Below are 55,218 nucleotides of genomic sequence, written 5' to 3' on the forward strand. Positions count from 1 at the left end.
ACAGGGCCCTGCTGACCGCCGTTTCTAGCTCCTGCAACGCCGAATCCAGTTGTTGCTTAGGCTTGCCTGGGAAGTAATCGATGCTGATCAGTTGATCGTAGGTTTTGCGCAGCTTGCGAATTTGCTTGGTGGTGGCCAATGCGTTTTCAGGATTGAGCTGCCCACGGCACTCTTCGATCTCCGCACCAAGCTTGCCGTAGTCATCGCTACGGTCGAACAACTCGACAAAGCGCTCACCGTCAGGATCGACAACGGGCAGAGTGTAAGCGGTGCCATTGATGGCAAGGATGTCCCGCTCGATAGACGCCAGCACTTCACGACAGAAACCGGTGTCAGGCAACAGATAGGCCCCATCGCGCAATACCGCCGCACCTGAAGCTTTCAAAGCGCGCCAAGCCCGCATGCGTTCGGTGGCATTAGCGGTGGGTAAGCCAAGAATCAGAGCTAGCCAATTTTTCATGTAGAGATAGCTATTTAATATGTAGTCAGTATTACATTACTCTTGATCTTGGCGTTTGAAAAGCCACCCTATAGCGCTAGGGTTTTGGCGAGACCAACTGGAGAAAGGGTTGCGAAGGCAGGGTTAATAGGTGCTGTGCGTGTTGGCCAGTCAATCAGGCTTTCGAGCTTCAGACGTTCGTGATGAGCGTCCGGTTTTGGCCGATTCTGTTGAAAACAGTCGGTCTGCCCAAACTGCTTGGTCATTGACTGGTGAAAACGCCTTTTTTGTAACGCTGCTACGTGAAACTCGAGTCCGGAAGCCTCTGCCAAAAGTAAAGATTTCAACCTCGGACGCGTATTGTTCTGATGTGCAAACCATGGCCGACTGTTTTCAACAGAATCGGCCGATAGCTGCCTGTTTCCATCGCCGTATCGCAGCCAGGAGGCAGGAAGCATCTAGCCCGGAGCTGCCAGCTGGGATCCCTCAATCTAGCAGAACGCTCATCTCTTTCCGGCTCGCCGCATCAAGGTTGAGCAGCAGAGTGGTCGGAATAGACCAGCCCCTATACCCAGGCGACTAGCTGCACGCGCGCTGTGATCTCAAAGCTTTCTCGGCCCGCGCGGATCCATAGAAATTATATTTGACGCAGGCAACTGCCTCTCAAGCTCAGCGATACGGTCATACAGTTCAATGATTTTCGCATCCGCTTCGCTCAATAAACTTGCGAGTTGGTCGCGCTGCCGGGCAACCTGCTCAATCCGATCACGCAGGGCGCGGGTTTTCTGGCGTGCGAGAAGATTTACCTTGTTCAACGAAGGAGGTCGCTCCTCCGCATGTTGTTCCACGTAGGTTTTTATCTCTGCGATGAGACTGGGAAAACGAGTTTTCTTAAGCGCCGACGGATCGCTCCCGGCCTCTTTGGCCACGTTGTTCTGAGTGACCGGTGTCCCCTTCGGTAGAAGCTGTGGCCTATTGAGTTTCAGGCGCTCAAAAGCATCACGATATTGATCAGCCGCGCTGCGGCGAGCAGGGAGTTCAACGTCCATTTGCGCTCCCCACGACACGACGGAAGCTCTCTACGCTTCGCTGTTGAGCCATCAACGATTCCATTAGCGGACTACCATCCTGAGCATTAACAAGCCGCTCTTTGAGTACATGTTCAAGATCATCTACCGCGTCCAATCGTTCTGAGTCATACAGCACATCAGGGCAAGGTTTTGCATCCACTGAATCACCGCCGCCGCAATGGGCAATGTTGTCAATTCCGCCGTACGGACAAGGCTCGCGACTCGAACAAACGCCAAGAATGATCGGGCGACAGGCGGCTGCGCCTTTCTTTGCCAAACCAATCATCTTCTTCGCATCCTCTGGCGAAATCAGCCGAACGATTTCAGCCTTTCGTTTGTCTCCATGGGGACTGACAAAACGCTCACTCGTAAGCTGCTGCAACTCTCTTCCAAGCGTCTCGTACATTGTGCGAACGTACAGGGTGCGAGCCTTCTCCTCCAGACGCAACCGCGAGTGATTTTGACCGTAGTACAGGCTCATCGCTCGAGTGACGTGCTTGAGCTGGTACTGAAGCGAAGCATCACTTACGAGTCCGGAAGCTTGCATGTTCACTGCCCCAGTTCTACGCAACTGATGCCAGGCCAACGGCCAGACAGCGCCTACTTGATACTCCTCCGGCAGTGTAGGGGTAGCTAGCCGAGCCAATTTCAAATCCTCAGTCGTGATACGCAAACGTTCTAAGTCAAAGAGCTTCCCGTATTGCCCTACAAGCTGGGAATATGGCGAAATGCTCGGTCTCCGTGAGTGATTACCTTTATTGCGCAATGAGCTCCAGGGCTCGTAAGAAAAATCGGTCAGATAGCGCCCGGCGAGAACTCTCGCAGCTTCATGAGGTGCGTGTAGTGAGCGAAAAAGAGAAATGACCTCCATCGCCTTCACGGCGACCGCCACAGATGGGGATGTGACCCACAGGGCGTCGCTATCAGACAGCGTTTTTGTCGTCTGCCCCCGCAACAAAAAAATGTCGCCGAAGCTCTTGTCGTGCTCGACGTCAAGGCACCCGGCTCGAAGATTCCATGCTTCCTCAACCCGCATGAAACTGAAGTTTAGGATGTAAGCTAACCCAGCGCCGGTGACCAGTTTCAGATAGCTAGTCAGCGCTGTTACTTGCAAGTCGCTACCTCGACCCACCCACCGTTCAAGTAGCTCAAAGACGCCGAAGCGTTTCGCGGTATCCGCAAACGCGCCGAGAAAACGAAGCCCCGTTTTAGTGCCTGACAACTGCATGTTATAGCCGCAAAAAGGCGGGGCATTTACGCACGCCGTTCTCTCCGAAACCCTCTGGTTATGTTCGTAAGCCGCGAAGCAGAACCGGTAACAAGCTTCAACCTGTTCTCGATGGGATAGGAAGTCATCAAGGCACTCTCGCAGCCTAGTAACTTGATAGCGCCAAATACGTGGAGGGATGTACGGTGTTTGAGCTGTGTGGTGAGTTGGAAAAAGCGCGGCCAGACGGGTTAGGGAGCCTGAGTCCAGCAACGTAAACCCTACAGCATCCCTGGACGCGTAAAGCTCATGCATTAACGTCAGAAACTCGGTTTTTCTTGAGGTATGAAGAAAGGCAGGGATCCGTTCGCATACGCGTGGAAAGTGGCGTAATTCGCTGGCAAGTATTCCTGCCTCCTCGCAAAGAACAAACAGCCGCCGCATCTGATCGAACCGCGTTTTAAGGGATCTGTAGCCACGAGCACCGTACGGCCCGTATAGCCACCAGCCAGTGATGATTCGAAGTAAATTTGCGTTCTTTGAGCTAATTGGCGCCGCTGATTTTTTAACTGGCCCATCACCAAAATTCAGTGTCAGTGCCTTCTTGGCCCATGGATCAAGCCTCCAAATTGGATCGCCCCAACGGCTTATTACTTTGCCCTGTGCATCAATTACGACCGGCCAATCAGGTGCAGGAGGCCAGCTCTCTGGACGGTAATTCGATGCCCCAGGAACGGCGAGAGGCGACTCGATAGAAAGCCCTAACGTCGTGAGCATATTCATAGGGAGGCCCCCGCTGTAACTTCCGCAAGCCGAATAAATCCGTTCCACGCTGGGTGATAGTCCTCCTCAGCTATGCGTGCGAATGCCTCTTCCACCCAAAGCCGACGTACCTCACTACTCTCTTGAAAGAACCGTAACTTCGCACTCAGACGCTCGACCGCAAGCATCGCTGGATGGTCAGCCTCGTCAGATCTATCCGTGCACGCTGGGCGATATCTAACTAGCTCCAAGCTCTTGAGCACTCGCAAACTACTCAGAGACCAGACGTGATCCTCGCTTTCAATATCCCGATGATTGACGCAGAAAAGGCAACCCGCAGCGTTGATACAATCGGGATCAGGAGCATTAGTCGGAGCATCCACGACCGATTCTGGTATCGGCGCCACACAAGTACCTGGAGCAGGTGAGCAAACGACGGGATCTGCTTGCCGGTGAAATCGAGTGATTTCAATCATCGCAATTTGCGGATTGGGCTCGGCGTACACACGAATCAAAGTTTCAGCGGTGTGCTGTGCGATTTCCGCCACCAGTTCGGGGCGTTGCGACTCACGTAACAGCCAATTAATACGCGCACCCCGAAGCTTACGAGGTCGAACGAATCGAACACCGGAATCGGTGCAGACGCGCGCAATAGCCGTGAACTGAGGAGCTTCTAAAACGAGACGTCCCCCAAGGCGGACGAGAGGGAAAAGAAGCCCCTCTAGATCGTCTGGAAACCACGTATTACGCCACTCAATGTAGCGTTCGAACCACTGCTTGTAGCTTGAGAAAACGTCAAACAGCACTTCACCCTGACGCCGATTTTTGTAAGACCTCACTTGGTAACCATCAAAATGACTCGTGTAATGGTATTGGTCGATCCGAAGCTGATGCGCCTGCGACAAATTCATGCCGGTTTGTGCGATGAACATAAGCAGCTCGGCTTCGATTCGCAGATTCACTGCCGGGTATCGAGTCTCGATTGAAACGTCAGAATTCCGAAGTTCGCGGTTTCGAAGGATGTCCGCAATCTGGAATTTGGTTTGAGGTCGAATCCGTCGTGACGCTTCCTTCTCTGTATCGCGCAGGCCGCACCAGAGAGGTAGCGTCGAACCCGACCGCAATTCCACTTGGATGGGAAGTGGCCCCGTCACGGCTTCATAGGTAAGGGCCATACAGACGTCGGCAATGAACTGCCCGAATGAAAAGCTCTCTTCTAAGCTTTGCTTACCAGTGCTCCCATTACCTGCCCTTCCGTTGCCTCTTGGTTTGCGAATTCGGGTGCTGTAGAGAAGCGTCGAGCTTCGACCCAGAACTCGGTCGAGCATTGTCGCGGTTAAACTTGCCGTGTCGTATAACGATCCGGCGGTTAGATATCCTTCCACGCGGTGACGCTGTAGAAGATGCTCAGCCCACCCCAAGTATGCTTCCGCGACCGTATCAATGCGCAACGGACGCTCGCACTGATCCACCCACTGAAAAAACTTCCTCAACGCACCAATCTTGTTATTTGCCGAAAAGCGGCTCCCCCCGCCGACAAGGTCGTCGGTCAAACAGTCATGGAGCCCCTTCACAAGCTCTACCCGCTCCAGCAAAGGATCACCCAAAGCACCTGATCTGATTTCACTGCGTACAGTCTTCACTTTTGCCTTAGCACCACCGCTGTATAAAAGTGGGGCCAGATCCCAGGGCGTCTCATTTTTCGCGTACTCAAGCATTGGAAACGTTAGGTCTGAAAACGTCAGATTATTCATTGCTTGCTCCCTGCATCGACGCAATCCCTGTAAACGCAGTCATGAAGCTGTTCGCAATGGCCTGTTTGGCGGGTGCGGCTTGCACAAATTTGATGTATTTGAAGGTGGTAGCCTCCGAATTTCGACCGTGAAGCAATGCGTTGCTGACAGTCGCAATCACTATCGCCACATCAGTGCAATTTGCTAAAGCGAGCCTAGCTAACTCAGTTCCAAAGGTGCATCGGGATTGGTGGAAGCGAAACTTCCTGAGCGCTTTGATGCCCGACGCGATGCCTAATTTTCTAAGCGATGACATCTCAACGTTTATGGCCGAAGACTGATCACTGTTGCGACGTCCGAAAGGGTTTCCGAAACGTGTCAAGAACACTAAATCTTGATGCTCGCCAGCAGCAGATGCCTCGCGAGTCAACCTGCGAAGACCCTTGGCGTACACCAAGACTTCTGAACACAAAGCTTCGGGAATCCATACCTGGCCAGTTACCGCAAATTTGGTATGCACGGGCGGGGACGCACCTGGCCCTACGGATATCAGAAGCAGACCTTTAGCAGACGGATCATGTAGGGCACGCTCCAACGTGTCGATGCGAAGGTCACAGATCGTTCCCAGCCGCATACCCGTAAAGAAACCTAGAGCCAACATCAAGTAAAGCTCGGGTGAGGCGCTCTGTTTTGCGAAATCAAGAATGGCGTCGCGATCAACCGCAGACACTGGAAGTAGCCCACCTTCCAAAGTGACCCCAATGCGTTTTCGGTTTGGAATACCCAGATCGGTGGTGGTGCCAGCTAGCGTTCGCTCGAAGCCGACCTGGTCAAAGTATTTGATGAAATAGCGCTTGTCTTTCCACAGCGGCAATAGCGGGTTTAGAAGGCCACGCCTCCTAATCCACCTGTAGAAACTGATGCAGTTACGCATGTACTCGGAAGCCGTGGCAGGACTGATATGACCAGCATCACGAGCCTTGATAAGCGCCCCACGGTACTGAACAAGACATCGATCAGCCTTTCGAGACGGAAACTCGAACCACTGAAGCCCGCGACTCTCCAAAAACTTCGCGTAGTTCAAAAGCCCGTTCAGGTTGCTAGAAACGGTCTTAAGGAGTGCCTCACCGTTGGTGACTCTCTCCATAGCCCATAGATTGGCTTCTCTCCAGGGCAATCCGTCTTCCCAGAATATTTGTGGTAGTCCTTCGATCACTACACGGGAGCTATTCAGCGAGTAGGTAATCAGGCGGTCTTTGACAGAAAGGTCATGCGGACTGAAGTGAATGTGTTCGACGGTAGGCAAGGGAAATCTCTGTAAGAACAAGCGTCAATGTCCATGGGGACGCCATCTAACTTTGGACGTCCACGGTATGCAACTTATTCTTATCGATGCTGTAGACCTCAACGGCCGGCACCATCGATTCGATCAGCGTCATGACACGCTCACTCATGTCGCCGTATAGCGCATAGTTCGAGGAGAACGGGACGATGCCATGCTGCTTGAGCTTGTGCTTGATCTGGAAGTACGGCTCGCCCATTTTCACGTAGGGCTTGGCATCGTAGCTCCGCGCGATGACGCAGCCGTCGTTGTTCGACAGCACCACGATAGGCACCTTCGCCAGGTCAGGACGAAACACGCGTTCGCAACTGGCGTAGAAGCTGTTGCAATCGATCAGGCCGAATACCGGCAGCGCCCTAGACATGGCTGCGCACGCTGCTGGTGATCACACCCCAAATTGCCAGTTCATCACCCTCAAGGACATACCGTGGCGGATACTTGGGGTTTTCCGACATCAGTATTACGTCGCTACCGCGAAGGCACAGACGCTTGCACACGGGTTCGTTATTCAACAACGCAATGACGATGTGGCCGTGAGCTGGCTCGATTGATCGATCGACAATGGCTAGGTCCCCTTCGTAGATCCCGGCACCCTGCATGCTTTCACCGGTGAGCGACACCAGATAGACGTGTGGCGCGCGAATGTTCAGCACCTCATCCAACGATATCTGCGCTTCGATGTGATCCGCTGCCGGCGAAGGAAAGCCGGCCGGGACTCGGAAGAGACACAGCGGCACCTTCAAGCCGCCCTGACTGATGGGACCCAGAATTGAGTAACTCATGACGCACGACTTCCAGAACTGTACGAATATACAGTTAACTTTCTGGATGGCTTGCGGTCAATTTTTGTAGGAAATATCAGATAGGCGGGCAGGAAATGTGCGGGCGACTCTCGCAATACAGCGGCATTCATGACTTCGTTGCCGCATTGAACATGCCCAACGCGCTCGTCAACCACATCGGGGATTTGCCGCTCGAACGCTACAACGCAGCTCCCACCACTCAGCTTGCGCTCTTTCACCAGGAGGAAGGGTTTCTGCATGCGAACATGGTGCGCTGGGGTTGGCGGCCTCATTGGGCGAAAGATCGTGCAGCCCCAATCAATGCTCGGGTAGAGAAAGTCGCGCACGGCCCATTCTTTCGTGCCATCTGGCCGCATCGAGCTATCGTCGCGATCAATAACTGGTTCGAGTGGGTAGATGAAGGAGGGCCTAAAAAGCAGCCGTACTTGATTCGCCACCGGGACCGGGCGCCAATTCTGTGCGCTGCAATTGGGCAATATCCAAGCGTTGGGCGAGAACCCAGCGAGCACGACGGCTTCGTGATCATCACCGCCGACAGTGCCGGCGGTATGGTGGATATCCATGATCGGCGGCCAGTAGCGCTTTCGTCTGAGCTGGCGCGTGAATGGCTCAATCCAGCAACACCCAAAGAACACGCTGAAGAGATGGTGCTGCACCAGGGTGAAGTTACAGATTTTTTTGAGTGGTTCAGGATAGAAGCTGCCATCGGAAATGTTCGCAATCAGGGTCAAAATTTAATCAAGCCGATGAGCGATTCCATCTAAAGGTTTCTTGCCATACCTACGCTCTATCGCTCAATAACATCAACACTCTGCTGCGATGCCGTTTCATTATTTCGTTATTTCGTTATTTCGTTATTTCGTTATTTCGTTAATAAATTAATTCGTTAATTCGTTAATTCACTGACACGCCATTTCTCCATTCCGATACGAATCCGACCAATTAAGCATCTGCATAACGTAAATACGTAAATACGTAAATACGTTTGAGCGCCGAAGGTACAAAAGTCCTTTTGTCCTTTTGTCCTTTTTCCCTTTTGTAATTTTTCACTTTTGTACATCTCATTCCTACCAGAACACCGCCAAAGCCCGCCAGCCGGGCATTGCGCAAGGGGCGCAACCGACACCAGTTGTGTAAGTTGCGCAACTCTTGGAAAGGAGAAGCCACCGATAAAATATTGCACAAAGGTATTGACGAAAGTTCATCACCACCCATAACCTAAAGACCAACAGCCCATTACCTTAGACATACGTGCGCCAAAAATCACAAAACTTAGCTCACACATCGAAAAGAGGAACTCCTCTGATCCGATCACGCTCACGTCCAATGACGAGGGCCAACCACAACAGACTAGAGTCCATCATAAATTCACAGGACCTTCACAATGAAATGGCTTGCCTTGGTAATTGCGATGTCTAACCTTCTTATAACTCTGCGAAGAATATGGGAGATTCTGCGATCGTGATTTTCTTGTTTTCAGACAAACCTCGCCGTGAACTCAGAAAAGGCCACCTAGATCAGCGGGCTCCCAGTTCATGATTACCAGCTCGCCACTGACTTCAGCCTTCCCCTGTCGCTGGTTGGTCGTGGTGTAGCGAATGTCCAGTGTCTCGAAGTGAAAGCCCTCGAACACGCGGCGGATGTCCGGATGGTCGTTGATGCTGACCATTACCTTGCCTTTGCAGCGGCGCATGAAGTCGGCCATTCGCTCGTAGTTTTCGAACGGAAAGTCAACGCCATAGCCGGCGGTCTGCCAGTAAGGCGGATCCATGTAATGGAAAGTATGGGCGCGGTCGTAACGTTCAGCGCATTCAAGCCAGGGAAGATTTTCGACGTAGGTACCGGACAGGCGCTGCCAAGCGGCCGAGAGGTTTTCCTCGATCCGCAGTAGGTTGATGGCCGGTGCGGTGGTCGCTGTGCCGAACGTCTGACCGGAGACCTTGCCAGCGAAGGCATGATGCTGCAGGTAGAAGAATCGAGCGGCGCGCTGGATGTCGGTGAGGGTTTCCGGGCGTGTCATTTTCTGCCATTCGAACACCTGCCGTGAGCTGAGCGCCCATTTAAATTGGCGCACAAATTCTTCGAGGTGGTTCTGCACGACGCGGTAAAGCGTGACCAGGTCGCCGTTGATGTCGTTCAGGACTTCGACCGGCGATGGTTGGGGCTTCATGAAGTAGAGCGCGGCACCGCCGGCAAAGACTTCGACGTAGCATTCATGTGGCGGAAAAAGCGGAATGAGGCGATCGGCCAGGCGGCGTTTGCCGCCCATCCAAGGGATGATGGGTGTAGACATTGAAAGCAAGACCTTTACTGTATGGATAAACAGGTGCTAGGCTCGCCGCGCTTTGTGCACGGAGCAAGAGCCTTGGCTGGACTTGCAGGGACAGTCTGCAGGGACGGCGGTCGATCCGGATGTTGACGCATCTGGACCGACCGCTCTTTTTCACTTCGGTGTTGAGACTTCTTTGGCGTATTCCTGACAGGCCGCGAGGGCAATCAGCCCCCGGTCGCCGGCGTCGGTGATGCCGATAATTCGCCGAGCATGCGCTGGGTCAAGTTCGGCTCTTGCGGGGCCATGAACCACGCCGCCGGCGCTGGCAGGGGCTGACAACCCGTCACAACGGCCGGCTGCGCTGCCGGCGTTGAGTAGGACTGACAGCCTGACATCAGCAGTGGCAAGGCGATCAGACAGGCGTTGCTGAGCTGTTTGCGCATCGGATAAATCCTTGTAGTGGGTTTGGTCGTTATCTTTCAGGCGCTGCTCTAGCGCCAGGCGCTTGTCCTGCTCGATCACCAGCGCGCCCACCGTCGCCTCGGCGGCAGCCCGGGCCACGTCGGCGGACTGGCGGGCCTGCTCGGCCAGCGCGTTACCGTAACGCCAGTCCTGTATCGTCCAACTGCCGGCAGCGCCGGCGCCGGCGATCGCCAGCAGTACCAGGGCGATCGCCCAGGGCCGCACCGGTGCCGGGATCAGATCGAGGATTGACATAGCACCGCCTTGGCCTTGGCCCACAGCTCGCGGCGATCGGCCAGGCCGACGTCGCCCCCGTTGATTTTCCGGCTGATACCGTCGAACAGGCCGGCGTCCGCCAGATCGTTAAGGCCTCGATCCCACCAGTACCACGCCGCCGACAGCGCGGCATATTCGGGCTGCTCCAGCAGCTCGGGCCGATCGAGCAGTGGCAGGCCCAGCGCCTTGCCGCACAGGCGGTAGTTGTCGCGGCCGGTGATCTGGATCAGGCCGCGCCCTCGATAGCGGTAGCCATCGCCCGACGCCTCGGGACCGTTGCCCATGCGATTGGCATAGACGCGGTTGGCCAGCTTTTCCGAGTTGCACAGATAAGCCTTTGCGGCCTCGATCTCGGCCGGATCTGCCCGGCCGTTACGGTTGTCATCAAAACCCGACTTGAACAAGCGCGCGACGCGCTCGGCGTCCCGGTAGTAGAGGCTTTCCGACAACTTGGTCAGGTGCTGCGACTCGTGCCCGCACTGGGCGATAAACGCCGCCTCGCGCACCGGCGAGGTAATGCGAAACCGCGCCATGGCCGTGACCAGCGCAGACACAAAAACGCCCGCGACTGGGCGGGCGTTGGGGAGGATCTGCAGCAATTGCTGCTGAGTGATCGGCATACAAACTCCCGGCACAAAAAAGCCGCTCAAGGCGGCGGGATGGGGTGCGCTCTTGCGCTATTTGAGGCTCACGACCTTGACCGGCTTGGCGGGCTTTTTGCCCTTCTTGCCTTTGGCTTTGGCCTTGCCATTCTTGCCGCCGTTGCACTCGACAACGGTGGTCCAGCCGGCTTGGGTGTAGGTCTGCTGCACCGACTCGGCCAGATACTCGCCATCGAGCCCGACCTTGAAGCCCTGGGCGATGATCGATCGTTCGGCAAACAGGTCGGTACGCCCGGCCATTTCCAGCCGCACGCCGGCCGTGGATCGGTTGAACGCCGCCAGACGGGCTTTGGCCGCTGCCTCGGCCGCCGTCTTGTTCGGGTGAATATGGCGATCGGTATGCACCGCCGGCAGGCCGGCCGGGGCGTCGTCGTTCTCCAGCGACACCACGGCAAGCTTGCCGGTCTTCTGGTCCTGATGCTTGGCCCCGACCGCCTTGTGGCTGCTGCGATCGCCAAGGTTGAACTGCCAGCGGCCGACGTCTTCGCGCGTGATCACGATCGGCGCAAAGGCCTTGCCGCTCGCACTCTGCCCGCCCTGACGCGGCATCACCAGCAGCTTACCGTCGGCGACCTTGGCCGTGCAGTCGTACTGCTTGGCCAACCGCGTGATGAAATTAAAATCGGACTCGCTGAGCTGATCGGCGCGCACTACTTTCGTGTTGACCGGGCACACCGGCGACCAGCCGTTGCGGGCAGCGACGTCGGCGACGATCTTAGACAGCGGCACGTTTTCCCAGCTACCGCTCCGAATGGTTTTGCCGCTGCCGCGCATGTCGCTGGCCTTGCCCTTGATCACGATCGTATCCGGCGGACCGGACACCGTGATGTCATCAACCACGTAGCGGCCCAGCCGGGCCAGCGACGTCTCCAGATAGCCCAAATAGACCTCGATCCCCGCGCCCCGGGGCGGCAGCACCACCAGCCCGTCACGGTCATCAATGCGCAATTCGAACTCGTCGGACTCCATCCCGACTTTGTCGGTGACACTCAACTGAATCAGGCGATCGTTAAGCAGCGCCGTGATGTCGTTGCCATCGGCAACAATGCGGAAGCGGGGGGTCATGGATTGTTTCCAAAAGAAAGCCCGCACAGGGCGGGCCAAGGATCGAAGCGTTACGCGTAACGCGAGAGGGCGCCGGCGGCGTGTCCGGACGGGATCAGTCCCACAAGGTCACGGCCTCGGTGACCGGGTGCGGCAGATCCGGCAACACGATCACCACGCCGGCGCGGTAGGGCTGTTCCTCGTCGGCCAACCCCTGATTGGCGCCCAGCACGGCCTCGACGCTGCCATTCAAGTGCCCGTAAAAGTTGTGACAGATGGTATCGAGCAGATCCCCGTCAGACGTTCTGCATGTCGTCGCCATAGCGGACAAACTCCAAGGTAAAGGCCTGTTTGCGCGGAATGCCGCCGGCCATCAGCGAGCTTTGTTCCTCGTCGACGCTCTTGAGGCACCACGTTCCCAGGACGTCGCCATAGCCGGTGGTCAAGGTCAGTGGCTGAAGCTGGGCGCCCAGCGTGCGCAGCGTGTCGAGCTGCTTTAAGCCGCCTTTGAAGCCCGGAAAGATCACCCCCTTGAGCGTGATTTTCTCGTCGCCCATGCCTACGCCCTGCTGCGCCGGCCGGCGCCCCAAACGCTCTTGCGAGGCCCAGCGGAATTCGGTCGAGCGGCGTAGCTCGTCAAACGCAGCGGTGTCGAGGTTGAACGTGTACTGCGGCGCCTTCGGGTCCTGCGGCTGAATGATCAGCAAGTGCGGGAACGGCTTCACCGCCTCCGGCGCCGGAGTCTGATCCGTGGCAAAGGCACCGGTGGGCACGATGTTGGCCAACGCCGGGCTGGCCTTGCCGGCGATCTTGTTGATGGCCGTGGCGGCGCGGCCGGCCTGTTCCTTCAGCACCCCCAGCCGCTCGTCGATCTGCGCCACCGCGCGCGTGGCCGTGCCGTACATCGACACCAACCGCCCGACTTGCGCCTGGGCGGCATTGATCCCGCGCATGGCACGCTGAAGCTTGGCCCCGATCGCCGGACCGACAAGGGGCAAGCCCTCCAGCTCGAACGCGGCGCCGGTGATTTCTCCGATCGCGCCATTAACCGGCGCCATCATGCCGTCAAGGCTGCGCCGGCCCGTCTCCCCGGCCGAGGCCAAGTATTTAATCCCCGACTGTAACTGCCCCAATGCTTCCATAAATCCCCCTGATCACACATGCGCGGCATCGAACAGATTGCGGCTTTCCTGCTGCTTGGCCATGTCGCGGTAATACTGATCGAGCTGCGGTTTGATCTGCGCGAACAGTTGATTGCCGTCCTTGACGTCACCGTTGACCGTCAGCGAGAACGGCGCATTGATCGCCACGTTGGACTCGACCTTTGGCGCCGGCGTACTGGCCGGCGCTACCTTGGCCAACGGCCCCAGCTTGGCGTCGGCACTGGCTTCGGGAAGCATCATCGAGCGGCCCACATCGCCGGGCTTTGCCAAGTCGCTGGCCACTGGCGCAGCGCCGGGCGCGGCCATCATCAACGGCGTAGCCGGCTTGGCGAATGACTTGGCGATATCGCCCATCACCGGCGCAATGTCCTTGCCGGCGTTGGCCATCATCAACGGCCCGGCGTCCGGCATTTTCTTCGCGGCGTCATCGGCACCGAACAGCGATTTGCCGACGAAGCCGCCCAGGGAGTCGCCGCCCATGTTGCCCAGCACGCCGCCGATCAAGGCGCCAATCGCCGTACCGATCACCGGCACCACCGAGCCGATCGCGGCACCGGCCGCCGCACCGGCGAGCGTGCCCGCCAAACCGCCGGCCGCTGAGCCGTAGCCCTCGGCCTTCTCGTCCTGAGTCTCGGCGTTCTGATAGGTGTCATAGGCCTTGTAACCAGCATCAGCCACAGCCAGAACCGCCGTACCTTTGACCGCTGACCCGATGCCCATCCCTCGGCCGAAACCGCGACCGCCCTTGCCTTTCCCTTTGCCGCCCTTGTCCTTCTTGCCGTCGCCGGCATCGACGTCGGCACCGTCCAGACTGCCACCCGCACCGCCGGCCGGTAAGTTGGTAACAATCACCTTTTGCGGGATGTTCGGGTTACCCATCATCGAACCACGGCCGATGTTCATCAGCCCCTTGGCCATCTTGAGGCCGCTCATGGCCGTCGACAGCCCAAGGATGCCGGCAGTGGCCAGCCCGATCGCAGACACCAGTCGCGGCGACTCGTCGGACAGCTTGGCCAGCCCGCGCGCGACAGAACCGATCCCGTCTACCACGGCATCCGTCACCGGGCGCATGGCGTCGCCGATCGCGCGCATCGAGTCGTCGAGGCTCTGCACCATTTCCGACTGTTTCTGCGCCGACGACTGCCGGCGCTCTTCCAGGTTCTTATCCAGAATCCCGGTCGCGCTGGCCGATTCCTTTTTCAGCTTGTCGTACAGGTCTTTGTTCTGCATGTACGCGGTCAAGGCGCCCTTGACCTGCATGTCCGCGAACAGGTCACCGGTACGCAACGCCGATTCCAGCGAGGCGATCATGGCCTTGGCTTTCTCGGGGTCGGATTCCTTGCTGATTGCGGCCGTCGCCTTGGCCATTTCGGCGGCCTTCTTGGGGTCGGTCGCCTCAATGTATTTTTGGGCCAGCGCAAAGCTGGACTCCAAGGTGGACTTGCCGTTTTGCAGCCCCGTATTCATCGAAGCCTGATAGTCGATGCCGGCCTTTTCGTAGGCCTTCACCGTATCTCCGGAACCGATTTTTTCCATCCAGTTCTTGAGGTTGTTCGCCGCCTCGTCGGAACCGCCGGCTGTCTTCATTTGTACCTGAAGCATCGAACCCAGTTGCGTCACCGAGTCCATGCCGGTAATGCCTAGCTTGCCCATGCCCGCGAGCAGTTCAGGGAACCAGCGCGCCATGTCGGCCGCTTCAAAGCTGCCCGCCTGCCCTTGATAGGCGATCGCCTCAAGCGCCTTTTGCATCATTTCGGGGTCGGTGATCTTGGCGTTTTGCCCCAGGGCATTGATCATCCGGGCGGTTTCGGTGCCATCCGAACCCTGCCCCACAGCGAACTTGGCCGCCGTCGGTGCGTAGGCCAGCGCCTTGTCCAGCTCCATGCCAGCACCCACCAGGGCGTTGACTACTTCGGCCACCTGATTGCGCGCCATGCCGGTATCGCGTGACGTGTCGATCACGGTCTTGGACAGTGTCGCCTCTTCGGGCGTGTTGGCAATGTTGGCCTTGATCGCAATGTCACGAATGATCGCGCCGTAGTCCGCGCTGATCTTTGTCGGGATGGCCATCAGCGCCGTGGCGGCCGTTGCCTGCCCGATACTGCTGCGCATCTGCTGCTTGCCTTCGTCAAGCTGCATATGCCCCTTGGCCTTCAGCTCGGCGCCCTGCGCAATCTTGCCCATTTGGGTGTAGGCCTTGCCGAGGTTGCGAACCTCAACGCCCTGCTTTTTCAGCGCGGCCAAGTTGGCTTCCAGCTTCTTGCGCAGATCCTCGGCGCCCTTCTCGCCGGCCATGTGCGCCTTTCGAAACTCGGCTTGCAGGCGCATGGTTTCGCCAATGGTCTTTTCGAGGACCCGGGCCTTTTTGCCGGTTTCTTCCAGCTTCTTGATACGGCCGGTGGCGTCCTTGAACGCCGCTCCCAGCGTCGAACTGACAGCCCCGCCAATCACCAGACCGAGCGCTAGTTTCTTGCTCATGTGCGTGCCCTATGTTCGCCGAGTTAAAAGCGGCTCAATCCCTGAGCCACCACAGCATCCGGTCAAAGGGCATGGCCTCAATCTCGGCGGCAGAGAAACCCGTCTCTCTCGCCAAGGTCTTGGCCGCTACCCGTTGGGTCTCGGTGTTAAAGCTCGTCCTCTTCGACCAGGCGAAAATAGCCAGCCTGCAAGCGGTTGTAATTCCGCTGAGTCAGGGCAGCAATTTCCTTTTCGGTCGCACCCAGCAGGCTGCACAGAATGTTGATTTCGATCTGCTCGTAATCACCCTTGGCCGTAGCAGTCGCGGCACGCGTATCACGCACCGTCGGCGCCCGCATGGTCAGCTTGTCGACCTTGATGCCGCCGAACTCGGCGGCCCCCTTCAAGGTGATGATTGCGCTGTCATCACTCACGGCCAGCCACGACGGCAATTTCTGTTCTGCGTTTTCTTGAGTCATTTTCTATTTCCTTACAGGCCGAGGGCCGAGCGTTCGGCGGCCAACTGGTCTACACCATCGACAACCATGATCATTGCGAGCGGGTCGATCTCGTACATCAGGCGACCGTCGATTTCGAGCTTGTAATACGTGAGCTTCACGGCGTGCTTGATTTCGCCCACGGTGGACGGCTTCCAGTCGCCCATGTCCACCTCTTTCACGCCGCCGCGCATGGTGACGATCACCGGCGTAATGCGGCCTTTCAGATCCGCGAAGGCGCCGCGAAACGTCAGGCTCGTGGCCGTCTGGTCAGCCAGACCAAAGAACTTCAGCGACTCGCGGCGCACGCCGTTGGTGGTAAAGGCCGATTCGATCTTTTCCATGCCCACAGCAAACTCGATCGGGGCGAACATGCCGCCGCCCTGATAGTCCTCGGTTTTCAGGGTCAGTTTCGGCAGCGTCAGCGTAGGCACGTCGCCGGAGAAACTGACGCCGTCCACAAACAGGTTCATGTTCTTCAGAACTTGAGGAATCATCGGTAAGCCCCCTTAGGCTTCAAGCACTTCGGTCAGCCACTCGTTGGTGACCTCAATCAGGAAATTCGGGTTTTCGGCCGGCGGCACGTCGGTGAAACGGATGCGCCAATAAACCTTGCCCTGTTCGAGCTGGCTGGCCGTGTTCATTTCGGTGTCCGGGTAGACTTCAAAGTTGATGATCGCGCCGGCGTTCTTCTGGTCGCGCATGAACGCTTGCAGACCCTCGGTCACGTCCTTGACGTAGGTTTTGGTGATCGAGCGGTCGACCGCCCATTTGTGGCCCGCCTGGATCGCATCCATGAGGATGTCGCAGGTACGAACGCGGGTGACAAACGACCACTTCGGATCGCTCGACAGGGTGCGGTTGCCCCACAGGCGATAGCCGCCGTCACGAATGATCGTGCTGACATTGGCGTTGTTTAGCAGGTTGGCCCGGCAGGTTTCGTCGCCGTCCAGGTACTCGATCGGGCGACTGGTGCCGGTGATGCCGACAAACTCTTTGTTCGACGGCGAAGCCCAGTAGCCGTAAGTCGCATCGGTCCACGCGAACAGGCCCGCCACCCAGGCAGAACCCGGGGCGTCGATCGTCGCGCTGGTCACGGTGTCCCAATACTGCACACCCGGATCAACCAGATACACGCGCTTGCTGCCGAACTCCTGGGCGTAGGCCAGCACCGCCTCGTCGGTCGTGTTCGGGCCGTCGATGATCGCGATCGCGCGCAGCTTGGCGGCCAGTGCGTCCATGGCGGTCGCCACGGCCTGAGTGGCCGAGTGCTTCGGTGCGATCAGCAACTTGGGTTGCGCGTTGTGCTTGCTCTTACCGTCCAACAGCGCTTGCAGGCCGGTACGCTGGCCACCGGCCAGAACGCCGCCGATGATCGCTGAGGTTTGCAGCGCGGCATCTTCCAACAAAGGCACACCGACGGCGACGATCACCGCCTTGGCGCGCACGTAGATCGCCTGAGCGGCCTTGGTGATCGCCGAATCTGCACCGAAAGCGGCGATCGCCTCGCGCTCGGACGTGAGCAGAACCAGTTCGCCGGCCTTGGCCGTGCCGCCACCGACAACGCCCGGCTTGAAGGTGTCGCAAAGACCGATAATCGAGGACGACGGCAGCGAGATAGTGCGCGCACCGGTATCAATCAGCGTGGTCGTCACGCCGTGAAAAAAAGAACCTGCCATATGGGTCAATCTCCAGAAACGAAAAAGCCCCGCATAAGCGAGGCTGTGAGGGTGTTCGTGTTACGCGTAACGGAAAAGAAAACGCCCCGTCAGTGCGGGGCGTCTATTGCAGCTCGGCCGGATCTGGCGGCAAGGAATCCGGCCAGCCTTGCGTCAGCATGTCGTCGTGATACTCGCCGGCCTCGATCGCGCGCAACAGCGTCAGCTCGCGGTCAAAGCAGGCTTGAACGTGCGCCCGCACGGCCTTGGCGATCGTGATGATTTGCGCCGATCCAATCTCGACAAAACCCGTCACCGTCTTGAAGTTGCAGCGATATTCAGGATCGAGGACGGCGGACAATCCGGTACTGGCAATCAGCGCCTGGCTGTCGCGGGTCGTTTCGATTTGCAGGCCGTCGACGCTGACGCCAGTTGCCTCACGCCTGTAACGCTCAACGGCGACAAGCTGGGCATAGTCCGGCACTACTTCGGCGAATGGCTCTTTTACCACTTCACCGTCGACCAACCGCCAAACGCCATCGTTCTCCACAGCCGTCTTCAAAAACAGATCTTCGGAGACTTGCAGCGCTGTGCTCGGAATTCGCTCACCATGAACCTCCGTGCAATATCGGCCCGCAATCTGTGCATCCGGCCCAAAAAATAAATACTTCATAGCTGCCCCTTTAAGTTACCGGCCGAATGCAAGCCATGCATATTGGGCCGTGGCCGGCCCTAGATTTCGAATTGTGACATTCGCTAACGTCACGCCTTTGACCTGAGCGATGTAAGTGCTGCCCACTGCATTGTCCGTCGCTGTATTAGCGTAGGTAAAAAACACAACCGGTAGTGCCGTCCCAAGGAAGGTGACCGGGAAATTTTGAACAGCATTGACGCCAGATCCGATATGTCCCGTTACCCCCCATTGAATCGTGAAGCCCCCGAGCCACGACGGGAAAACGACATAACCTAAATTATTCACGATACTGATAGAGAAACCCCATCGCATTTTCTTCGGGGTCACGATAGTAGCGTCATCGGTGCCGGCATCGGTTTGCGCCTGCGTGGCGATCTTGGCCGTACCCAGCTTGACTTCCGTGGCTTGCGTCGCCAGTGCGGCGAGCGCTGCGATGTCGATGTTTCCCTGATTGATTGGCGCGTTCCACGCCTTAATGCACCAGACCACCGTCATGTTGCGGGGCCGGGTTTCTATTTCTGCGCCCGCGCTGTAAGTACGGGGGGTCCCTAACGTGGTAAAGGTAGGGTTATCCCCGGCGGTTCGCGCAAGCCAGTCAACGGGACTGTCTTTTAGTACAGAGGTCGGGTTGATTCCCGCAGGATCAGACGCCTGATTGCCGCCACTCTCTGTCGGCAGATAATGGAAGTGAGTTTTCAGAGCATCAGCCTGAAAGCTGCCGATCACACGACCCGCATCAACACCGCGCCCATGATCCCAACCGCGCAGGAACTCACCTCGAGTTTCCGGCAGGCGGAAATTGCCGGCGCCCTCGTCTCCCTTGTTGAACGCAGTGCCGAGGAACGCCGCCAGATCGGGATAGACAGCGATGCTCTTAACGCTGCCGTCCAGTTCCAGAAACCCGGGCGCCACTTTATCCAGCGGAAACGCCACTGTGGCACCCACCGGCAGCGCCGATGCCTGGGCAATCATCGCCTCGATTTCGGCCTTGGTGTAGCTGTCCTTGATGCCCATACCGGCGAGCGTTTCCGGATTGTCACCCGATACAATAATCCCGCGATCGTTGACCTTGACCCGCGTGAATTCGCCCGGCGTCTTGTTCTTCGGCAGCACTTCCAGAATAGCCGCGTCGACGTAGGCACGCGAGGCCAGCACAACCGCCGGGTCAATCTTGAGCTGAATGTTGCCGGTGCTGGTGACAATGAAGTTCATCCGCACGATTTGCGTGCGGCCCGAGCCTTGCGACAGCAGCGGCTTGAAGCTTGGCGCGCAGTTGGCCACCGCCACCAGATCGCCGTCCGCATCGTAGAGGCCGATTTCGCGGATCCACTTACCGCCCTCGTCGGCCGGTATGATCTGCTCGGCGATGATCACCGCCGGGTTGACCGGGTCAATCTTCAGTTGATTGAGCGGCTTGCGGCGCCACTCGTTGATCAGCTTGGTTTGACTGGCCGACGGCACTGGATTCGGCGGATCCGCCAGCCCGTTCGGGTTGGCATCACCCACGCCCAATTGCGTGATCAGCCAGGGAATGCCGAGCGCGTCGGCGTTCGCTTGCTTGTTCATCCCCACATTCGTAAGGATCGCGAAAAACTGCGAATTCGCATCAATCATAATAAACGTCCAGGGTGTCTATGGTGTGTTCGCGGCCGACCACGCCAAAGCTGCCAGTGACCTCGATGTCACGCATGACGGGCGGGTAAACGTCGATTTCGTCGCCTTCGTAGAGGGACACGGCGATATTCAAATCGCCTTGGGTTTCCAGGCTGATCGCCAGTCCGGTCAGATGCCGGGTGACGGGCTTGGCGTCGTCAATCAGGCGCTCAAGCTCCTTGTACATTTCCTCAGTGATGCCGGTATCGAGAACCCCGACCTTCAGCGCGAAGGTGCCCGGCACGCCCTCGGGCACGGTCTTGAACCACTCGACAATCTCGATCAGATAGCCCAGCGGCTCGACCACGCGGCGCAGCGCGCCGATCGTGCCCTTGTGCTTGTGGATATAGAACGACGCCCTGATGGCCGCGCGCTTGGTCGCCTCGGACCATCGGTAATCCCAGCGATCGACCGACCATGCCCACGCCAGATGCGGGAGCAGCTCGACGGGGCAGGTGTCGGGGTTGTACAGGGTGCGCAGCGGGACAATTGTGCGATCGTAGAAAGCCGCCTCGATTGCCCGTTCCAGAGGCGTGCTATTGCTCGGCAGCAGGCTTTTCATGTCGCCCCCGCCATTGTTACCTCGTAACCCGCGCACCACGCCGCTTGCGCCTTGGTAGGCGCCAGATCCTGCCAGCCCACTAGCTCAACCCGGGAAACGCCGGCAATGTGCAACTGAGCGTCCACAGCCGAGCGCGCCACCTCAACCCCCAGCCGCTTGCGTGGATTGATCCACGCGGCAAGCCGGCGTTTAGCCTCGGTCAAACTGGCGTCACCCTCCGGGCCAGCGCTGCTCATGTGCAGGATGGCGTCGATTCGGTATTCAAGGATTTCGGCGCTTTGCACCGTGACCCGATCGCCGACCGGCCGGGTGTCCTCGTCATCCAAAGCCAGCCGGACAACGTCCAATAACTCGGCGCTGGCTTCGCCTTTCCCTTCAGTGCTCAGCACCGTTACCGTAACGTGGCAAGGCTTGGGGCTTTCCGCCGAAGCGTCGGCCACCAGACCCGAGGCGTTACGCGTGTGCAGGATGTAGCTGTTACGCGGCCCCGCCGTGGTCAGCCCCTCATAAGCCAGTTGAATACGCTCCCGGTAAGGGCCGTCCTCTTCCAGCACTTCAGGCACTGGCGGCGTGGCCGTCAGTGCCTCGGCCTGAATCACCAGGCGCGGCAGATTGACGTTGCCGCCAAGCTGATCGAGGTCACTCTTGATCGCGTAGGCCAGCAGCAGCGCCTTGGCCCCGTCGTTGACCCGGGCGCGGTTGCCGAGCTTGTTATAGGCCCCGACTTCCAGCAGCTTGACCACCGGATCTGATTCAAGGTTGGCCGTCCAGTTGTCGCCCATGCTCCCGCGAAACATGCTCAAGCTGTCTTCAAAGGTTTGTTCGAAGTCCAGCGGCTCCAGCACGTCCGGCGCCGGCAGCGCGGACAAATCCAAGATACTCATGCGCTCACCTCGGCCAGAAAGTCGTCGCCCAAGTATTCGCCGGCAACAACCAAATCAATTTTTCCGCCCAGCACCGACCGCACCTTGACGCTCGTGAGCTTCACGCGCGGCTCGAATCGCTCCAGCGCGCGAGCGGCCTCAGCCTGCACCGAACTGATCCAGCCGGCGTTAACCGGCAAATCCACATAGGTGCGTAGCTTGCTGCCGTAGTCGGGCCGCTCCCGGCGACTGCCCAACGGGGTGCTGAGAATGTCGCCGATGGACTGAATAACGCTGTCGATGCCGGTAATGGGCTGGCCGGTGTGGCGATCCATTCCGATCATCTGCGTTACTCCTGGGCTTCAAGTTCGGGATGGGACTTCAGGAACGTCACAGCCTGTTCATCGGACGCCGAAACATCGACCGAGGCCTTGACCACGGCGAGCGTGCGTTTGGTCCCCGGAATGCACAGCGTGCGCGAGGTAAAGACCGTGTCGCGAAACTTCAAACGCAGATCCGTCGACGTCGACGCATCAGCGCCGGGCGTTGCAGTGGCCTTGGCCATGGGTTTCCTCCAGACACAAAAAAGCCCGCACTTGGTGGGCTGCATGGTTGATTGATTAATGCGTGTGATGGTTGTCGCTATTGCCAGCGGCCATGATGTTGCCAGTTGCGCCAATATCGCCCGTTACGAGTAACGGTCCATCAATGTTGACCGGCCCTTTGATGTTCACAGTGGCCTCAATGTCGACCGTTCCAGACTTCACCGTCACCGCGTTATCCGTAACGACAAGTTCGGTCCCGCCGACTTTGATTGTCACCGTCCCGCTTGGCACGGTGATCGTGTAGCTGCTTGCCTCCCAGTCGTAGACCAGCGAACCCCCATCATCAAACCGCCAGACCTCGACGTGATCGCGGTTATCCGGCTGGGCGCCGGCGTTGCCGTACAGCCCCGGGATAAACGTTCCGATGCCGGCCTGCCCGCTGGGGTTGAACAAAACCCCCTGCTCGCCAAGGCTCGGCGATCGCCAGTGTCGCGCCTTGCCCGCCGCGAGGCTGTGCCAGCGCACCCAGGCGCTCGTCCACTCGCCATTCGATACCCGAACCGCACCGGCCGCCAGATCAACCCCCACCACCGCACAGGGCATCACCATGGCCGCGATCATGCGGTCATGCTCCCCGTTTGGGTAACTCATGGCAGGTCCTCCGGCGGGAAAAACTCCGGCGCCTTGTCACCGTTGAAACCGAACATCAGCGAACCCGGCGGCTCGTCTGGCCATGGCCAGTCTTCAGTCCCCAGATAAAGTGTGTGGGTCCACTCAACCACCCAGACCGTGTAGCCATCCAGTTCTGGCTTGGTCCAGTCCTGCATGGCCTGCACAAATTCGGCGGGCTGGACGGCTACCCCCCAGGTCTGCATGCGCAGCAGCACCGCCAGTTGAGCAGCCAACTGCGCGGCCTGCTGGCAATGTCGGGGACGAATCGGGTCAACGATGATCCGAGCCTCAAACCTGCAGACCAACGTCGTCTCGCCTGTGCCGATATCGGTACCGGGCTCCATCTCCACCATTTCAAGGAACACCGCAGGCAGCGCGATGCGATCCTTCACGTCGGGCCATGCCGTAACAGCTTTGACGCCTGGCAGATGATTCACCAGATGCAATTCGATCGCCCGATATAGCTCATCAAGCGTAAAGGGATCTTCAGACATTTCACGCCCCCTTCAGATACTTCTGAAGCTCGAAATTGAGTTCTTGCTGCAGTATCTCCAGCAAGCGCGCATGGGCGCGTTTAACCCACTCGTCGAAATGCGGATGTGCATGCTCGAGCGATACTTTGGCCTTGGCCAGCGGAAAGCGGCTGTCGTTTTCCGCGATCCAACCCGAGCTGGCACCACGACTGGACGACACCGTCGTATCGGGATAATCGCCTGAATTGAAATGCTTACTCGCGGTACGGATCCAGATGTCGGCCTTACTGCCATAAACCTTTTTGAGGAAAGCGCCTTGGTACCGCCGCCCCGCCACTGAAACGCCTTTTCCATTTTGCCGCGCCCGACCGATCCGGCTGGATTCAATAGCATTCAGACCGAACCACAACTTGCCGCTTGCTGCCCTGCCTGCGACCGGATAGCTGCGCAAGCGCTGACGCACTGCGGCGACAGCAATACGCTCCTCCCGGCCAACTGCCCGTGCGATGTGAGTGCGCAACCAACCTAATGTTTTGTTGATCGCACGACGTTGAGCGACAGCGGCCGCTTTTGGGACCAACTTGGCGAAGTCCTCGAAAGCTTGCAGACCTGCAGCCGAAGACTGGATAGTCAGCATCCCGCCACTCGCCGAGGAACCGTAGTAACTGCCAATACTCATGCCCGCATCCTCAGGATCAAAGCCACCCAACCGGTACCATCTGGCTCAAGTTGGACTAGGTCATATTGGCCACCGCCGTCTTGTACCGATAGATCAATGGAAACCAATTGCCCCGACTCGATGCCATCCGCATCGATGGCACGGATCTCAAATTGCGGCTCGCGCAAGGCGGTATTAATCCGCCCCATGCGCGGCTGCAGCCATGGCGCCGAAAAAAAACCGGCGATCTCTCGACCGCCGACCGTTGCCATGTCGCCCAAGCCATCCAACACCAGGGCGTCCATGTCGTCGCTCAATTCGCGAAAGCCCATCACTCACCACCGCTGTCTTCGACCTCATTGGCAACGCCCGATTTCTGGCGCAGCAGTTCTAGGGCTCGGGGGTCCTTGAGCGGAGCGATACGCCCTTCGGCGAGTAACGCTTCCTCAATCCCTTTACTTGGTGGACTGTAAGGCTCGCCCTTCACGACAACGACGCGGCCGTCCTGCACGCAACCGTCGATCACCAGAAAATCGGCTTTCTTCGCCATGTCACACCACCTTTGCGTAAATGAACGCATCCGGTTCGAGCAGGCCAGCCAATGCCGCACTCTGCAGCTTCAGCCAACGAGCGCTCGGCTCTTGGGTCACCCAGCTCTTCGGGAAGCGCGCCGCTTCGACCAACCCGCTTTCCACGGCTTCCAGATCTTGAATCGCCCCATAGAGCATGGCGTTGCGCGTGGACGTCGAGCCGAGAATCAAGCCACCTGCCGGAATCATTGGCTGCTCCTGATCATCGCCGTCCAGGTACCATTCGTCGTAGCCATACAGGTCGACACCTGGATCATTCAGGTAGCCCAAGTAAGTCACGCCGTCTGGCAGTTCCTCTGGCTTGATCAAGCCCATGTCAACGCGGCGAGTGTTGAGCTGTTTCATCACCAGCGCACTGGATTGAAATGCGTCCAGCGCTTCACCGCTCATGGCTACGGTGTTTGCCGTGCGCCCGGAGTCCTTGGCGATCTTGCGCTTCCAACTACGAAGATTGGCAATCGGGTCGCCGTCTTCGGTGCCCCACTGACCGCTGCCCAGGCTGATCTTGTGATCGCTGGCCATCAGGAAGTCGATGGTGTCATCCACCCCTTCTCCCACGACGCGAACCTTCCCCGTGGTGAGTGCCTGGGCGCACATCCATTCTTCCCGGCGGATGATTTCGTCGTCCAGATCGCGCAAGTCCTTTCCGAGCAATTGCCCGGCACGCTCCAGCGGCGTGCGCGAGGAAAACGGGTTGTCGCCGGCGGAACGCTTGAGCACCAGCTCGGCGGTGGTCTCGCGCTTGGGTTGAATGTATGGCGGGCTGTAGGTGCTGGTGGTATAGCCTTCGCGCAACGACACACTGCCCGGCAGGCGAGGATTAACGAACGGGGCCATTTTGCGCTTGCCCTTGATTATGTCGATGTCCACGGTTTTGGTCGGGAACGTGACAGGACTGCCGCCGTTGAAAAAGGTGTTCAGCAAAAAGCGTCGCGCGGTTGGCATCTGCTCGACCGCTTCGAGCATGGTGCGGGTATCAAAAATATCCATCAAAGACTCCGGTTTAGCGAACGAACAGGCACAGGGGACGCAGCGCAGCTTTTGCCTGCGCCAAAGTAAATCCCTCGCCGAGAGTGAGTTGACTGGCCAGCACTTCACCGGTCAGGCGGATGGGCGCTACCTGCGCGCCTGAGGTCGTATCAATGGACTGATCCAGTACCGCTGCAGCAGCTTCGGAACCATCGGTTGATGCGGCCTTGCACAGCACGTATTCGCCACTGGCCGTTACTTGCCCAAGGACGGCGCCTCGACTGAGCTTCTGGCCGGAAGCGATCACGGCGGTGTCGATCATCACCGGGAAGGCACCGGCGGAGAGCTGGTCAGGGACATAGGTATGGCGTTCTGGGTTGCTCATGAACTTCTCCAATCAGCGGCGCGAAGCGCCCTCGACGATGGCGTTTACGACGGCCTTGCGCTCACCCTGCGCGGCATCGCCCGCAGGAGTGGACGTAGAAGCACCGGTGGCGTCGGCCTTGATGGCGTTCAGAGAAATGCCGCGATCCTGCGCAGCCTTGAACAGCTGTAGCGCTGTAGCTTCAACGGTGGTGCCTGCTTCGATGGCAGCGGCGATTTCAGTTTCGAAACCCTTGCTGGCCATGGCATTGATGCCGGTGATGCGTTGCCGCTCTGCCGTAGCGCCTTCCTCGCGGCTTTGGGTGCGGATGCTTTCGAGATCCGGCTGATTGGCCTGAGCGATCTCGATCGTTTGCGGATCCGTGCCGGCGGCCAGCGCCTCACGCAACTCCGCCGTGCTGCTGACGGTGGTCATGTTGTATTTCCTCGGTTGAATGGCGGCCGGTTTGGCCAGTTCGGTAATCAATGTTTCAAGCGACCCCAGACGGTGGGCCAAGCCGGACTCGACAGCTGCGGCGCCAACACGAAGGCCTCCGAAGTCGCCCATCTCTGGGACACGCTCCGGCTCTACACCCAAGTTGCGGGCCACCTTGGCGACGAACACATCGCCCATGGCATCGACCGTTTCGCCGACCTTGGCCCGCCCCTCTTCGGTGGAGAGATCCACGCGCTTGTTTGGGGCATTGCGGCTGACGATCTGGTAGCGCTTACGGCCGTTGGCTTCTTCTCCGCCGACCACGGCCTCAACGACCACACCAATACTCCCGGCCAGTGCCGTTTCGTCGATGACGATTTCGCTGGCAGCTGACGCAATCCAATAGGCCGCGCTTGCACCGGTGCCGCCGATGTAAGCGACGATGCGTTTACGGTCACGGGCCGCATGGATCTGGTCAGCCAGTTCGTTTATGCCGGCGGCAACGCCGCCTGGGCTGTCGACGTTCAGGATGATCGCGGTGATCTTGGGATCATCGAGTGCGGTCTGCAGGTCGGTGGCCAGCACCTGAGTGCTGGTCGCGCCGCTGATCTCGGTGAAAAGGTTGGCATAGCGAAACACCGGACCGACTACCGGGATGATCGCCACACCATTGCGTACGCTGACAGTGCGGCTGTTATCCAGTCGCATGCCGGTACGAGTTTCCAGCGCCGCCGGATCGCCCATGCGGTCTGCAATGGTCAGCAAGTTATCCAGGGCGCCGGGCAGCATCAGCCACGGCTGCGATGCAGCCAGCTCGAATGCGCGGGGCATGGTTGTTATTCCTCGTTGGGGTTTGCGGACGGCGGTGTTTCCTGCTCCCGCCCTTTGGGTAAAACGTGCAGGCCATCGTTGCGCCGCTGGGTGACTTCGCGCACACGTTGCCGGTACACCTGTTGCCACGGCTCGCCGGTCATTGCGGCGGTTTCCAGCGTTTCGTTGCTGACGCCAATCTCGATGCGCTTACCGGCAGCGTTGGCTTCCTTCAGCTCATCAATGGCGCCCCGCGCGGGGCCGATCCAGATGGCCTGGCAGTAGGCTTTGCGTTTCGCCGGATCCGCATAACCCGGCAGGCTGATCAATCCACGGGCCACTGCCTCATCAATCAGCAATTCCCGACTGGGCTGGCAAAAGTCACAGATCAACCACCAGCGGCGCAGGCTGTAAAAGCGCCACGCCTGCAACATCGCCGCACGGGCCGCGCTATAGCTGCTGCTGTAGTGCAGCAACAGCTCTTCCATCGGTTGCTCTAAAGCGGCACCGATTTCCTTCACCACTGCCGTGAAGAATGGATCGAACTGCGCATTGGGCCGTGCAGGATTGGCGATTACCGGTTCTTCACCTTGGCCCAGGTCAACAATCGCACCCTCGCCGAGAGCCAGTTCGCCGTCAGACGTTGTGTCACCTGCGTGACCATCGCCTTCGTTGGCTAATGCGGTCAGCGGGAGATTCCCGACTTGAAAGTCGTTGGTCTTTTTGATGAACACCGTGAACATTGCGGAGATCACCGCCGCCATCAGTTCGGCACTGCTATAGCGTTCCAGCTTCTGCAGCGGCTCCAGCACCGGAGCCAGATAAGGCGCTCCGCGCTTCTGCCCCGGACGCTCCTTGTCGGCCATGACGTGCATGACGCGGCGCCGGCCCGTGGCCTCGCCAAAGGCTGGCAGACGCTCCCATTTCAGCGGTTGGCCGGCGGTGTATTCGTTGGGGTATCCGGTGCAGACGTGATACGCCAAAGGCGCCCCCAGCCGGTCGAACTCGACGCCGTCCACGAGGTTTGCGCCGTCAAGTTGACCGGCTGGATTGCACACCCGGTCCGATTCGATCAACTGCAAGCGCGTGCTGAAGATGCAGCCGGGGCGCTCATCGTCAGGACTGGCAATCAGCACGTCACCACCCACCATGGACGAGATCAATACCAATGCTTGTAACTGGTAGTGGTTGAGTGTCGCTTCGGCATCGCATTCGCGTGGATCATCGGCGTACAGCGACCACAAGCGATCAAGCTGATTGTTGATGTGCTCAGCCTGCGTCTCGTCGAGACCTAATGCGTCATGATCGATCTGTGACCGGCAAACCAGCCCGGTTCCTACCACGTTGGTGCGTAAGCGCGTGATCGCCGCACGGGCTATCAAGTGATTGCGCATGGCGTCTCGCGAGCGAGCAACGAGCATTCGACGCTCGTTTTGGTCGAGATCTCGACGCGGACTGCCGAGACCGGGAATCCAGCTGGCCATGCTGCGCAGCACGCGAGACGCGCCCCGCCACCGCGTCTCAACACCTCCCCCTCCGCCCTGAGCGACGATAGGCCTGGACTCGCTTGCCGACTTAGCGAGTTTGAGGGCCTCGCGCATTAACAGCTCGGCCGGGTCTTTTCGAAAAAATCCCATAGTCAGATCTTCATGTAGGAGACGCGGTTGCGGCCACGTCCCTGTTGTTGAGCCTGTTCCAACGCGACCTCTCTGGCGTACTGCTGCTCCAGAAGACGCAAGCTGTTCAGCTCGGCGCGATAAAGCTCGCGATCCGCACGGCGCAGGCGCTGGCCTTTTTTCAGGACGTCAGAGATCGCCGCCCGGACTTCCGCGAGGCGCTGTTGTGCGTCTGTCATATGTGTTTCCTTAATAGCCCGCGCGACTGCGGGTGCCCCGCCCACGAGCGACAGCTCGGCGCGGTACCGGTGCGACCGGTTGTTCGGTACTGAACAGGGTTGGCTGCAGCAACTGCTGCTCCAACTGGTCCCATTCGTGATCGCGTAAGAGGTGAGTTTTCAGGCTGCGAGCCGCGTGCAAGGCATACACCTCGCAATCCAGCGCTTCGTTGCGACGGCCGGCTTTCTTTTGCCAAACCATTTTGCTGGGGTTACGCGGGTGCGGTGCCAGGACTTCGTTGGTGAGTTGCTCGTAGTAGTCCGAGCGGATCTCGCTGTACCAATGCATGCGCCCTGGTCCGGCACCTTTGAGGCGCAGCCGCCCATCAATGAGCGTCTTCGCTTTATGCGTACCGACGATGTGGACTCGCAGGCCGTATTTCGCAGCCTTGGTGTTGTCCTGTGAGGTATCCACCGATTGCGGAGGCTTGGTAAAGATCTCCTTGTCGCGACTGTCGATAGAGGCGCCTTTGATCGCCATCACGTTGTAGCGTTGACGATCCCGCACGTAGGCATATACCGCGTCACTGGTGTTGCCGTCGGAGCTGTCGATGCTGACCGCCGATACCGCCAGTTGCGCACCGCTTTCGACGGGTATGGGTTGAGAAATAACCCGATCCAGTTCTTGCCAAACGGCGTCATGGGGATCGATGGGGTTGCCGTGAAGCTCACCCCAGTACAAGCGCCACGACTCTTCGCCTCGTCCCCAACCGATGATTGTGAGAGCGAGGCGGTCGCCTTGGACGTCAACGCCAACAGTGATCAGCAGGACACCTTTCGGCGCTGTCAGCTCCGCGTAAGGCTCCGCACGCTTTTCCAGCTCATCGGTCTTCGGTGCATCGCTCTGATACTCGTAGCTTTCGCCCTTGGAACTGTTGACGAAAGCGATCATCGGTCCGATGTTGCCTTGGGAGGCCGCGTGTTCGGCCTGGAGCTTTTTCTCCATCAACACCTGGAAACGCGATCCCCAAAACGTCGCGTACAGCTCGTTGAGGATGTAACCCGCGATACCCCGAAACTCGGCTGTAGCCGACCAGCGCCCGTGCTTGAGGTTGGCGTTCTTCTGATTGTCATCCCAGATTCCACCGCAGTGCGGGCAGGAGTAGAACGTTTTTTCCGGCCGCTTCTTGCCGTATACCTCATGCAGGTATTCCGGATCCTCGTCGCAGTGCAGGTTGTCGAAGCTCAACGCGTGTTCTTGGCCGCATTCGTGACACGGCACCAGGCCGACGCGCTTGTCCGACAGTTCCAGCTCCGCATCGATGGCGGACAAGCCCTTGATGGTCGGCGTACCGCCGATGATGATCTTCGAGCGGCGGAACGTTTTCAGTCGTTCCTTGGCGAGCTTGATACTGTCGCCCTGGCCTCGCAGGTTCAGGTTGCAGTCGTCCGGCTCTTCAATGGCAACTCGCGGCACCGGCGTGGACTTTACGCTTGCCGGGCTGTTGGAACCCACCATCTTCAGGAAGCCGCCAGGGAAACGCTTGAAGTCCTGTCGCTGCTGTAGCTTGCGGCTTCGCAGGTCGACTTTCTTGCGCAGGCGCGGCGTGGCTTCGATCATCGGCTCGAGCTTTTCACCAACGTACTGCTTGGCCGCTTCGGCCTTGGGGAACAGCACCAGAATCGGTGACGGATCGATGTCGATCCATTTCCCCAGGGCATTACCCAAAACACCCGAGGTCCATGCCACCTGCGCCGACTTGCGACCGACGATCTCACTGACAGCGGGATCGTCCAGCGCTTCCAATGGACCGCCGGGCCAGATCAGGTGAGGCGTAACGTCAAAGCGATATTTGCCTGGGCGCGCGGCCTCTTCCGGTGCAAGCCAGCGGTACTTGTCCGCCCACTCGATAATGCTCATGCGAGGCGGCGGCGCCCACTTGCGGCAAGCGCCGCGCAGCGCTTTAGTCGCCGTCTTCCTCAAGGCCCTCCGTATCGTCCGGTTCGTCAGAATATCTATCTGACGCGGCATCATCCTTGTCATAGTCAGAAAGCCTCCTCAGGATGGCTTCAATGGGGTCGCGAATCAGCTGCTCGTCGACTTCCACGTCGTAGCGCGCCGAGAGTTCGGCGGCCAGCACGTCAGGGAAAGAGTTGAGCAACTCAACTTTTGCAGCGGTGATCATTGCTTCGAAGCGTTCGATCAAATCAGCAGCGATGACCACCTCGCCAAGATCCTTGGCCATCGCGAGTTCTTCACGATCAGCGCGGATCCGGTCGAGGCGATCGCGGGAAGATTCTTTTTTGCCGTTGAGTGCGGCCTGGTGCATCAGCCACTGAATCACGGCTTCAGTGTCGTATTGGTTTTCGTTGCCCCGACCGAGGCCGAACTCGGTCACAGGCATGCCGTCGTTCTGCCAGCGGGTCAGGGTGCGTTCATCGCGACCGACGATCTCGCTCAAGTCGGCCTTGCTGACTGTCCTTCCCATATCTAACCCTTTGAAAAGACGGACATCCCTGTGAAATTCTCAGCTGCAGAGATCCCGCGAGTTCCGTAACCCGTGTAGGGGGAGGCCTTCGGGGAGGACCCGGAAAAACCGTGCCCCGCGCCGCGCCCACCTTAGGTGCGGTCGGTCGATGCCGATTCGGAAAGTCCAAGCCGCTTGGCAGCCCAGCGTTCGTACAACCCGATGGCAACGTCGGCGCCGGCCATTGCCGTCAGGCAACCCAACGCCCCTGCCGTCCAGATCGTCATGCCGGCAGCAATCATCAACATCATCGCCGTCACCCCGCAGACAATGCAGGCCCCCGACCGAAGCGCGAGCCTGCGCAACAACGCCCAGCCCCGCGCCCCATCCTTGTCCGCCCGCCACATCTCCCCCGATACGCCACCGACCAGAGCCAGGACGATCACTAACCAGATCGGCATTTCTGCCAGTGCTTGTTGTTCGCTTGTCATCGCCTACCCCATGAACGCAAAAACCCGGCGCAATGGCCGGGTTTGGTGGTGTGGTGCCTGCCGCTCTCTGCGGTCGCACCTATCGAAGATGACTACTTTTTACAGGTCGATTCCGGTGGCAGCAACCCTGTTTTAATGCCACCCGGTGAATAAGTGGGTAACGCAGGGTGAACGCCTAGCGAATGTCGGTGAATACACCACCACGGCAATCTGTTGTAGCGGTGGTGTCCCATACGTCCCACTTTTCAGAGTCGAAGTGGGACGCCTGAGAGCGCCTAAATTCGGGGCTTCGCCCCACTGTCCTACTTATCCTTCTCCTTTCTCGTGTAAAGGAAGAAATTTAAAGAACACGCGTTCGCGCGTAAGCGGGTACTGCTTGCCCACTACGCTCACACGGGCGGGAGGCACGACTAGGCGGGACGGTGGGACAACCCAACAACGACAAGGCCCGCACCTGTCCCACTGCATCAAAACGCAGCGAGACAAGACGGGCCAGTGGGACAGCCACAACCGGAGCGCTATCTGGGGTCACGCAGCTGCCCCCATCAGCACCCAATAGATCTGCAGATGCGCATCATGCAAACGCTGGTAGTACGTATCGCGGCCACAACCGCAGTGGGCATACCGCAAGCGCATATCCACATCGAGCGTGCAGTAATGCTCACGCACCACCTTGACCAGCTCTGGCGCGAGGTGCTTGGTCACGATCAGTTCGATGTCCAGCGAACTCTCCAGCGGCGCACGGAAGGCACGCCGCCCCCTGATCAGTTGCCCGTTGCTCTCCATCATCATGGCAACCATATTTCCCCCAGCCAGCCCCCCTTTTGAATGTTCCGAGTGCAGCTCCTGCGCCCACAACCGAAGCAGCGAATCGATCTCCTTAATCAAAGCAAGGCTCCTCGAACTCCACTCGCTGCAACGCCGAGGCACCGCCCCACCCTGCCGGCTTCTTGTAAGCCCAAGGCCGCTGGCCGCTCTTAGCCAACGCCGGCAACCGAACACGCCGCCAGCCCAACCGGTGCATGATCGCGCCGACGCGCATCTGCTCCGGTTTGCCCCAATGCCCGAAGTCCAACTTCAACGCACTGGTGAGCACGTCACTGCCGGTGGTGGTCTCGCCGATCTGCGACTCTTCAAGCCAGGTCAGAATCGGCCCTTCCCATTCATCCACAACGAAACGCTCGTCCTGCTCTTCGCCGAACATTGCCGCCTCATCCAGGGTCACCCACCATAGGTCGCCCGCGTCGTAGCAGAAAACTGCCTCGGCCCACAGCTGATCGCGCATCGAGCGCAACAACTCCAGATCCACCTTCGTACATGCGACCGGCCAGTAGCGCCGGTTGCCGGTGGCGTCCTTCAGGTACTCGTCTTGGTTGGTCGTACCCACGAAAACACACTGGCGTGGCACGTCCATCGTTCTGCGGCCGTAGCTCTCGCGGTAAGTGTCGGTGGAGGCCGAAAAGAACTGCTTGGCCTTCGTACTCTCAGCTTTGTTGAAGCTGTCCAGCTCGCCCAGCTCGACAATCCACTTGCCCCGGATCGCCTGAAACCCGTCCTTGTCGCCCAGCGCAAACGGCGTATCCATGAACCACTCGCCGCCGAGAATGCTCATCGCCGTCGACTTACCAGCGCCCTGCGCACCTTCCAGAATCATCACCGAGTCAGCCTTGCAGCCCGGCTTCATCACTCGCGCCACCGCCGATAACATCCAGCGCTTGCCGACCTTTGCCGAATAATCTGTCGCCTTCACGCCCATTACGTCCGTGAGCCAGCTTTCCAAGCGCGGCACGCGATCCCACTCAAGCTTGCGCAGGTACTGCCGCACTGGATGAAACGCATGGTCATGCGCAACAACACTCACCGCCTCGATCACATGCGAGGCCTTTACACGCAGGTTGTACTGCTGCGCAAGCCACTTCATCACCCGAACATCGTCAATGTCAGCCCAATCGCCCGTGCCGCCGCCATAGGGCGCCGCACGTAGCTTGACGATCTTCGAGCTGAACGCGCTGTAGCTGATCACCCCGGCCCAACGCTCATCGTTGGCCAGGATCAATTCGACGTTCTGCATGTGCGCAATCAGCGCGCCGCTCTCGCTACGTGCAAGCAGATCTTTCCAACCACCAGCAGCCGGCGGCTTGACCACCGCCAGCACCTGACGACGCACAGCTTCCAAACCTTCCGCAACATGCAGGTCGTTGAAGTCGGTCCACTTCGCTTCCCGCTCGCCGGAAAAGATCGGTGCGACCACCTGGCCACCGACAATCAGCGCCGCGTTGTTTGCTTTCTCCTCACCGGGGTTCCACGCATCGCCATTCGGCTTTGTGGTTTTCCAGTCATCGTCCCGGCAAATGATCAGCGGGCAACCGGCGAAACGCTCTCGCATGGCCTTGCAAACCACTAGCAAGTTGCCCGCATCAAACGCAACGGCGACGGTCAGTGACGTGGCCATATGCAGACTTGCGCCGGTCGCGTAACCCTCACACACCAGCACCGGCTCGCCCGGATCAGGGTGAGGCCCGATCAGATGGAAAGCGCCCTCCTTCGACATGCCGTAAGGCCAATAGGACTTGTCCCGGCCGGTGTCCTCTTGCTTGGTCGGAAACACCACCTGCAGGCCAACAATCTCGTCCCGCACATTGCTCATCGGTACCAGGAACGCGCCGGTGCGCGGCGCATACCGAACGCCGAAGCCGACAATCTGCTTTCGGTCCAGATAGTCGCTACGACCCTTCTCCGGCATGCGCGTGAACATACCCGCCGCCCGCTTTGCCGCTCGACGTGCTGCGTTGGCCGAGATCTCAGCCGCCCGGCGCTTGGCCTCTTCCTGTCGAGCGCGCATAACCTCGCGCTCTTCAGAAGACATCCGCCCAGCCTTGACCTTGATCTTCTGAGACTCGCCCGACCGCCAGTCACCGAACGCACCGAAGATCAGCGTCTCGCCTTTCGCAGTGCACTGCTCATGAACGACATACCAACCGTTCTTTTCCTTGCCCTTGTCCTGCGAAGTCTTACACCGGGTCAGCTTGCCGAATACCAATGGCTGCGCAGGCTCAAGACCGTAATCCGCGAATTGCCCCAATACCTCATCGAGCATGGCGTGCCCCTTTCAATTCCGCGAGAGAAAGGCAGTCCACGCATTGCGTACAGCCGGGTTGCGCCAAGCGGCGCGCTTCCGGAATCGGACCATCACAGGTTTCACAGTACAGAAGCGAATGTGCCGCCAAAGCGGGCTTGGCGGCGAGGAGACGTGCAGCGAGTGCCTGATCGATGCGCTCTTGCACCAGGTCATTAGCGAAGTCGACGATATCAACCACGATCAGTACCCCGCGTCGTCTGATTGACGTAGGTAGCGCGGTTGAACAACCCCAACAGCCCTTGAATGCCTCGAAACACCTGCAGGCGAATCGCGGCCAGTTCCTCATCGGAAACAACCCCGTCACCAATGCTTTTGGCCCAGGTATCCGCCAAATCCGCGACCTGCCGGAAGTATTCAGCAATTCCGGTGGTCAACGTCTCGGGCATGTCGTTGGTGTACGCCTCAGCCAGCTCCTGCCAAGTCGTATCACCGACCAATGCATGCACCGCATCCAGAATGCGGCGATCTTTGGTCAGCTCCAGAATCTCGCCGAACTCTTGAATGTTCACAGTGTGGCTAGGATGGGTTGGGGACAGCTTGTGCTGCAGCGTGGTCGCATTTCGGCCGGTGGTGGCTGCAATGGCTGCGGCGCCGCCGGGGTAGTCCCGTGCGGCATGGTAAAGCGCGAGATCGAGCGGCAAAACTTCCCGCTGCGCCCGCTCAACAGAACTCAGAGCGATACGGCTCATGGCATTAATCCTTGTAAGTTGCCAGTGCCGCGCGACATGCAGTGGTGATACATTTGCCGCGTGGCTTGAAAGGGCCCAAACGCCGGCTAGATCTTCGGGATCGATACCGGCACCGTGCCGGGGCGAGCAATCCGTTGCTCACCCCAGGCGCAACAGCTGCCAAATCTGTGGTGGAAGAGGCAGCAACACCAAGGCTTCCGAGCCTTGGAAAAGCGCGATAAAGAGAGGTGGTTGCATGTGGTGTGCCTGCCTTTCTTTATCGCGACCCGACAGCGCTGTGGTGGTGCGTGCCGGGAGGAACTGGGCGACCTTTGGGTCGCCTTTTTTCTTACTAAGCTGCGGCTTTTTGTGGAGCCGAAGCGTTCAACAGCCAAGCCGCTTCGAATGCGTTGCCTTTCTGCTTCGCAACAGTCGCTAACAGCTCGGCGTATTTGGTTTCACCTGTGTAATCCGTTCGCGGCAGGCAAGCAGCCTGACGCCATTTATTCAGCGCTTGGTAGCTTCTATTGCAAACCTTTGCAGCGGCCCCGATGCCGCCAACGGCTTCAAACGCAAACGCAATCGCGCTCGGAAAATCTGCGGGGTCCAACATGACAATCTCCATTTATCAACTTGTGGTTGATGTTATAGATCAACTGACTATTGCGCAACCACTGTGAGACTCTCAACTCATGGTTGATAAAAATACTCTCCGCGCAGCTTTTAGCGAGCGCCTACACGAAGCCCTCAACGATGCCGGCGTGCGCAGCCGTGGTCGGGGGGTGGACATTCATCGTCAATTGAAGGCCTTGGGGGTGGAGAAAACTACGCAAGCCATCAGCAAATGGCTAAATGGCGAGGCAATAGCCGAAGCAGACAGCATGTCTGCCCTCTGTTCATGGCTTAAGGTAAGACGAGAGTGGCTTGAGTACGGTGTATTGCCGAAAAAGCAGACTGGAGAGAGCAACGTTCATAAAATAGCCGTTGGTGACGGAAGTAACGTCCGTGAAATCAATCAGCGATTTGGCAAAGTCCCGCTCATCTCTTGGGTACAGGCCGGTGCTTGGTGCGAGGCAATTTCAAATTTTGAAGCTTACGATGCAGACTCATGGCTTTCTTGTCCCGTTCCCATAAGCAATCACGGTTATGCCTTGAAGGTTCTTGGTGACTCAATGACTAATCCAGGACCTGGGCGCAGCTACCCAACCGGATGCATTATATTTGTTGACCCCGAAGCAGAAACAAGGACAGGTGATCGCGTAATAGCTAGAGTTCCACGTACCAATGAAGCGACATTTAAGGTTTTAGTTGAGGATGCCGGACGGCAATTCCTACGACCGATTAATCCGCAATATCCAATCATTGATATTACGGAGGAAACCCACATTTGCGGAAAGGTCGTCGGATCTTTTATACCGGAATAATGCCGCCTAAAAACACCGAATATTTACGCCGTCAAGCCTTCAAGCCCGGCAAGGGCCGCAGATTTCAATCCTCTTTCCACAACTGAACCTATCAATGTCATAAGGTAAACCTGTTCAGCTGGCGACTGAGTCTCCATAAGTTTATTCCCTAATTGAACTATTAGCTTCCCGACACTATTATCTACCGATTCGTAGCCCCCGCACTTTAAGACAAACCTCAACAACCCACAAATCTCAATCAATGCAATGCCTTTTTCAGTTAAAGGCATATAGAAACCTGCAACTTCAACTATTCGAATATGCTGTTCATAATCATGAAAATGCGGATGACAGAATTTATATTCATCGGGATCAGTCGGAAACTTTCTGCGTGTTCGAGAGGGGCGAGAAAGAACTTCTTTATTAGACTTACTGCCATTACAGTCTTTACAACTAACACACAAATTCTGAGACTCAAACATAAACTGAGGATTTTCATCTTTTGCAATAACATGCTCCGCATCCCACGTCCCCAAGTGCTCAACAACTATACGCTGCTTACAATATGGACAGGTATAATTTTGAGCTTGCAAATAATGCTTTTTAATTGCCTCCTTTACACTAGCATATTCACCTTTGTGCGTATTTTTCCAAAAACTTCCAGTTTTGGATTTAAATGGAAGCGCATTAAACTTATCAACCAGAACCTGCTGCTCAGATGCATAAGAAATTGGAACAAGCTTCAGATCAGCCATTGCTCAATTACCTTCAGCTCGTAACAGTGCGCTCTCTAATAGCGAGATTAAGCGGAGCACAGGATCATCGGGCTCCAATTTCGCTTTAAGGGAAATGAGACGATTTAAAACCTCTAATCGCTCGTTACTCAGTTTCTCTCCAGAACCGAGTGTACTCAAAGCGCTAAGCACCTCCCTTGAGAGATACTCGTTCTTGTAGCCAGGCGTATGGAAAACATTTGCCAACTGAAAATCAGCGGACCGTTTATTTATCAGCTCAGCATCAGATAAAACATTATTTTCGAGATCCAAAACATAGCAATTTTCACTGCCCAACTTCGCAACAATTTGGGGCGAATGCGTAGCAATGACAAAATGACAACGCTTAAAACGACTAAACATCGACATCAACAACTCGATATATCGCTCCTGCCATTCAGGGTGTAAACAAACTTCAGGCTCGTCAATACAGATTAAGGAGCCGTCCTCAATTTGACTAGCAATACCTAGCATAGTCATCACAACACATTGCTCGCCAGAACTGGCATCTTTCATCTTAATTTTTTTGTTTTTCTTTTCTAAAGTCACATCTCTTAATCGCAAAAAGCCCACAGCGTGCAGATGATAAAAGTAATCACCTAATGGCTTTCCAGTGCTCGCATCAAACACTCCATCAGAACATAAAATCAAAGTGACGGTAGACTTATCGTGATCCGACTCATATTGCTGCATACTTAGCAGCAGTTTCTCCAAGGCATCGTTTCGTGTCTTTTTGTTACTGAGAGAGCTTTTTAACCTATAGCTAAGTACGCCACCAAGATACTCTTCAAGAGCACCAACTGGATTAGCAGAGGTTATTATTTTTCTTAAACCAACAAGTTTAGGAATAAGATGAAATTCGGCTTGAATCTTTTGATCGTACCCCAGATAACTTAAGGTACTAGTTACAGATAAAGCATTGGAGGGATCATCACGCATCGCCTGCATCAATGCACCTAGTATACGGCTTAGATATCCCAAACCGAGATCTTCACTCATGATACCTTTAAGCCCAAGATAGCAATAACCATTCACACCATTTATCTCACGCGACATAGTCGAACGTAGGAATGGAAATTTATCAAAAGGGCTAGTTGATACCGCTATTACTTTTTTTGGTTTCCCGCGAGCAAATGATTGGTATACTTTTATAGGCTCAACAGCCGGCTCACCCTCAAACAATCCAGACGGAGTTAAAGATCTTATTAAGCTTCGCAGAAGACGACTTTTACCAGATCCGTTACGACCAACAATCGTCGTATAGATATTCTCATCTAACTCTAAATTGCCTTTACGAAATTGATGCTGGACTCCATTAAACAAGCATCCATCAATCATTGCACGCCCTCCCTGCCGACAGTAAAAAGAACAGGGTAACCAGATGCTTTGTAGATCGCAAATAGCCATCACAAGATTTTTTCTGCCCCCTAAGCGCACCATTAAAAAAATCATTTTTTTTCTGAATCGATCAAATCATTGGCAGTTGACACAAATCAACCGTTGGTTGATATTGCTTTCACTCTCCCACCACAGAGCGAAGCAAACCATGCACACCACAGCAACCCTGCACGTCCACCCAGCCGCTGCTAGCCCCTTCAAAATCTTTGAGATCCGGCGCCTAGCCCGCGAATGCGGCTGCGCGTTCGCCATCAGCAAACCGAAGCTGACAGCACGCGCCACTTCTGCCCCAGTCAATCCGAACGGCGGAGGGCACGCAGCATGATCAAGTACAAAATCGACAACCGCACCCTGCAGCTCCTTAATGCTCAGGTCAATTTGACCGAGACTTTCAACCACGTACTACGGACCGCACCTAGGCGCGAGTGTCTGGCATTTCGCCTCAAGGTTGAACGTGGCACCCCTGAAAGCACCTTCGTCGTGGAGCTGGGCAGCGAACGCCACACGCTGACCCTCCCGAACGAAAAGAAGATGCATCTCAAGCTGGCCGACTTCATCGAAGAGATCGCCAACGGCCCGTTCGATGCGAGCAATACCAGCGACCTGCTGCACCGCCCTCACGCCAGCCGCGAATACGGACGCTTTGAAGTCTCGGACAAGCAACGAGTGTTTGAACTGGTGCGCACCGGCGGCGTGCTGAATCTCGACATGGGTTTCGACTACCCGCTAATCGTCGCGCTGCACCGCACTCAATCGCGCTCAGGCGTCACCACCATCCTGAGCATCGGCAACAAAAGCCCGCACACCAGGTGCTTCACCGTATACGGCAGCGATGCAGAGATCTACGTCAAGGTCAGCGAGTCCATCAACCACCTTGCTGCAGCGGCAACTCCAGCTGCACACGCGGCATGAGGGGCACACCATGGAACGCACCCTCGCCCAAGCCGCAACCCACCTCGGCCTGACTCGGCCGAAGCTCATCGCACGCATGCGTGAAAAAGGTCTGCTCAACGAGCGCAACCTGCCGGTCTATCCCAACCGTGATCGCGACTACCTGCGAATCAAGGACGGCCAGTGGTACCACGACCAGCTCGGCATGCAGTACAGCCAGTCGACCCGGGTGAAAGAACACGGCATTCGCTGGCTGGCCGAACAGTTAGACGTCGACCTACCTGCCATCCCGGCAGACAACCGTGAAGTGGCCTAGGGAATACGCCCGCCAGATCATCGCCATGCGGACACGAGAGGAGCGCAACGCCGCGCTCCTCGAAGTGCCCGAACATCTGCGCGAGCTGACCAGAACGCATTGCCTGAACGCCTGGAACCACCCGGCCAGAAAACAACGCAAGGAGGCCCAACAAAGCCATGAGTAACACAGCACAAAACCCGCTGCGCCTGCACCCTGCACCGGAGTCAGCCACCGTCGAACTGCTTTACCGCATCTTCGGCGACGTCCTGATCCCGCTCGACAAAGTGCGCGAGCAGTACTTCCGCAACCTCAACGAACAATCGTTCGTGGCCGAGATCAGCAGCGGCCGCATCCAGCTCCCAATCACCACGCTGGACACCAGCCGCAAGGCACCGAAGTACGCACACATCCGGCACGTCGCTTCCCTGATCGACATCCGCGCCTATAAGGCCGACGAGGACATGCAGCGACAGCAGGACGACACCAACGAGTAATACTCAAAACCGAATGGCTGCCACCACCAGCCAATGACAACACCAGGAGCACACCACATGACTGCAGTTCAAATCTACGCGCTGATAGCGATCGTCCTCATGGTCGCCGGCGTTTACTGGCTCGCCTACCGGCACGGCTTCAACAGCGGCCGAGCCGAGGGATATTCAGGGGGCTACAGCGAAGGCTATGACGTTGGCGGCTGTGTTGGGTATCGAGACGGCCAAGCGATCCAGAGCGCTGATAGCACGGAAGAAATCCGCAACTTGCAGCACACCCTTGATCAGGCGCACGACCAACGCAAGAAACTCTACGCCCACTACGAGCGCGCCTTGGCTGCCTCAAAACTTGGCGAACAGGAACGACTGACCCTACTGGAAATCGCCGACAAACTCCGGATCGCATCTGAAACATTCAGCGCCTTTCGCACCGGCAAAAAGCTAGAACGCGACACCCGCACCCTCCGCGACCAAGCGCTCGCCATGGCTGCCCTGCTGGAACCGGCCGAACAGGAGAACGCGGCATGAGCGAGCTCCGTCCCCAAACCAGCAACCACCGCAACCCGGCTAACGCCCCATCAGCGGCGCAGGCACCAACGCGCACTCAAATTTCGGAGGAAAGCGGCATGCAAATGGACCAGCACGACACCCAAACCACGACCGCTTTGCTCCGCAAGGAAACCAGCGTCGACACACCAGAAACAGACAGTCTCTGCTGCGCAGCAGCAGGCATTATTGCTCCTCCCAGCAGCTCCACCGAGGCGCTTATACCCCACGAAAAGCTGCGCGAGGCAGCAACCCCCAATGCCACGCTAAACGCTCAGAATCGCCCGCCCGCGCAGCTTGCAGAGGGGTATAAGCACCCCGATTGCGCGTCCGAACACCCCGCAAAAATTGAAGCCAACAAGGTGCAGATCAACGAGCGTGCCGAGTTCGAGAAAGAGTTCCCGGTGCCCGAAGGGCTGCGGTACTGCACACAGCGAGGCACGTACATCACCGCACCAGGCGCGAAGACATCCGACTCATTCGCCCGTGAGCATTACGCGTACCGGGCCGGCTTCGCCGCGTGGAGCCGCAGAGCGTGGAAGCATGCCGCGCTCGTTGCTCAGCAAGAAGAGGCGTGCCCATGCAGCCTCTAGCGTTTGTCCTGAGCGTGATTTTGCAGGAGACACAATCATGAGCCTCCCTCGCTGGGTAATGATCAACCGAGCCTCCGAACTCACCGGATATAGCGAAGACGCAATTCGCCACAAAGTTAAAAACGGTACGTGGGCACAAGGCCGAGTCTGGCGAAAAACCCCGGATGGCCGAATCGCAATCAACATGACGGAGTATGACAAGTGGGCCGAGAGCGCACCTCAGCAAGCGGCCTAGAAGCGGAGCTGGCAAAACACAAAGGGATTGAAATACACGGCGGAAGCATACGCGTCGTGTTCATGTGGCGGCGAATTCGCTGCCGCGAAACCCTTGGCCTGCCTGTGACCAAAGCCAACATCAAGCATGCCGCCCTACTCAGGGCGGCAATTCTTCACGAGATCAAGACGGGACATTTTGAATACGGCCGTCACTTCCCAAACTCTAAGAACGCGACCAATTACACCGCCGTCAAAGACGAGCGGATCGGGGCGTTGATGGAACGTTACAAACCGCTGAAGGCCGTCGACATAACTCCAATGACCGAGGAAAAATACGGCTACGCATTGGATATCTGTGCCAATCTGCTCGGCTCGGAACGCCTTGCGGGCATCCTGTTACCCGAAGATATTCAGCGACTGAGGACTCAACTGATAGCCACCCGGGCGCCGTCGACGGCGAACCATTACCTGGCTACTTTCGCCGGCTTCTTAGCGTGGTGTGAAGACAACAGATATTGCCGTGAGGGGTTAGCGGCGGCTTGCGTCCGTTTCGCGATGACCGGACGAGAGCCCGATCCGCTGACGAAGGCAGAGTTCGATCAGCTGATAAATAAGGGCTGTTTACACGTTCAGGATTCTGCTGCAATCACACTCGCCGTCTATACAGGACTTCGGCCTGGGGAATTATGCGGGCTGGCGGTGGAGGATATTGACCTCGAAACAGGGCAGCTTCACATAACCAGGGCGATCACTGCAGATGGCACATTCAAAGTACCCAAGACCGGAAAGCCTCGCACCGTGTTTTTAATGCCCCCAGCTCTCGACGCGTGTAAGGTCCTTATCGATCTCGTTGCTAACCATGAACCGCGGACGATCGAGATCTATATGAACAGGCATGAAAGTCGCGTTGAGTCAGTGACCCCGCTGCTGTCGCCCGCTACACAGGCACGTAAAAAAGTCATAAATGAATGGTTTGTTCCGACATCTTGGAACACAAAGTGGGCAGCCATACAAAAGCGCTCGGGCATTCGCGCACGCCGGCCATATCAGACGCGACATACCTACGCCTGCTGGTGCCTAACCGCTCGTGGCAACCTCGCTTTCATCGCAAAACAAATGGGCCACAAGGACTTCACCATGCTTGTCGAAGTCTATGCGAAATGGATGGATGACGCATCACCGCGCGAGCTAGAGCTTATTTGGGAAAACATCAGCCACCCACAAAAAACAGAAAGCTAGCGTTCTTCATCAGGGTTGCGAGGGTTCAAACCTCGCAAACGCTTTTCTTCCTCGATTAGTTGAGCATCTCTTGCCAAAACTTCCGCCATACGCTTCCTTCGGCGCACCTCTCTCGGATCATTTGGACTTCTTCCCATCAGCGTCGTCTGCAACGACTGCTGCAAATCGCTTAGCCGCTTTGATATTTCACGAAGGGCTTGTGGTGCGAGGGTAGCGTTATTTGTTTTTATGTCGGGCTCAGCATTAATAGCATCGTAGTCCAAGCCTTCCATATTCATAGGCGTCCAAATTTTGGACAAAGAGTTTTCGTCACTATAGAACCGGATAGAGACCGCGTCATCCAACGCCGCCTCTCTCACCTCTTCGATAACTTCCGACGATGTATTCTGCGCAAGGTAGGTGTTTGCCAGATCCAAAAACTGATGGTGACTGTATAGGAAAAAATCCTCACCAGCCTCCTCAGTAAACTCTTCAATTAATCTCGGCAGAGGGCCGATCGTCTTCCCCCCGTGCCTATGCCACCAGTCATCTTTCTGCTCACCAGTTACAAAAATAACAGGCCTATGCTCTTCTTTTGCTTTTTCGATGACCTGCTTCCAAATTATTAGATCACCGTATCGCTTACAAACCTCACTAAAAACTGTCGAACCTTTATGCTTATTGATATCCTCAAACCCAGGTGGAATCCTGTTTGCATATCGCTTCTCGCCTTCAGCTATAATACTCTTCAGTTTTTCTTCTGAATAACGCGCACCGATCTTGCCTTTAAGCATTTCAGCAAGCGTAGCTTTTACATCATCTACGGTTAAGCGCGAGTCATGAAAATCACGCTTGGCTTCAAGCTCACCAATTACCCTTTTCGACACATTCACAAACTCCTTGTGAAGCACCTCGGGTAAGAATGGATGCTTAGTGGCACTATCAAAGCTATCAAGTACGGCCGTTAGATCTTCAATAGCTGCCGAGTACAACCCTGCTTGTGCATGCGCAATTGAAGCCCGATTATCCAGCAACTCGTGGATTACCTGATAAGGGATCCACAAGCGATCCCCAAGAGATCCGATCACTTTATAAAGAGCGTCACGGGCATCATCGGACCTTTTGTATATAGATGTCAGAACGTTGGTATCAAAGACAAAAAAACAGTTCTTCCATAAATTTTCGCGACGCTCCGTGTCGTCTGCAAAATGGCTGGAAAAAATATCCTTCATGTCCATCTCCAAAATTCGTTCAGTGGCGTATTAGTATCATACAGTGCAACCCTCGACCATCTCGCCGCCCCCCAAGCGCAGCTAACTATCTACGTGATACCCTTTAAAGAGACTCCTGCCTTTTGGGTGAGCGTGACGAACGCGTCATTTCAATCGCCCCAAAAATGCCCCATATTTTTTGAAGCAGCGCCCTAACCTACTGATGAATAAGCAAATTTCAGATTTATCCTCCCACACCCCGATGATGCAGCAATACTGGCGTCTGAAGAATCAGCACCCGGATCAGCTGATGTTCTATCGCATGGGCGATTTCTACGAGATCTTCTATGAAGATGCGAAGAAGGCCGCCAAGTTGCTCGACATTACCCTGACCGCGCGCGGACAGTCGGCAGGACAGGCAATTCCGATGTGTGGGATTCCTTACCACGCAGCGGAAGGTTATCTGGCGAAACTGGTCAAACTCGGCGAGTCGGTGGTGATTTGCGAGCAGGTCGGCGATCCGGCCACCAGCAAAGGGCCGGTAGAGCGCCAGGTGGTACGAATCATCACGCCGGGCACGGTCAGTGACGAAGCCTTGCTCGATGAGCGCCGCGACAATCTGATTGCCGCCGTGTTGGGTGATGAGCGCCTGTTCGGTCTGGCGGTGCTCGACATCACCAGCGGCAACTTCACCGTGCTGGAAATCAAGGGTTGGGAAAACCTGCTGGCGGAACTGGAGCGGGTCAATCCGGTTGAGTTGCTGATCCCGGACGACTGGCCCAAAGACCTGCCGGCAGAGAAACGCCGTGGCGTGCGTCGTCGCGCACCGTGGGATTTTGAGCGTGATTCGGCGCTGAAAAGTCTCTGCCAGCAATTCTCCACTCAGGACCTGAAAGGTTTCGGTTGCGAGAACCTGACCCTAGCCATCGGCGCTGCCGGCTGCTTGTTGGCCTACGCCAAGGAAACCCAGCGCACCGCCCTACCTCATTTGCGCAGCCTGCGGCACGAGCGTCTCGATGATACCGTGGTGCTCGACGGCGCCAGCCGGCGCAATCTGGAACTCGACACCAATCTGGCCGGCGGCCGCGACAATACTTTGCAATCGGTAGTCGATCGCTGCCAGACAGCCATGGGCAGCCGCTTGCTGACCCGCTGGCTGAACCGGCCGTTGCGCGATCTCACCGTGTTGCTGGCACGCCAGACTTCGATCCGTTGCCTGCTCGATGGCTACCGTTTCGAAAAGCTGCAACCGCAGCTCAAGGAAATCGGCGACATCGAGCGGATTCTGGCGCGAATCGGTCTGCGCAATGCGCGGCCTCGCGACCTTGCGCGTCTGCGTGATGCACTTGGCGCGCTGCCCGAACTGCAAGTGGCGATGACTGATCTGGAAGCGCCGCATTTGCAGCATCTGGCGGCGACCACCAGTACCTATCCGGAGCTGGCCGCGCTGCTGGCAAAAGCCATTATCGACAACCCGCCCGCGGTAATCCGCGACGGTGGCGTGCTGAAAACCGGTTACGACAGTGAACTCGACGAACTCCAGTCGCTGAGCGAAAACGCCGGCCAGTTCCTGATCGACCTGGAAGCCCGGGAGAAGGCCCGCACGGGTCTGGCAAACCTCAAAGTCGGCTACAACCGCATTCACGGTTACTTCATCGAGTTGCCGAGCAAACAGGCTGAATCGGCGCCGGCGGACTACATTCGGCGTCAGACACTCAAAGGTGCCGAGCGCTTCATCACGCCCGAACTCAAAGAGTTCGAAGACAAGGCGCTGTCAGCCAAGAGCCGTGCGCTGGCTCGGGAAAAGATGCTTTATGAAGCGCTGCTGGAAGACTTGATCAGCCAGTTGCCGCCGTTGCAGGACACCGCCGCAGCCTTGGCCGAGCTGGACGTACTGAGCAACCTCGCCGAGCGTGCGCTGAATCTTGACCTGAACTGCCCGCGTTTCGTCAGCGAGCCGTGCATGCGCATTACCCAGGGCCGCCACCCGGTGGTCGAGCAAGTTCTGACCACGCCGTTCGTGGCCAACGACCTGAGCCTGGATGACAACACGCGCATGCTGGTGATCACCGGCCCGAACATGGGCGGTAAATCCACCTACATGCGCCAAACGGCATTGATCGTGCTGCTGGCACACATCGGCAGTTTCGTGCCGGCGGCGAGCTGCGAGCTGTCGCTGGTGGATCGCATCTTCACCCGGATCGGTTCCAGCGATGACCTGGCCGGTGGCCGCTCTACCTTCATGGTCGAAATGAGCGAAACCGCCAACATTCTGCACAACGCCACCGAACGCAGTCTGGTGCTGATGGACGAAGTAGGCCGCGGTACCAGCACCTTTGACGGCCTGTCCCTCGCATGGGCGGCCGCCGAGCGTTTGGCCCATTTACGCGCCTATACCCTGTTTGCCACGCATTATTTTGAACTGACCGTGCTGCCGGAAGCCGAACCGTTGGTAGCCAACGTGCATCTCAACGCCACCGAGCACAACGAGCGGATCGTGTTCCTGCACCACGTGTTGCCTGGGCCTGCCAGCCAGAGCTACGGCCTGGCGGTAGCGCAATTGGCCGGCGTGCCGAGCGAAGTGATCACGCGTGCCCGTGAGCATCTGAGTCGCCTTGAAGACACCGCCCTGCCCCACGAGGCGCCAAAACCTGCGTCCAAGGGCAAGCCGTCCACACCGCAGCAAAGCGACATGTTCGCTTCGCTACCTCATCCGGTGCTGGACGAACTGGCGAAAGTCGATCTTGACGATATGACGCCACGGCGTGCGCTTGAAATGCTCTACGCACTTAAGAACCGGATATAAGCACTGAAGAAGCGGATATAACGCAAATCGCTTCAAGCTGTTAGAATCTCGCGCGGTTTGGGATGCTGCTGGCTTATAGCCTGGTCAGCAGGTATCGCTCCCGAACCTGGCGACCCCAACCGTGAAGGGGCAACGCTGCCGCCGCCTGAGGAGAAAATTAGAAATGACCTTCGTCGTCACCGACAACTGCATCAAGTGCAAGTACACCGACTGCGTAGAAGTCTGTCCGGTGGACTGCTTTTACGAAGGCCCGAACTTCCTGGTGATTCACCCGGACGAGTGCATCGATTGCGCGCTGTGTGAGCCAGAATGCCCGGCTGTGGCGATCTTCTCGGAAGATGAAATTCCGGCGGGCATGGAAAACTTCATTGAGCTCAATGCCGAGCTGGCGGACATCTGGCCGAACATCACCGAACGCAAGGATCCTCTTCCGGATTCTGCTGATTGGGATGGCAAGCCGAACAAGATCGAACAACTCGAACGCTGATCTTTGCGCGCTCGACCGAAAAGGCCCTAGCGGGCCTTTTTGCTTTTACAGTTTCTACTTTTCTGCAGGCAAAAAAAGGGGCGGTATGACCCGCCCACATTTTTTCCCTATTCCCTGTAGTCCTTTTCATCGTCCTGATGAATCGCCTCCTGCGATGTCCGTTCCCCTCTTCCGTGAAGGGCGTGTCTGTCCGTCGACACATGGTTGATATTAGAGAGTTTCCGGCCGGGAGCAATTGGGGTTCGGCGTGAGTGCACACTGTCATAAGGACATAACAATAGAGGGAAACCTATTTTGATCAGTCACTTACAAAAGACCACCAGACGCGGTCGACTTCTACCGAAGTGTAAAAATAGCGAACACTTACGACACAGTAAGCAATGGCTTACAGCGCGAGACTACAAAATCAGAAAATGCAGACCGCTTGTCCGGTGGCCGGGTTTGTTATGCCGAAAACAAAAAGCCCCGAGTGATTAGATCAGCCGGGGCTTTTTGCGGACGGTCATTTGAGTGCTTATTGAAACAGCGACTCGCTCGACAAACCATTCTTCTCAAGAATTTCCCGCAGACGCTTGAGGCCTTCCACCTGGATCTGTCTCACCCGCTCGCGGGTCAGGCCGATCTCAAGCCCTACGTCTTCCAGGGTACTGCTCTCATGGCCACGCAAGCCGAAACGGCGAATAACCACTTCCCGTTGCTTGTCAGTGAGTTCCGACAGCCATTGATCGATGCTCTGCGACAGGTCGTCGTCCTGCAGGAGTTCGCATGGATCGGTTGGGCGATCGTCAGTGAGTGTGTCCAGCAGGGTTTTATCCGAATCCGGACCCAGCGAGACGTCGACCGAAGAAACCCGCTCGTTCAGGCCCAGCATGCGCTTGACCTCGCCCACTGGTTTTTCCAGCAGGTTGGCGATTTCTTCGGGGGAAGGTTCGTGATCGAGCTTTTGTGTCAGCTCACGTGCAGCCCGCAGGTACACATTGAGCTCCTTGACCACATGGATCGGCAACCGGATAGTCCGGGTCTGATTCATGATTGCGCGCTCGATGGTCTGACGGATCCACCAGGTCGCGTAGGTCGAGAAGCGGAAACCGCGCTCGGGATCGAATTTTTCCACCGCGCGGATCAGGCCGAGGTTGCCCTCTTCAATCAGATCCAGCAGCGACAGTCCCCGATTGACGTAACGCCGGGCGATTTTCACCACCAGCCGCAGGTTACTTTCAATCATGCGCTTGCGCCCGGCCGGATCGCCACTTTGCGACAAGCGCGCAAAATGAACTTCTTCTTCGGGAGAGAGCAGAGGGGAAAAGCCGATTTCGTTGAGATACAGCTGCGTGGCATCAAGTGCACGCGTGTAGTCGATGTACTTATGTTGTTTGAGCGAAGCAGATTGTCTGGATTTGGAACGAACGGAAGGTGGAGCAGCCCCTTCATCATTCGACATCGTGTCCGAATCGATGCCGGCCTCCATAAGGAGAACCTCATCGTCGATGTCAAACTCCGGCACTTCTTTACTGAGAGCCATTGTTATAGTCCTTTGGTGAGTTCGACCCCAAGCTCAAGCGACGCCTTTATCCTTGGCAACGCTGGAGCCTGTCCCCTCTACGCGACGGAACAGGCTGGCCTTCAAATCAACGTCTTGGCAGGAACTGCAGCGGATCCACAGGTTTACCTTGGCGGCGAATCTCAAAATGCAGTTTCACCCGGTCTGTACCCGTTGACCCCATTTCGGCAATTGTCTGTCCGACCTTGACCTGCTGCCCCTCCCGAACCAACAGCCTGCGGTTATGTCCGTAAGCACTGACGTAGGTTTCGCTGTGTTTGATGATGACCAATTCGCCGTAGCCCCTTAAGCCACTCCCGGCGTATACGACTGTCCCATCAGATGCAGCTAAAACAGGCTGTCCCAAATCTCCGGCGATATCAATTCCTTTATTCAAACTACCGTTTGAAGAGAATTTTCCAATCAGAACGCCATTAGATGGCCATCCCCAGCCGGTCGGGGCCGGACCTGCGGGCGGCAGTGGAGCAGGCGCAGTTTTGCTGGCGACGGACGGTACAACCCCTTTGGAACCGGTGGTTGTAGTGGTCGTCGTGCCATTTGCCTGGCGCCGGATTACCGTGGTTTTACTCGACGATGAAGGCGAAGAACTGGAGTTGCTCACCACCGCCGTTGGCGTTGAACCGGTGCGACCGTCGAAGCGAATTGTCTGACCCGGATGGATCGTATAGGGCGTAGGAATGTTGTTCCGGGCGGCGAGGGTTTTGTAATCCCAGCCGTAACGAAACGCGATCGAAAACAACGTATCGCCGGGGCGCACGACGTACTGTCCGGTTGTAACGGTCGGACGTTGCGCGACCGCGTTGTTGCGATCAACGACGCGCACATTACTCGATTTGGTGCTGGAGCAACCCACCAGCAAGGTGCTCAAGACAAGGCCAGTCACCAGGCGCTGAAAGCTCGTGTTACCCATACGCTGCGCAATGACTGTGAGACTCACCCGCCGCTCCCTTTGTGGTGGCTGAAAATTCTGAATGCCGCGTCGCGGCATGAAGTATCGCAAGTATAACGGGCCGAAACGGCTTTACCTTTAATGAAGCGAAATCACCGTGCGCACACGTTTGCAAGTCGACAGTACGCTGCGTTTAAACCCTTGCTGCCGGTGTAAGACCGGCGCTGTTGAAAGGAATTCAGCGCCTGTTTACAAATGCTCAGGCCAGTGGCCCGTTGAGCAAGGGCACGAAGCGCACAGCCCCTAAAACCTGTCGGGAAAAACCGTGTTCTTCGCGCACGATCAGCATCAGTTGTTGCACTTCACCGGAGCCGACCGGAATCACCATGCGCCCCCCAGGGGCCAACTGATCGAGCAAGGCTTGCGGTACATCGGTCGCCACGGCGGTAACGATGATGCCGTTGTAAGGCGCCAGTGCCGGCCAGCCTTCCCAGCCATCGCCCCAGCGAAACACCACGTTGCGCAGATTCAGCTCGACCAGACGCTCCTTGGCGCGATCCTGCAAAACCTTGATGCGCTCTACCGAGAACACCCGCTCGACCAGTTGCGACAACACCGCCGTCTGATAGCCGGAACCGGTACCGATCTCCAGCACTTTATCCAGCGGCCCCGCCTCCAGCAGCAGCTCACTCATGCGCGCCACCATAAAAGGTTGAGAGATGGTCTGGTTGTTGCCGATCGGCAGCGCGGTGTCTTCGTAAGCGCGGTGCGCCAGTGCCTCATCGACAAACAAGTGACGCGGCGTGCGCCGGATCACTTCAAGCACTTTGGCGTTCGACACGCCTTCTTCATATAAACGCTGGATCAATCGCTCGCGCGTACGCTGCGAGGTCATGCCAATGCCGCTGCGCAGACGGTCGTCATGTTCGCGCCCCATCAGCTGAGTCCTCCCAGCCAGCCATCGAGACTTCTGAAGGCATCATTGAAGGTGCGATCGAGCTGCAACGGCGTAATGGAAACATAACCCTGCATCACCGCATGAAAATCGGTGCCCGGGCCGCCGTCTTCAGCGTCGCCGGCAGCGGCAATCCAGTAACCGGCCTTGCCGCGCGGATCGACCACTTTCATCGGTGCCGCCGCCCGGGCGCGATGGCCGAGACGAGTCAACTGAATCCCGCGGATGTGATCGATCGGCAGATTGGGAATGTTCACGTTGAGCACCGTGCGCGGCGGCAGGTCGAGCCCGGCATGAGCCTCGACCAGTTTGCGCGCGAAGTAGGCCGCCGTCGGCAGGTTATCCACCTGGCGCGAGACCAGTGAGAAGGCGAACGATGGACGTTGAAGAAATCGTCCTTCAAGCGCTGCCGCCACAGTCCCGGAATACAGCACGTCGTCGCCCAGGTTGGCGCCCAGATTGATGCCGGAAACCACCATGTCCGCCTCGCGCTCAAGCAGGCCGTTGAGGCCCAGATGCACGCAGTCGGTTGGGGTGCCGTTGAGGCTGATAAAGCCGTTGGCCAGATATTGCGGATGCAGAGGACGGTCGAGCGTCAGCGAACTGCTGGCGCCGCTTTTGTCCTGTTCCGGGGCGATAACCACGCACTCGGTGTAATCCGCCAGCGCAGCATAAAGCGCGGCAAGACCGGGTGCGGTTACCCCATCGTCGTTAGAAATCAGAATACGCATGGGCTGTCCGTCTGCCCCACCGGCACCAGATCAACGAGCTCGCGCACCAATACGGTGGCGAAGCATCCGGCCGGGAGGACGAATTCCAGTTGCAGAATGTCAGGTTCGGGATAATGCCACGTCAACCCGCCAATGGGCAGCCGCAGGATGCGACGTTCATGGCTCATGCCGGCGTGAATCAACCAGTCGCGCAGATCCGCTTCGCGGGCCGCGATCCCCTGCTCCAGAGCATGGACAGCGCCCGAGGCCGGCGAGTCACCCTCGCCCCACTGCGGGCCGGTCGGGTGCAGGTCGAGAATCGCCAGGCGCGGGTCGCTGCATTCGGCTTCACCGGCCGGAAAGAAACTACGGCTGTCGGTGAACGCCAGCAAGTCGCCGACCAGCGCGGTTTGCCAAGTGCCATCAGCGACGCGCGCCGCCAACACCTGATTGAACAGAAAGCTGCGCGCCGTCGACAACAGTCGCGAGCGCACATTGCGCTGTTCCGGCAAGGCCTTGCGTGCCGCCCATGCCCGCGCATCGACGACGTTACCGCCATCATGGCCAAAGCGCTGGGCGCCGAAATAGTTGGGAATCCCTTGTTTGGCGATCAGTTGCAGGCGCTGTTCAAGTGCGGTCTTGTCGCCAGCGAACTGAGTGAGTCGCAGCGTAAAGCCATTGGCCGAGTGCGCGCCGCGTTGCAGCTTGCGTTTATGACGGGTGGTCTTGAGGATCTTCAGCGTATCGTTTTCCGCTGCCGACAGATCCGGATCGGCCTTGCCTGGCAGTTGCACGCTGAACCACTGGCGGGTCAGCGCCTGGCGATCCTTGAGACCGGCGTAGCTGACGGTGCGCAACGGCACGCCGGCCGCCCTGGCAATTCGCCGCGCGGCTTCTTCGGTGTTCAGACCACGTTTCTCCACCCAGATCCACAGGTGCTCGCCGTCACCGCTGAACGGGATATCCAGCACTTCATCGACCTGGAAATCTTCCGCTATGGCTTTCAACACCGCCGTGCCGAGAGGCTCGCCATAGGCACGTGGACCCAGCAATTGCAGTTCATTCATGCGCGCAGCAACAAGGCAACGGAATGCACGGCGATCCCCTCTTCGCGACCGATAAAACCAAGCTTTTCGGTGGTGGTAGCTTTCACGTTCACTTGGTCCAACTCAACTTGAAGATCCGCAGCAATCAGCGCACGCATCGATTCGATATGGGGTGCCATTTTCGGCGCCTGGGCAACGATGGTGTTGTCAACGTTGCCGACTTTCCAGCCTTTGGCGTGAATCAGCCCGACCACATGACGCAGCAGCGCGCGGCTGTCAGCGCCCTTGAATTGCGGGTCGGTGTCCGGGAAATGTTTGCCGATATCGCCCAGCGCAGCGGCGCCAAGCAAGGCATCGCTCAAGGCGTGCAGCAGGACGTCACCGTCGGAATGAGCGAGCAGCCCGAAGCCGTGTGCAATGCGCACTCCGCCCAGAGTAATGAAATCGCCTTCAGCGAAACGGTGCACATCGTAGCCGTGGCCAATACGCATAAAAAAACGCCCCGATTTTTGTCAGGGCGTGATTCTACCTGCATTAGCCTCGAAGGGCGCGTGCGTGATGCTGCAAGTGGTCGTCTATGAAGCTTGAGATGAAGAAATAGCTGTGGTCGTAGCCCGGTTGCAGACGCAGCGTCAGCGGATGACCCGCTTGTTTTGCAGCTTGTTGCAGGGCTTCGGGTTTGAGTTGGGTGGCGAGGAAGTCGTCGCGATCTCCCTGATCGACCAGTAACGGCAATTTTTCGGTGGCCTCGGCGATCAGCGCACAGGCGTCCCACTCCTTCCACTTCGAACGGTCTTCGCCCAGGTAATGAGTGAAAGCTTTCTGGCCCCAAGGACAATCAACTGGATGGGTAATTGGCGAAAACGCTGACACCGACTGGTAACGCCCGGGATTGCGCAACGCACAGACCAGTGCGCCGTGACCGCCCATGGAATGGCCGCTGATGCTGCGCTTGTCCGACGCCGGGAAATGCGCTTCAACCAGTGAAGGCAATTCCTGCACGACATAGTCATGCATCCGGTAGTGACGCGCCCACGGTTGCTGCGTGGCGTTCACGTAGAACCCGGCGCCAAGACCGAAATCCCAGGCCTTGTCCGCATCATCCGGGACATCCGGGCCACGCGGGCTGGTGTCCGGCGCAACGATGATCAAACCCAGCTCGGCGGCCATACGCATCGCACCGGCCTTTTGCATGAAGTTCTCATCGGTGCAGGTCAGGCCCGACAACCAGTACAACACAGGAAGCTTGCCGCCCTGCTCCGCCTGCGGCGGCAGGTACACGGCAAAGACCATGTCGCAATCAAGCACCTCGGAGCGATGGCGATAGCGCTTGTGCCAACCACCGAAACTCTTCTGACAGGAAATGTTTTCCAGGTTCATAGCACTTCAGCCCCAAGCTGCGAGCTTCAAGCTGCAAGAGGGCGTTGCGCCTGCCTGCAGCTTATGGCTTGTAGCTTGTCGCTGCTCCTTAGAAATGAATGACGGTACGGATGCTCTTGCCTTCGTGCATCAGGTCGAATGCCTTGTTGATATCTTCCAGGCCCATGGTGTGGGTGATGAAGGTATCCAGCGGGATTTCTCCGCTCTGCGCCATGTCGACGTAGCTCGGCAATTCAGTGCGACCACGCACGCCACCGAACGCCGAACCGCGCCAGACGCGACCGGTGACCAACTGGAATGGGCGGGTGGCGATCTCCTGACCGGCGCCGGCCACGCCGATGATTACGGACTCCCCCCAGCCTTTATGGCAGCACTCGAGGGCGGCGCGCATCAGTTGCACATTGCCGATGCACTCGAAGGAAAAGTCGACACCACCATCGGTCATGTCAACGATCACTTCCTGGATCGGGCGATCGAAATCTTTCGGGTTCACGCAGTCGGTTGCACCCAGTTGCCTGGCGATCTCGAACTTGGCCGGGTTGATGTCGATGGCGATGATCCGCGCCGCCTTGGCTTTCACCGCGCCTATCACGGCCGACAAACCGATGCCG

Annotated in this window: 63 protein-coding genes and 1 pseudogene (2 of these 64 cut by a window edge); 11 read left to right on the plus strand and 53 right to left on the minus strand. The window is 57.5% G+C overall.

Annotated features, from left to right (window positions below; translation table 11 throughout):
• The 7 genes and pseudogenes from HU727_RS15370 to HU727_RS15400 form a co-directional block, all read right to left on the minus strand.
• Positions 1-460 carry the beginning of a chromate resistance protein ChrB domain-containing protein gene (locus tag HU727_RS15370; RefSeq protein WP_186533096.1) on the minus strand. The gene continues 485 nt to the left of window position 1, outside the view, so the window shows 460 of its 945 coding nt (coding positions 1-460); its start codon is at positions 458-460; its stop codon lies beyond the left edge, outside the window.
• Between the two features lie 581 nt (positions 461-1,041).
• Complete coding sequence (locus HU727_RS15375; protein ID WP_169866952.1) at positions 1,042-1,488, minus strand: hypothetical protein; 447 nt, start codon at positions 1,486-1,488, stop codon at positions 1,042-1,044.
• Positions 1,478-3,499, minus strand: coding sequence for a hypothetical protein (locus HU727_RS25745; protein WP_225919848.1), 2,022 nt, complete (start codon positions 3,497-3,499; stop codon positions 1,478-1,480). Before HU727_RS25745 ends, HU727_RS15375 begins: the two co-directional genes overlap by 11 nt.
• Positions 3,496-5,232: a site-specific integrase gene (locus tag HU727_RS15385; RefSeq protein ID WP_186533097.1), complete on the minus strand. Its 1,737-nt coding sequence runs from the start codon at positions 5,230-5,232 to the stop codon at positions 3,496-3,498. The genes HU727_RS25745 and HU727_RS15385 overlap by 4 nt, the downstream gene beginning before the upstream one ends.
• Positions 5,225-6,538: a site-specific integrase gene (locus HU727_RS15390; RefSeq protein WP_186533098.1), complete on the minus strand. Its 1,314-nt coding sequence runs from the start codon at positions 6,536-6,538 to the stop codon at positions 5,225-5,227. Before HU727_RS15390 ends, HU727_RS15385 begins: the two co-directional genes overlap by 8 nt.
• A 58-nt stretch (positions 6,539-6,596) precedes the next feature.
• Positions 6,597-6,917: pseudogene (locus HU727_RS15395) on the minus strand (Y-family DNA polymerase); the annotation flags it as partial.
• Positions 6,910-7,335: a LexA family protein gene (locus HU727_RS15400; protein ID WP_186533100.1), complete on the minus strand. Its 426-nt coding sequence runs from the start codon at positions 7,333-7,335 to the stop codon at positions 6,910-6,912. The gene HU727_RS15400 and the pseudogene HU727_RS15395, both read right to left, overlap by 8 nt.
• A gap of 95 nt (positions 7,336-7,430) precedes the next feature.
• Here HU727_RS15400 and HU727_RS15405 point away from each other — a divergent pair, with 95 nt between their 5' ends.
• The gene (locus tag HU727_RS15405) at positions 7,431-8,120 is read left to right on the plus strand and encodes an SOS response-associated peptidase family protein (protein ID WP_186533101.1); all 690 of its coding nucleotides are present in this window, start codon (positions 7,431-7,433) and stop codon (positions 8,118-8,120) included.
• 178 nt (positions 8,121-8,298) lie between these two features.
• Here HU727_RS15405 and HU727_RS15410 read toward each other — a convergent pair whose 3' ends face one another.
• From HU727_RS15410 to HU727_RS15580, 35 genes are all read right to left on the minus strand, one after another.
• Positions 8,299-8,571, minus strand: a complete 273-nt coding sequence (locus HU727_RS15410) for a hypothetical protein (RefSeq protein ID WP_186533102.1) — start codon at positions 8,569-8,571, stop codon at positions 8,299-8,301.
• Between the two features lie 283 nt (positions 8,572-8,854).
• Positions 8,855-9,649 carry a DNA adenine methylase gene (locus HU727_RS15415; protein WP_186533103.1) on the minus strand — a complete coding sequence of 265 codons (795 nt, stop codon included), beginning with the start codon at positions 9,647-9,649 and terminating at the stop codon, positions 8,855-8,857.
• A gap of 150 nt (positions 9,650-9,799) precedes the next feature.
• Positions 9,800-10,345 carry a lysis system spanin subunit gene (locus HU727_RS15420; RefSeq protein ID WP_186533104.1) on the minus strand — a complete coding sequence of 182 codons (546 nt, stop codon included), beginning with the start codon at positions 10,343-10,345 and terminating at the stop codon, positions 9,800-9,802.
• The gene (locus tag HU727_RS15425; protein WP_186533105.1) at positions 10,327-10,986 is read right to left on the minus strand and encodes a glycoside hydrolase family 19 protein; all 660 of its coding nucleotides are present in this window, start codon (positions 10,984-10,986) and stop codon (positions 10,327-10,329) included. The genes HU727_RS15420 and HU727_RS15425 overlap by 19 nt, the downstream gene beginning before the upstream one ends.
• A gap of 57 nt (positions 10,987-11,043) precedes the next feature.
• Positions 11,044-12,093, minus strand: coding sequence for a phage late control D family protein (locus tag HU727_RS15430; RefSeq protein WP_186533106.1), 1,050 nt, complete (start codon positions 12,091-12,093; stop codon positions 11,044-11,046).
• Positions 12,094-12,187: 94 nt separating this feature from the next.
• A complete protein-coding gene (locus tag HU727_RS15435) occupies positions 12,188-12,394 on the minus strand; it encodes a tail protein X (RefSeq protein ID WP_095180626.1) in 207 nt (68 codons plus the stop codon).
• Positions 12,369-13,214: a phage tail protein gene (locus HU727_RS15440; RefSeq protein WP_186533107.1), complete on the minus strand. Its 846-nt coding sequence runs from the start codon at positions 13,212-13,214 to the stop codon at positions 12,369-12,371. The genes HU727_RS15435 and HU727_RS15440 overlap by 26 nt, the downstream gene beginning before the upstream one ends.
• 12 nt (positions 13,215-13,226) lie before the next feature.
• Positions 13,227-15,713, minus strand: a complete 2,487-nt coding sequence (locus HU727_RS15445) for a phage tail tape measure protein (protein WP_186533108.1) — start codon at positions 15,711-15,713, stop codon at positions 13,227-13,229.
• Between the two features lie 146 nt (positions 15,714-15,859).
• Positions 15,860-16,171 (minus strand): phage tail assembly protein, encoded by a 312-nt coding sequence (locus tag HU727_RS15450; RefSeq protein WP_186533109.1) that lies wholly within the window; start codon positions 16,169-16,171, stop codon positions 15,860-15,862.
• A gap of 11 nt (positions 16,172-16,182) precedes the next feature.
• Complete coding sequence (locus HU727_RS15455) at positions 16,183-16,686, minus strand: phage major tail tube protein (protein WP_136493833.1); 504 nt, start codon at positions 16,684-16,686, stop codon at positions 16,183-16,185.
• 12 nt (positions 16,687-16,698) lie between these two features.
• Positions 16,699-17,868: a phage tail sheath subtilisin-like domain-containing protein gene (locus tag HU727_RS15460; protein WP_186533110.1), complete on the minus strand. Its 1,170-nt coding sequence runs from the start codon at positions 17,866-17,868 to the stop codon at positions 16,699-16,701.
• A gap of 103 nt (positions 17,869-17,971) precedes the next feature.
• Entirely contained in the window at positions 17,972-18,520 is a 549-nt protein-coding gene (locus HU727_RS15465; protein ID WP_186533111.1) for a DUF4376 domain-containing protein, read from the minus strand.
• Between the two features lie 15 nt (positions 18,521-18,535).
• Positions 18,536-20,155, minus strand: a complete 1,620-nt coding sequence (locus tag HU727_RS15470) for a phage tail protein (protein WP_186533112.1) — start codon at positions 20,153-20,155, stop codon at positions 18,536-18,538.
• A complete protein-coding gene (locus tag HU727_RS15475) occupies positions 20,148-20,756 on the minus strand; it encodes a phage tail protein I (RefSeq protein ID WP_186533113.1) in 609 nt (202 codons plus the stop codon). Before HU727_RS15475 ends, HU727_RS15470 begins: the two co-directional genes overlap by 8 nt.
• Positions 20,753-21,640: a baseplate assembly protein gene (locus HU727_RS15480; RefSeq protein ID WP_186533114.1), complete on the minus strand. Its 888-nt coding sequence runs from the start codon at positions 21,638-21,640 to the stop codon at positions 20,753-20,755. Before HU727_RS15480 ends, HU727_RS15475 begins: the two co-directional genes overlap by 4 nt.
• Entirely contained in the window at positions 21,637-21,963 is a 327-nt protein-coding gene (locus tag HU727_RS15485) for a GPW/gp25 family protein (protein WP_186533115.1), read from the minus strand. The genes HU727_RS15480 and HU727_RS15485 overlap by 4 nt, the downstream gene beginning before the upstream one ends.
• Before the next feature lie 5 nt (positions 21,964-21,968).
• The gene (locus HU727_RS15490) at positions 21,969-22,184 is read right to left on the minus strand and encodes a hypothetical protein (RefSeq protein ID WP_186533116.1); all 216 of its coding nucleotides are present in this window, start codon (positions 22,182-22,184) and stop codon (positions 21,969-21,971) included.
• Positions 22,185-22,239: 55 nt separating this feature from the next.
• The gene (locus tag HU727_RS15495; RefSeq protein WP_186533117.1) at positions 22,240-22,815 is read right to left on the minus strand and encodes a phage baseplate assembly protein V; all 576 of its coding nucleotides are present in this window, start codon (positions 22,813-22,815) and stop codon (positions 22,240-22,242) included.
• Entirely contained in the window at positions 22,812-23,330 is a 519-nt protein-coding gene (locus HU727_RS15500) for a hypothetical protein (protein WP_186533118.1), read from the minus strand. Before HU727_RS15500 ends, HU727_RS15495 begins: the two co-directional genes overlap by 4 nt.
• A 1-nt stretch (position 23,331) precedes the next feature.
• Positions 23,332-23,988: a hypothetical protein gene (locus HU727_RS15505; RefSeq protein ID WP_186533119.1), complete on the minus strand. Its 657-nt coding sequence runs from the start codon at positions 23,986-23,988 to the stop codon at positions 23,332-23,334.
• Positions 23,985-24,299, minus strand: a complete 315-nt coding sequence (locus HU727_RS15510; RefSeq protein ID WP_186533120.1) for a head-tail joining protein — start codon at positions 24,297-24,299, stop codon at positions 23,985-23,987. The genes HU727_RS15505 and HU727_RS15510 overlap by 4 nt, the downstream gene beginning before the upstream one ends.
• Complete coding sequence (locus HU727_RS15515) at positions 24,299-24,517, minus strand: hypothetical protein (RefSeq protein WP_186533121.1); 219 nt, start codon at positions 24,515-24,517, stop codon at positions 24,299-24,301. Before HU727_RS15515 ends, HU727_RS15510 begins: the two co-directional genes overlap by 1 nt.
• 1 nt (position 24,518) lies before the next feature.
• Positions 24,519-25,547, minus strand: coding sequence for a major capsid protein (locus HU727_RS15520; protein WP_186533122.1), 1,029 nt, complete (start codon positions 25,545-25,547; stop codon positions 24,519-24,521).
• A 13-nt stretch (positions 25,548-25,560) separates the two neighbouring features.
• On the minus strand, positions 25,561-25,911 hold the full coding sequence (locus tag HU727_RS15525; protein ID WP_186533123.1) for a head decoration protein: 351 nt from the start codon (positions 25,909-25,911) through the stop codon (positions 25,561-25,563).
• A 12-nt stretch (positions 25,912-25,923) separates the two neighbouring features.
• Entirely contained in the window at positions 25,924-27,156 is a 1,233-nt protein-coding gene (locus HU727_RS15530) for a S49 family peptidase (protein ID WP_186533124.1), read from the minus strand.
• 5 nt (positions 27,157-27,161) lie between these two features.
• Positions 27,162-28,772 (minus strand): phage portal protein, encoded by a 1,611-nt coding sequence (locus tag HU727_RS15535; RefSeq protein WP_186533125.1) that lies wholly within the window; start codon positions 28,770-28,772, stop codon positions 27,162-27,164.
• A 2-nt stretch (positions 28,773-28,774) separates the two neighbouring features.
• A complete protein-coding gene (locus HU727_RS15540) occupies positions 28,775-28,990 on the minus strand; it encodes a hypothetical protein (RefSeq protein WP_103305626.1) in 216 nt (71 codons plus the stop codon).
• A gap of 10 nt (positions 28,991-29,000) precedes the next feature.
• Complete coding sequence (locus HU727_RS15545) at positions 29,001-30,890, minus strand: phage terminase large subunit family protein (RefSeq protein ID WP_103305625.1); 1,890 nt, start codon at positions 30,888-30,890, stop codon at positions 29,001-29,003.
• Positions 30,891-30,933: 43 nt separating this feature from the next.
• A complete protein-coding gene (locus tag HU727_RS15550; RefSeq protein ID WP_186533126.1) occupies positions 30,934-31,458 on the minus strand; it encodes a DUF1441 family protein in 525 nt (174 codons plus the stop codon).
• A 131-nt stretch (positions 31,459-31,589) separates the two neighbouring features.
• Positions 31,590-31,928, minus strand: coding sequence for a phage holin family protein (locus HU727_RS15555; protein WP_122505828.1), 339 nt, complete (start codon positions 31,926-31,928; stop codon positions 31,590-31,592).
• A gap of 528 nt (positions 31,929-32,456) precedes the next feature.
• Positions 32,457-32,816, minus strand: a complete 360-nt coding sequence (locus tag HU727_RS15560) for a PA0613 family protein (protein WP_083352345.1) — start codon at positions 32,814-32,816, stop codon at positions 32,457-32,459.
• Positions 32,809-35,025 carry a VapE domain-containing protein gene (locus HU727_RS15565; protein WP_186533127.1) on the minus strand — a complete coding sequence of 739 codons (2,217 nt, stop codon included), beginning with the start codon at positions 35,023-35,025 and terminating at the stop codon, positions 32,809-32,811. Before HU727_RS15565 ends, HU727_RS15560 begins: the two co-directional genes overlap by 8 nt.
• On the minus strand, positions 35,015-35,245 hold the full coding sequence (locus HU727_RS15570) for a TraR/DksA family transcriptional regulator (protein ID WP_186533128.1): 231 nt from the start codon (positions 35,243-35,245) through the stop codon (positions 35,015-35,017). Before HU727_RS15570 ends, HU727_RS15565 begins: the two co-directional genes overlap by 11 nt.
• Complete coding sequence (locus HU727_RS15575) at positions 35,238-35,756, minus strand: phage regulatory CII family protein (RefSeq protein ID WP_083352342.1); 519 nt, start codon at positions 35,754-35,756, stop codon at positions 35,238-35,240. Before HU727_RS15575 ends, HU727_RS15570 begins: the two co-directional genes overlap by 8 nt.
• 331 nt (positions 35,757-36,087) lie before the next feature.
• Positions 36,088-36,348 (minus strand): hypothetical protein, encoded by a 261-nt coding sequence (locus HU727_RS15580; RefSeq protein ID WP_186533129.1) that lies wholly within the window; start codon positions 36,346-36,348, stop codon positions 36,088-36,090.
• Positions 36,349-36,427: 79 nt separating this feature from the next.
• Between HU727_RS15580 and HU727_RS15585 the strand changes: the two genes are divergently transcribed.
• Entirely contained in the window at positions 36,428-37,159 is a 732-nt protein-coding gene (locus HU727_RS15585) for a LexA family protein (RefSeq protein ID WP_186533130.1), read from the plus strand.
• A gap of 23 nt (positions 37,160-37,182) precedes the next feature.
• Here the strand turns inward: HU727_RS15585 and HU727_RS15590 are convergent, their stop codons facing one another.
• Both HU727_RS15590 and HU727_RS15595 read right to left on the minus strand, forming a co-directional pair.
• Complete coding sequence (locus HU727_RS15590; protein WP_186533131.1) at positions 37,183-37,893, minus strand: HNH endonuclease; 711 nt, start codon at positions 37,891-37,893, stop codon at positions 37,183-37,185.
• A 3-nt stretch (positions 37,894-37,896) separates the two neighbouring features.
• Complete coding sequence (locus HU727_RS15595) at positions 37,897-39,249, minus strand: AAA family ATPase (RefSeq protein ID WP_186533132.1); 1,353 nt, start codon at positions 39,247-39,249, stop codon at positions 37,897-37,899.
• Positions 39,250-39,630: 381 nt separating this feature from the next.
• On the opposite strand from HU727_RS15595, the gene HU727_RS15600 reads away from it, so the two are divergent.
• The 7 genes from HU727_RS15600 to HU727_RS15625 all read left to right on the plus strand — a co-directional run bounded on the left by HU727_RS15600 (position 39,631) and on the right by HU727_RS15625 (position 43,583).
• On the plus strand, positions 39,631-40,221 hold the full coding sequence (locus HU727_RS15600; RefSeq protein WP_186533133.1) for a hypothetical protein: 591 nt from the start codon (positions 39,631-39,633) through the stop codon (positions 40,219-40,221).
• A gap of 10 nt (positions 40,222-40,231) precedes the next feature.
• Positions 40,232-40,516, plus strand: a complete 285-nt coding sequence (locus HU727_RS15605; RefSeq protein WP_186533134.1) for a phage antirepressor KilAC domain-containing protein — start codon at positions 40,232-40,234, stop codon at positions 40,514-40,516.
• Positions 40,517-40,674: 158 nt separating this feature from the next.
• On the plus strand, positions 40,675-40,992 hold the full coding sequence (locus tag HU727_RS15610) for a pyocin activator PrtN family protein (protein WP_083366740.1): 318 nt from the start codon (positions 40,675-40,677) through the stop codon (positions 40,990-40,992).
• 57 nt (positions 40,993-41,049) lie between these two features.
• The gene (locus HU727_RS15615) at positions 41,050-41,517 is read left to right on the plus strand and encodes a hypothetical protein (RefSeq protein ID WP_186533135.1); all 468 of its coding nucleotides are present in this window, start codon (positions 41,050-41,052) and stop codon (positions 41,515-41,517) included.
• The gene (locus HU727_RS25750; protein ID WP_225919849.1) at positions 41,514-42,128 is read left to right on the plus strand and encodes a hypothetical protein; all 615 of its coding nucleotides are present in this window, start codon (positions 41,514-41,516) and stop codon (positions 42,126-42,128) included. Before HU727_RS15615 ends, HU727_RS25750 begins: the two co-directional genes overlap by 4 nt.
• A 58-nt stretch (positions 42,129-42,186) precedes the next feature.
• Entirely contained in the window at positions 42,187-42,363 is a 177-nt protein-coding gene (gene xisR, locus HU727_RS26240; protein WP_496197703.1) for an excisionase family protein, read from the plus strand.
• The gene (locus tag HU727_RS15625) at positions 42,330-43,583 is read left to right on the plus strand and encodes a site-specific integrase (RefSeq protein ID WP_186533136.1); all 1,254 of its coding nucleotides are present in this window, start codon (positions 42,330-42,332) and stop codon (positions 43,581-43,583) included. Before xisR ends, HU727_RS15625 begins: the two co-directional genes overlap by 34 nt.
• Here the strand turns inward: HU727_RS15625 and HU727_RS15630 are convergent.
• Positions 43,580-44,794, minus strand: coding sequence for a PIN domain-containing protein (locus HU727_RS15630; protein ID WP_186533137.1), 1,215 nt, complete (start codon positions 44,792-44,794; stop codon positions 43,580-43,582). The genes HU727_RS15625 and HU727_RS15630 overlap by 4 nt on opposite strands.
• 214 nt (positions 44,795-45,008) lie before the next feature.
• Between HU727_RS15630 and mutS the strand changes: the two genes are divergently transcribed.
• Together mutS and fdxA are read left to right on the plus strand one after the other, a co-directional pair.
• Complete coding sequence (mutS, locus tag HU727_RS15635) at positions 45,009-47,579, plus strand: DNA mismatch repair protein MutS (protein WP_186533225.1); 2,571 nt, start codon at positions 45,009-45,011, stop codon at positions 47,577-47,579.
• A 163-nt stretch (positions 47,580-47,742) separates the two neighbouring features.
• On the plus strand, positions 47,743-48,066 hold the full coding sequence (gene fdxA / locus HU727_RS15640) for a ferredoxin FdxA (RefSeq protein WP_186533138.1): 324 nt from the start codon (positions 47,743-47,745) through the stop codon (positions 48,064-48,066).
• A gap of 514 nt (positions 48,067-48,580) precedes the next feature.
• Here the strand turns inward: fdxA and rpoS are convergent.
• The 8 genes from rpoS to HU727_RS15680 all read right to left on the minus strand — a co-directional run.
• The gene (gene rpoS / locus HU727_RS15645; RefSeq protein ID WP_186533139.1) at positions 48,581-49,588 is read right to left on the minus strand and encodes an RNA polymerase sigma factor RpoS; all 1,008 of its coding nucleotides are present in this window, start codon (positions 49,586-49,588) and stop codon (positions 48,581-48,583) included.
• A 106-nt stretch (positions 49,589-49,694) separates the two neighbouring features.
• Complete coding sequence (locus tag HU727_RS15650) at positions 49,695-50,564, minus strand: peptidoglycan DD-metalloendopeptidase family protein (RefSeq protein ID WP_186533140.1); 870 nt, start codon at positions 50,562-50,564, stop codon at positions 49,695-49,697.
• Between the two features lie 211 nt (positions 50,565-50,775).
• On the minus strand, positions 50,776-51,411 hold the full coding sequence (locus HU727_RS15655; protein ID WP_186533226.1) for a protein-L-isoaspartate(D-aspartate) O-methyltransferase: 636 nt from the start codon (positions 51,409-51,411) through the stop codon (positions 50,776-50,778).
• A 41-nt stretch (positions 51,412-51,452) separates the two neighbouring features.
• Positions 51,453-52,202, minus strand: a complete 750-nt coding sequence (gene surE / locus HU727_RS15660) for a 5'/3'-nucleotidase SurE (protein ID WP_186533141.1) — start codon at positions 52,200-52,202, stop codon at positions 51,453-51,455.
• Positions 52,190-53,248: a tRNA pseudouridine(13) synthase TruD gene (gene truD / locus HU727_RS15665; protein WP_186533142.1), complete on the minus strand. Its 1,059-nt coding sequence runs from the start codon at positions 53,246-53,248 to the stop codon at positions 52,190-52,192. Before truD ends, surE begins: the two co-directional genes overlap by 13 nt.
• Positions 53,245-53,718, minus strand: coding sequence for a 2-C-methyl-D-erythritol 2,4-cyclodiphosphate synthase (gene ispF, locus HU727_RS15670; RefSeq protein ID WP_186533143.1), 474 nt, complete (start codon positions 53,716-53,718; stop codon positions 53,245-53,247). The genes truD and ispF overlap by 4 nt, the downstream gene beginning before the upstream one ends.
• A 43-nt stretch (positions 53,719-53,761) precedes the next feature.
• On the minus strand, positions 53,762-54,607 hold the full coding sequence (fghA, locus tag HU727_RS15675; RefSeq protein WP_186533144.1) for an S-formylglutathione hydrolase: 846 nt from the start codon (positions 54,605-54,607) through the stop codon (positions 53,762-53,764).
• Between the two features lie 88 nt (positions 54,608-54,695).
• Positions 54,696-55,218 carry the final stretch of an S-(hydroxymethyl)glutathione dehydrogenase/class III alcohol dehydrogenase gene (locus HU727_RS15680; RefSeq protein ID WP_186533145.1) on the minus strand. It continues 590 nt past the right edge of the window, so 523 of the gene's 1,113 nt are visible here — the last part of the coding sequence; the start codon falls outside the window, past its right edge; its stop codon occupies positions 54,696-54,698.

It is taken from the genome of Pseudomonas khorasanensis (assembly GCF_014268505.2).
In the GTDB taxonomy this organism is placed as follows: Bacteria; Pseudomonadota; Gammaproteobacteria; order Pseudomonadales; family Pseudomonadaceae; genus Aquipseudomonas; species Aquipseudomonas khorasanensis.

Excerpts from the sequence above, each read along its gene's own strand:
- HU727_RS15545 (WP_103305625.1), bottom strand. The coding sequence starts at position 30,890 with ATGAGCATTATCGAGTGGGCGGACAAGTACCGCTGGCTTGCACCGGAA.
- rpoS (WP_186533139.1), bottom strand. The coding sequence starts at position 49,588 with ATGGCTCTCAGTAAAGAAGTGCCGGAGTTTGACATCGACGATGAGGTT.
- HU727_RS15410 (WP_186533102.1), bottom strand. The coding sequence starts at position 8,571 with ATGGGTGGTGATGAACTTTCGTCAATACCTTTGTGCAATATTTTATCG.
- HU727_RS15515 (WP_186533121.1), bottom strand. The coding sequence starts at position 24,517 with ATGGCGAAGAAAGCCGATTTTCTGGTGATCGACGGTTGCGTGCAGGAC.
- HU727_RS15595 (WP_186533132.1), bottom strand. The coding sequence starts at position 39,249 with ATGATTGATGGATGCTTGTTTAATGGAGTCCAGCATCAATTTCGTAAA.
- HU727_RS25750 (WP_225919849.1), top strand. The coding sequence starts at position 41,514 with ATGAGCGAGCTCCGTCCCCAAACCAGCAACCACCGCAACCCGGCTAAC.
- HU727_RS15445 (WP_186533108.1), bottom strand. The coding sequence starts at position 15,713 with ATGAGCAAGAAACTAGCGCTCGGTCTGGTGATTGGCGGGGCTGTCAGT.
- HU727_RS15385 (WP_186533097.1), bottom strand. The coding sequence starts at position 5,232 with ATGAATAATCTGACGTTTTCAGACCTAACGTTTCCAATGCTTGAGTAC.
- HU727_RS15435 (WP_095180626.1), bottom strand. The coding sequence starts at position 12,394 with ATGGCGACGACATGCAGAACGTCTGACGGGGATCTGCTCGATACCATC.
- HU727_RS15590 (WP_186533131.1), bottom strand. The coding sequence starts at position 37,893 with ATGGCTGATCTGAAGCTTGTTCCAATTTCTTATGCATCTGAGCAGCAG.
- HU727_RS15415 (WP_186533103.1), bottom strand. The coding sequence starts at position 9,649 with ATGTCTACACCCATCATCCCTTGGATGGGCGGCAAACGCCGCCTGGCC.
- HU727_RS15475 (WP_186533113.1), bottom strand. The coding sequence starts at position 20,756 with ATGAAAAGCCTGCTGCCGAGCAATAGCACGCCTCTGGAACGGGCAATC.
- HU727_RS15520 (WP_186533122.1), bottom strand. The coding sequence starts at position 25,547 with ATGGATATTTTTGATACCCGCACCATGCTCGAAGCGGTCGAGCAGATG.
- HU727_RS15610 (WP_083366740.1), top strand. The coding sequence starts at position 40,675 with ATGAGTAACACAGCACAAAACCCGCTGCGCCTGCACCCTGCACCGGAG.
- HU727_RS15430 (WP_186533106.1), bottom strand. The coding sequence starts at position 12,093 with ATGACCCCCCGCTTCCGCATTGTTGCCGATGGCAACGACATCACGGCG.
- HU727_RS15575 (WP_083352342.1), bottom strand. The coding sequence starts at position 35,756 with ATGAGCCGTATCGCTCTGAGTTCTGTTGAGCGGGCGCAGCGGGAAGTT.
- HU727_RS15480 (WP_186533114.1), bottom strand. The coding sequence starts at position 21,640 with ATGAGTATCTTGGATTTGTCCGCGCTGCCGGCGCCGGACGTGCTGGAG.
- HU727_RS15600 (WP_186533133.1), top strand. The coding sequence starts at position 39,631 with ATGATCAAGTACAAAATCGACAACCGCACCCTGCAGCTCCTTAATGCT.
- HU727_RS15555 (WP_122505828.1), bottom strand. The coding sequence starts at position 31,928 with ATGACAAGCGAACAACAAGCACTGGCAGAAATGCCGATCTGGTTAGTG.
- HU727_RS15580 (WP_186533129.1), bottom strand. The coding sequence starts at position 36,348 with ATGTTGGACCCCGCAGATTTTCCGAGCGCGATTGCGTTTGCGTTTGAA.
- HU727_RS15525 (WP_186533123.1), bottom strand. The coding sequence starts at position 25,911 with ATGAGCAACCCAGAACGCCATACCTATGTCCCTGACCAGCTCTCCGCC.
- HU727_RS15440 (WP_186533107.1), bottom strand. The coding sequence starts at position 13,214 with ATGGAAGCATTGGGGCAGTTACAGTCGGGGATTAAATACTTGGCCTCG.
- fghA (WP_186533144.1), bottom strand. The coding sequence starts at position 54,607 with ATGAACCTGGAAAACATTTCCTGTCAGAAGAGTTTCGGTGGTTGGCAC.
- HU727_RS15455 (WP_136493833.1), bottom strand. The coding sequence starts at position 16,686 with ATGATTCCTCAAGTTCTGAAGAACATGAACCTGTTTGTGGACGGCGTC.
- truD (WP_186533142.1), bottom strand. The coding sequence starts at position 53,248 with ATGAATGAACTGCAATTGCTGGGTCCACGTGCCTATGGCGAGCCTCTC.
- HU727_RS15375 (WP_169866952.1), bottom strand. The coding sequence starts at position 1,488 with ATGGACGTTGAACTCCCTGCTCGCCGCAGCGCGGCTGATCAATATCGT.
- HU727_RS15630 (WP_186533137.1), bottom strand. The coding sequence starts at position 44,794 with ATGAAGGATATTTTTTCCAGCCATTTTGCAGACGACACGGAGCGTCGC.
- HU727_RS15465 (WP_186533111.1), bottom strand. The coding sequence starts at position 18,520 with ATGAAGTATTTATTTTTTGGGCCGGATGCACAGATTGCGGGCCGATAT.
- HU727_RS15585 (WP_186533130.1), top strand. The coding sequence starts at position 36,428 with ATGGTTGATAAAAATACTCTCCGCGCAGCTTTTAGCGAGCGCCTACAC.
- HU727_RS15615 (WP_186533135.1), top strand. The coding sequence starts at position 41,050 with ATGACTGCAGTTCAAATCTACGCGCTGATAGCGATCGTCCTCATGGTC.
- HU727_RS15490 (WP_186533116.1), bottom strand. The coding sequence starts at position 22,184 with ATGGCCAAGGCCACTGCAACGCCCGGCGCTGATGCGTCGACGTCGACG.
- HU727_RS15565 (WP_186533127.1), bottom strand. The coding sequence starts at position 35,025 with ATGCTCGATGAGGTATTGGGGCAATTCGCGGATTACGGTCTTGAGCCT.
- fdxA (WP_186533138.1), top strand. The coding sequence starts at position 47,743 with ATGACCTTCGTCGTCACCGACAACTGCATCAAGTGCAAGTACACCGAC.
- HU727_RS15425 (WP_186533105.1), bottom strand. The coding sequence starts at position 10,986 with ATGCCGATCACTCAGCAGCAATTGCTGCAGATCCTCCCCAACGCCCGC.
- HU727_RS15505 (WP_186533119.1), bottom strand. The coding sequence starts at position 23,988 with ATGAGTATTGGCAGTTACTACGGTTCCTCGGCGAGTGGCGGGATGCTG.
- surE (WP_186533141.1), bottom strand. The coding sequence starts at position 52,202 with ATGCGTATTCTGATTTCTAACGACGATGGGGTAACCGCACCCGGTCTT.
- HU727_RS25745 (WP_225919848.1), bottom strand. The coding sequence starts at position 3,499 with ATGAATATGCTCACGACGTTAGGGCTTTCTATCGAGTCGCCTCTCGCC.
- HU727_RS15400 (WP_186533100.1), bottom strand. The coding sequence starts at position 7,335 with ATGAGTTACTCAATTCTGGGTCCCATCAGTCAGGGCGGCTTGAAGGTG.
- HU727_RS15500 (WP_186533118.1), bottom strand. The coding sequence starts at position 23,330 with ATGTCTGAAGATCCCTTTACGCTTGATGAGCTATATCGGGCGATCGAA.
- HU727_RS15540 (WP_103305626.1), bottom strand. The coding sequence starts at position 28,990 with ATGACAGACGCACAACAGCGCCTCGCGGAAGTCCGGGCGGCGATCTCT.
- HU727_RS15605 (WP_186533134.1), top strand. The coding sequence starts at position 40,232 with ATGGAACGCACCCTCGCCCAAGCCGCAACCCACCTCGGCCTGACTCGG.
- HU727_RS15530 (WP_186533124.1), bottom strand. The coding sequence starts at position 27,156 with ATGCCCCGCGCATTCGAGCTGGCTGCATCGCAGCCGTGGCTGATGCTG.
- HU727_RS15420 (WP_186533104.1), bottom strand. The coding sequence starts at position 10,345 with ATGTCAATCCTCGATCTGATCCCGGCACCGGTGCGGCCCTGGGCGATC.
- ispF (WP_186533143.1), bottom strand. The coding sequence starts at position 53,718 with ATGCGTATTGGCCACGGCTACGATGTGCACCGTTTCGCTGAAGGCGAT.
- xisR (WP_496197703.1), top strand. The coding sequence starts at position 42,187 with ATGATCAACCGAGCCTCCGAACTCACCGGATATAGCGAAGACGCAATT.
- HU727_RS15510 (WP_186533120.1), bottom strand. The coding sequence starts at position 24,299 with ATGGGCTTTCGCGAATTGAGCGACGACATGGACGCCCTGGTGTTGGAT.
- HU727_RS15550 (WP_186533126.1), bottom strand. The coding sequence starts at position 31,458 with ATGGGAAGGACAGTCAGCAAGGCCGACTTGAGCGAGATCGTCGGTCGC.
- HU727_RS15655 (WP_186533226.1), bottom strand. The coding sequence starts at position 51,411 with ATGACCTCGCAGCGTACGCGCGAGCGATTGATCCAGCGTTTATATGAA.
- HU727_RS15450 (WP_186533109.1), bottom strand. The coding sequence starts at position 16,171 with ATGACTCAAGAAAACGCAGAACAGAAATTGCCGTCGTGGCTGGCCGTG.
- HU727_RS15460 (WP_186533110.1), bottom strand. The coding sequence starts at position 17,868 with ATGGCAGGTTCTTTTTTTCACGGCGTGACGACCACGCTGATTGATACC.
- HU727_RS15485 (WP_186533115.1), bottom strand. The coding sequence starts at position 21,963 with ATGATCGGAATGGATCGCCACACCGGCCAGCCCATTACCGGCATCGAC.
- HU727_RS15405 (WP_186533101.1), top strand. The coding sequence starts at position 7,431 with ATGTGCGGGCGACTCTCGCAATACAGCGGCATTCATGACTTCGTTGCC.
- HU727_RS15470 (WP_186533112.1), bottom strand. The coding sequence starts at position 20,155 with ATGATTGATGCGAATTCGCAGTTTTTCGCGATCCTTACGAATGTGGGG.
- HU727_RS15495 (WP_186533117.1), bottom strand. The coding sequence starts at position 22,815 with ATGAGTTACCCAAACGGGGAGCATGACCGCATGATCGCGGCCATGGTG.
- HU727_RS15535 (WP_186533125.1), bottom strand. The coding sequence starts at position 28,772 with ATGGGATTTTTTCGAAAAGACCCGGCCGAGCTGTTAATGCGCGAGGCC.